Below are 56,719 nucleotides of genomic sequence, written 5' to 3'. Positions count from 1 at the left end.
CGGCACGGGCAGCGACAATCGCTCGTACGACTGCGACACGCTGACCGGCGCGGCCTGCCTCGCGCAATGCGCCGACGAGCTCGAGGACCGGGCGGCGACCTGCAGCAGCCAGTGTGAGGACGGCGGGGCGCTGTTCTGTGCGCCCAGCGACCTCGTGGCGCGGTGGGGCGGCCTGAGCCCCTGGCCCGGCTTCGGGCCCGGGTGGGGCTTCGGTCCCGGGTGGGGTCCCGGGTGGGGCTTCAACCCGATCGACCGGCCCGAGCCCGTCGACATCGACGAGCAGGTCGTGTTCATCGACACCCAGACCTGCCTCCAGCTCGATCTCAACGGGGTGTGAGGGCCTGATTCGCGCTCCGGTCGCCGGCGCCGCCGCGCCGGTCCGTGAGCCTCGCATCTGCCCGCAAAGCAGGGGGACCGGCGATTCATCGCCCGAATGATCCGCGTCCGCGCCGAATCCGGACGGCGCGCGCGGTCGTCGCAATCCGCGGTCGTCTCCATCGTCCGTCGGCCCTGGCCGTCCTGGGAGGGGTGCCTCAGGGCCGCGGACGAGGGAGACCGCCGCCAGCATGGTTCGCAGGTCGGTCGGCGGTCACGCCGGCGCCTCGCGGGCCGTTGAAGCCGTGGTTGCCGCGAGTACGGCACCATTTCAGCGAATCGACGGTGTGCTCGCGCGAGCAGGACGCAGGGGCGGGGCTGGCGGGCACCGGCTCGGCGGGGCTCAGTGCTGCCGGAGAGTCGGTGGGTGAAGATTCGATGATGACGCGTCGCGCTCCCGAGACCTCCGCTTGTAGGCGGGCCGGTCGCTCAGCGGTGGCTCGCGCCGAGATAGGGTGTCGCGAATGTCGCGGCGAATGCGATGTGCGCCGTGAAAATCCCTCCGCTGGCGTGGGCGGCCCGGTCGCCCAGCGGGCGGGGCGCTCGCTCAGCGGGTGGCTCGCGGCCGAGACAGGTTGCCGCGAACTTCGCAGCGAATGCGATGTGCGCCGTAATCTCCTCCGCTGGCGGGCGGCCCGGTCGCCTGGGGGGCTCGCGCGGCCGAGATTCTTTTAGAAGAAGAGCATCCCTGTGATGGAGAGAGACTGGCGGGGCGAACGCGTCGCGGCTGGGCGGCCCGATCGCACCCGCCGATCTTGTCGCGAACGAGAGGAGATCCATGCTTCGCAAGATCCTGATGCTCTGCCCCGTCCTCGCGTTCGCGCTGCCGCTCGTCGCGGACGGCCCGGCGCTGGCGCGGCCTCTCGCTCCCCGCCCAGCGGGCGGAGTGGTGCAGGGGCGGTGACGACTGCGACGACTTCGGTGACGACCTGCTGCTCGCGGCGTGCGTGCAGACCCAGATCTTCGTCCAGACCGGTGAGGATGACCGCGCTTACGAGTGCGACGCCTTGACCGGCCCGACCTGTCTCGCCAGCTGCGCCGGCGAGGGCGGCGACTTGTGCCGCAGCCAGTGCGACGGCGACGGCGCCCTGTTCTGCGCGCCAGCGATCTGAAGACGCGCTGGGGCGGGTGGAACGACGACGATGACGACGACGACCACGACAACGACCAGGACGACCTCGTGTTCATCAACACCGAGACGTGCCTGGAGCTCAATCTGAACGATCCATGAGCGCGCGCCGGGGCCCGAGCGGACCTGCTGCGTTTGGCGCGGTCGCGCCGGCCGGGGGACGCAACCGATCGCGGCGTCGAGCGGCGAAGAAGGGGCGCAAGGCGAGATGCCCGGCCGCGGCGGCCGTCCTCCGCGTCCATCGGAGGTTTCTTTAAAAGAAAGAGAGAATGATGGGTCGCCGGAATCGAAGGGTCGTCTCCGCCGCCTGTCTCTCCTGGCCGTCTGGGAGGGTGCGTCAGGGGGAACAGGCGGCGGAGACGCTCGTGGACGCCCCGCCGGGCGTGGCCCGCGTCGCCGAGAGTTCGACGCGGGCCGATTCGCATGAGGGGTTCGCCGCTCCCGCATGCGAGGTGTCAGATGCGAGCTCGCCGGCGTGTGGGCCGGAGAGGTCGTGGGTCGACGCGGGAAGGCCTGCATCCGACACCTCCCTGCTATGAGGGGGTGACCCGGCCATGCAAGGGACGATCGCCGCGAGGCGAGCTGGAGCGCGTGCCTCTGCCAGGCGCCGTGAGTGCTGCCAATCGGGCGGCGCAGCCGGCTCCGAGGCGTGAAACGGCGCTGCGGGACGAGCCTGCATTGTGCGGGCGCCATAGGCGTCGGGGCGAGCTCGAATCGCTGCGGCGGCGAATGCTCCGCGGCGTGGCAGGCTCCGGCGATAAAGACGCTGATGATTCGTCGGGCCGGAGGCGCGGACTGCGTCGGTGCGGGCTCGAATCGACACGGCGGCGGATGTCTTCGCGGCGTGGCCGGCTCCGGCGATAAAGACGCTGATGATCCGTCGGGCCGGAGGCGCGGCCGGCGTCGCCGCAGCTGATCGCGGCGGCTGCGAATGTCTTCGCGGCATGGCCGGCTCCGGCGATGGAGACGCTGATGATCCGTCGGGCCGGAGGCGCGGCCGGCGTCGCCGCAGCTGATCGCGGCGGCTGCGAATGTCTTCGCGGCATGGCCGGCTCCGGCGATGGAGACGGCGGTGATTCGTCGGGCCGGAGGCGCGGACGGCGTCGGCGCAGCTCTGCGGCCGCGGCGAATCCTTTGTCGGTTCCGCCGCGGCGAGACCATCGATTCACGGAGGCGCTCGGCGACGCTTTCGGCGAGGAGGGTGCGCTCCGCGTATCCGCTCGGTGGAGAGGACCATGGCCCGTCGCTGGGGCGAGGAGGATTATCCATGGTCGGAGGATCCCGAGTGGGTCCTGCCTCGCGGGGTGGCGCCTCGAATCCGGTCGCGGCCCCCAGGATCCCGAGTGGTCCTGCTTCGCCGGATGGCACCTCGAATCCGGTCGCGGCCTGCAGGATCCCGAGTGGTCCTGCTTCGCCGGGTGGCGCCTCGAATTGGGTCGGCCTGCGCTCGGCGCGGGCCCCGGCGGAGAGACGGATCCGCGATGCGGAGGGAAAGAGCCTGCTCGGGCAGGCGCTGCGCTCGGCGAGGGTAACAGCGCGGTCGGCTTTAGCGACTCCGGGGGAAAAGGCTTGCTCGTAGGGAGGCGCTGTGCTCGGCGGGGGTGCCCGCGCGGTCGGCTTCTGCGACGCCGGGAGAAGGCTTGCTCGTGCAGGCGCTGCGCTCGGCGCGGGTGCCCGCGCGGTCCGGCTTCTGCGATGCGGGAAAAGGCTTGCTCGTGCGAGGCGCTGCGCTCGACGCGGCTTGGGGTCGCGTTGCGGGGGATGGCCGAGGACGGGGCCGTTAGGGCCGGAGCGAGCGCCGGTCGCGGCGGACGCCGCGGTTCGTGGCGTGACCCGTGATGGGCGTGTCCTTGAGGCCATGCGATTCGCGGCCGATCCGCCCGGGCGTGCGGGGCGGTCGCACGGAGGGCTCTGACGCTCGTCGGCCCGCCGCCTTGCCGCCTCTGCTGCGAGTCGCATTCGCTGCGACGTGTGCGGAGGAATGGACATATGTACATAGTGCGGCGATGGCTCGAGCATTCGCTCGCGCGTCGGTGCGCGGACTCCTCCGTCGGGCCGCCGCGGCCGCGACGCAACGTCAATGATGATATGCACTTGCGCGGCCGCGTGGGGGACGGCGGGCTCGTCGTCGCGGCGGGGCGCGCTATGAACAATCATTCGCGCGGCGGGCGGCGGCGAATTCCGGCGAGCGAGGGCGGCGATTCGCTGTAATCGCCGCGGCCGCCGGATCGGCTCGCAGCCCGCGGAAAACCGCGAATTTGCCGATCTGAGCCGGTTCGGGGCCCGCTATACGGCCGTCGGAGGCGAGCTCGCCGATGCGATTCGCCACAATCCGGCGTTGCGTCGGCTCGGGGCTCACTGAATATTCCAAGCGTCGCGGGGACGACCCGCGGCGCTCCGAGAGAAGACGAAAGGAATCCCCATGTTGCGCAAGATCCTGATGCTCTGCCCCGCCCTCGCGTTCGCGCTGCCGTTCATCGCGGCGACCTCGTCGATGGCGCGCCCGCTCTCGATCCCGGCCCAGCCGGCGGAGTGGTGCTGGGGCGGAGGTGACTGCGGCGACTTCGGCGACGACCTCCTGCTCGCGGTCTGCACCCAGACCCAGATCTTCGTCCAGACCGGGCAGGACGACCGGGCCTACGACTGCGACACACTGACCGGCCCGAGCTGCCTCGCGAGCTGCGACGACGTCGCCGGCGAGGCCCTGCAGACCTGTCGCAGCCAGTGCGACGGCGCGGGCGCGATGTTCTGCGCCCCCAGCGACCTGAAGACCCGCGGGGGCGGCTGGCACGACGACGACGACGACGACGACGACTTCGACCATGGCGGCTTCGACCCGGGTGATTTCGACCCGGAAGAGACGTTGTTCGTCGACACCCAGACGTGCCTCGAGCTCAACCTCAACGAGATCTGACCGAGCTCGCGGTGGATGGAGCCGCTGCGACCGGGGCCGCCGCGCCGGGCGGAGAACGGTCCATCACCTGCGACACACGGAGAAGGGGTCGGGAGCGAAAGGTCGCCCCGGCCGCGGCAGGCCGACCTCTGCATCGATAGAGGTGTGTCCATCGGTCTGCCGTCGAGGAAAAGGTCGTCTCCGCCGCCTGTCTCTCTGGCCGTCTGGGAGGGTGCGTCAGGGAGCAGGCGGCGGAGACGCTCGTTCAGCGCCCCGCCGGGCGAGGCACGCGCCGCCGAGAGTTCGGCGCGTGCCCGATCGAGGAATTGCGGTGTCGGCGGACGGAGCGTGGATCGACGCGAAGCGGCGTACACCGGCCCACCCAGGTCATGACGCGCTGGGCCGGGTGCGCAAGCGAAGAGCGTGGGCGCGGCGATCGGGCCTGCCACGGCGAATGCTGCGAGGCGCCGCGACGGTCTGCGCGGGCGACTCCGGCGCGACCGACGGCGACGAGTGCTCGCGCCGGTTCGCTCGCTCGCCGTCCTCGCGCGACTCGCTGCTCGCTGCGAGAGCGGAGGCATCGCCGGCTCGCCGAGCGGACGGGGACGCATTGCGCCTGCTCGCCGGCTCGTCGGCCCGAGGTGCTTCCAGGCTGCTCGCGGGCCGGTCGCGTCGCGCGTGCTGGCCATAGAAAGGACGACGTGGCGCCTGCTCGCCGGCTCGCCGGAATCCGGGCGTGCTGCTTTGCGGAGGCGGACGAATCGGGGATGATCGCCGGTGAGGCGGTCGCATTGCGCCCGCTCGCCGGCCCGGAGGCGACGCATTGCCTGGCTCGCTCTGAACACAAAGATTTCGCCGGGCAATGATTCATCGCAGGGCCGGTCGCACGCTCGATTCGTCGGTCCGCTGTGCGCGGAGCTGCCGACCGCGGGCCGGTCGCACGCTCGATTCATCGGTCCGCTGCGACGCGGAGCTGCCGGCCGCGGGTCGCTCGTTCGCTGCCGTGCGTCCGCCGGTCTTCCCCCGCGCACACGGTCGTCGGCCGGCGCGCTCGGCAGGATGCCGGGCGACAATGACGATTCTCGGCGCGTGGTGTCATTGCATACTCCCGCGGGACACCCAAGATTGCACACGACGCGCGGCAGGATTGGCCTGTCGTGGCGCCTCACAGGAGAAAGGAACCCTCCCATGTTGCGTAATCTTCTCGTGTTGATCCCTGCGGTCGCGCTCGCATTGCCGGTCGTCGCCGCCGCGAAACCGCTGACCACGCAGGTCGAGGAGTCCTCGTACAAGCCGGGCAAGAAGCCAGGCAAGAAGCCCGGGCAGCCTGGTGGGCAGCCCGGAGCGCAGCCCGGTGGGCAGCCTGGTGGGCAGCCTGGTGGGCAGCCCGGTGAACAGCCCGGTGGACAGCCCGGCACGGGCTCCGGGGACGGATCCACCGATTCCCGCGAGGTCGAGCTCGACTTCTGCGTCACGGCCAAGGGACTGGCCGAGGACCTCGCCTGCGACTTCCAGACCGGCGAGGTCTGCCTGGCCGCGTGTGACTGGGGTGCGGACGATGTGGCCGCGTGTCGCAGCGACTGCACCGACGAGGGCGCGATGTTCTGCGCGACGCGCCACAAGCCGGGCAAGAAGCCGGGCAAAAAGCCGGGCAAGAAGCCCAGCAAGCCCGGTACGCCGCCGACCGAGCCCGGCGGGACGCCGACCGAACCCGGCGGTGGTACGGCCGAACCCGGCGGGACGCCGACCGAACCGGGCGGGACCCAGCCCGATGAGAGTGAGCAGCCGGTGCTGCCCGGGGCCGCCCCGGACGAGGACGACGGGCTGGTCTTCATCGACGTCGCGCGCTGTGCCAGGCTCGGCGTGATCGTCGACGGCTGATCGGAGCCGGCGGACGCGACCGGTCGCTCGGGGCCGTCGCGCCCGCCAATCAATGTTCTTGCTGGTGGTCTTGACATTCCTTCGGCGGGCGCTAATGCATCGCCATGGCGTTATCGACGAACCTCGAGCGCGTTGGCCCGCCGGAGACGTTGACCAGTCTGTTGCGGGCCGAACTGTCGGCGGTCGAGACCTACCGCGGTGCGCTGGAGCGGCTCGATGGTCAGCCAGTGGGCGCACAACTGCGGCAGATCTGCGTCGACCACAGCCGTTCGGTCCAGGTGCTCCGCGGGTTGCTGCTGCGCCACGGCGAGACCGCACCGGCCGCCAGCGCCGGCCGCGAGCCCGACATCGCAGTACGCGGCGACGACGAGCTGGCCGCCACGGTCCACGCGCTCCGCGACGGCGAGGCGCGCCAGGTCGAGGCCTACCGGCGCGCGCTGGCCGACCCGGCGCTGACGCCCGGGGTCAAGGCGATGATCCGCAGCGACCTGCTCCGCCGCAGCGAGGGCCACGTGCCGACGCTCGAGGCGTTGATCGAGACCGGCTGAGCCGCAGCGAGCTGCTCTTTCACAGCGAGGCCACGGGCGCACGCTCGCGGCGTCGAGCGAGGCTGGCTGAGCTGTAGAGTGCTGCTCCGTCCGAGAGGGCCAGTGCCGACGCTCGGGGCGTCGATCGAGGCCGGCTGAGTCGCAGCGACCTGCTCCGGCGCGGGTCATCTGCCGCCCTTCGCGGCCCGAATCGAGGCCGGCTTCTGGGCAGCGGTCTGCTCCGGCGCAGGGGTCACGGTGCCGACACATTCGAGGCGCCCATCGAGCGGCAGATCCGCAGCGACCTGCTCCGGCGCGGAACCACGTGCCGCGGCTCGAGCGGCGAGCGAGGTCGGTTGCAGCGACCTGCTCCGGTGGAGCGAGGGTCGCCGCTCGCGGGCGTCGCGGCCGGCGGACCTCGGCGGCCGGGCTCAGGCGCGGGCGACGAAGCCGCGGCGGAGCGCCTCGAGCTCGTCGACGAGCTCGACCTCGGGGCGCTTGTGCATGACCTCGCCGATCTGGACCATCGCGGACGGGCTGGTGAAGTTGACCTCGGACAGCAGGTCGCCGATGAAGTCGAGGCCGAGCAGGTAGAGGCCGCGCGGCACGAGGTCGGCGGTCACGGCCGCGACCGCTTCGAGCTGGCGCGGGGTCGGGTCGAAGGCGTGGAACGAGGCCCCCTGGTGGAGGTTGGCGAGCCGCGAGCCGGGGCGCGGGAGGCGGGTGACGCTGCCGAGGATCCGCCGGCCGATCGTCAAGATCCGCAGGTCGCCGCGGGTGGTGACGGCGTCCTGATACGGCTGCACGACGGCCTCGCCGTATTGTTGCCACCAGTCCCAAAGGGCAGGTTCGGGGGCGTCGGGGCGGAAGAAGGCGATGCCGATCCCGCTGCACTCGCCGATCGGCTTGACCACGGCCTCGACCGGCTGCATGCGCACCGTCTCGCGCAGCTCGGCGAATTCGCGGCAGTGGGCGGTGGGGATCGCGTACGCGGGGAAGCGCGTCGGCAGCAGGTGCTCGGAGTGCCGCAGGACCTCGGCCGGCTCGTTGAGCTGCAGCAGGCGGCCGTCGAGCGCGGCGAACCGCTCGGCCCAGCCGCGGTAGCGGGCGTCGACCGGCGGGTCCTTGCGGTGGACGAGGACGTCGTAGTCGAGCGCGGCGGCCGGCCGCACCTCGCCGAGGCCGACGTACGGCGGCCGCGTCGGGTCGCTCCACAGCACCTTCTGCACCGGCAGGGCGGTCAGCCACGCGTCTGTCTCGAGAGACATGTCGGTCGTGAACAGGTCGCAGTAGTCGACCTCGACGCCGCGCGCCAGCAGCTCCGCCATGAGCCGCAGGGTGGTGTCGAAGCGCGGCTGGAAGCTGGCGACCGGATCGGCGGTGACGAGGTAGCGCGGCATGAGCGACGGACGATCTTTATCAGAGGACGCGCGGCGCGAGGCGCTGGCGGCGATGGGGGCTCGGTGCGCTATCGCGCGCGGCGGCGAGCGCGCTCGGTGACGTGACGTCGACTAGTGGCGAGTGGCGAGGTCGTCGTGGGTGCTATGAATCGGGGCCTATGATCATAGTAGGGTGATTCGTCGTCACGGGGCGCCGCGGCGGTGGGGGCAGGCCTGGGCGGCCAGCCAGGCGTCGACGGCGGCGACCTGGGACGCCTCGAGCGGGTCGGCGGCGAACAGCTCGCGGGCGGCGCGGGCGAGCTCGCGGGCGCGGTCGGGCTCTTGCTGCGCGGCTCCGAGGGCGCGGGCCAGGGTGAAGCGGGCCATGGCGACCTCGTTCGGGCGGGCCGCGGGGTCGAGCAGCATCATTCGCAGCGCGCGCTCGAGCGGGACCAGGGCCGCGAGCGGGTCGCCGAGCGCGAGCTGGGCGGTGCCGCTACCGAGCAGCGGGAGGGCCAGGAACGGGTGGTCGGGCGGCAGCGAGCGGCCGAGCAGCGCCAGCGCCCGCTGATACAGCGCCTGCGACTCGTGGTGACGGCCCTGGCGGGCCCGCAGCTCGCCCAGGCGCGTCAGGTCCTCGGCGCGCAAGATCTCGTCGTCGCCGCGGTTGCGCTCGGTGTTGGCGATGGCGCGCTGCAGCAGCGGCTCCGCCTCGGCGAGCCGGCCCTGGCGCACGTAGAGCGAGCCCAGGTTGCTGAGCACGGCGGCGAGGTCGGGGTGGTCGGGGCCGAGGCGGCGCTCGCCGATCGACTTGGCGCGCAGGTAGCGGGCGATCGCGGTCTCGTGGTCGCCGCGCTCGGTGGCGACGTTGGCGAGGTTGGTCAGCGCGATCACCAGCTGCGGGTGGTCGTCGCCGTGGACGTGCCCCAGGATCTCGAAGGCGCGGTCGAACCGCTGGGCGGCCTCGTCGACGCGGTGCTCGGCGAGGAGCACGTAGCCGATGTTGTTGAGGGTGCGCGCGACCAGCGGGTGGTGCTCGCCGTAGGCGCGCTGGTAGATCGCCAGGACCTCCTCGTAGAGGGCGTGGGCGGCCTCGTTCTGGGTCAGGCTGACGAGGACGGCGGCGCGGACGTTGAGGGCGGCGGCGTAGCGCGGGTGGCTGGTGCCGACGAGGTCGGCGAGCAGCTCGCGGGCGCGGCCGAGGTGGGCGAGGGCGTCGTCGTGGCGGCCGAGGCGGTAGAGGCAGTGGCCGAGCTCGAGCTCGAGGGAGGCGAGCTCGGCGTGCTCGGGGTCGTCGATGCGCTCGACGAGGGCGATGGCGTCGCCGAGGAGGCGCTCGGCGAGGTCGGCGTGGCCCTCGGCGGTGCGGAGCTTGGCGCGCACCTGCATCAGTCGGACCTCGCGCGCGGGGTCGCTGCCGGTCCGGCGCAGCGCGTCCTCGGCGTGGCGGGCCCACTGGGCGGCGTCGGCGAAGTCGCCGGTGAGGGCGGTGGCGGCCAGGTCGAGACCTGCCTGAAAGACCAGGTCGTCCTGACCGAGCTCGCTGGCCAGGTGAAAGGCCTCGGTCAGGTCGGTCATGGCGCCGCGGAAGTCGGCCTGCTCGCGGCGGACGACGCCGCGGCGGTGCTGGGCCTCGGCCCACAGCGGCGGGTAGTCGAGGCCCTCGGCGGCGCGGGCGGCGGCGCCGGTGGTGCGCTCGCTGCCGGCGACGTCGCCGGCGTCGAGCAACGCCTTGCCGTGGGCCAGCTGCTCGCGCACCGCGGCGACCATCAGCGCGAGGTTGGGCGAGGTCGGCGGCTTGACGCGGGCGTCGAGGTAGCGGTCGTCGTCGCACGGGGCGAGCGGCGGCAGGGCGTCGACGGCGGCGCTGGCCTGCTCGACGGTGGTCGGGCCGGCGCGCGCGAGCACCTCCGACAGCGCGCGCAGCTCGACGAGGCGGCTGTTGAGGCAGGCGTGGCGCTGGTCGAGCCGCTCCGCCGAGGTCTCGCCGCGCACGTGGGTGGCGACGCACGCGGCCTCGGTGCGCCGGACCCACTGGCCGCCGTAGGCGTCGAGGCGGCGCTTGACCGTCGCCCACGTGGCCGGCGCGAACGCGGCCCCGGTGGCCAGCAGCGCCTGCTCGATCTGCTGCTGGCGCGGCGCGTCCCAGATCCCCGCCAGGTTGGCCTCGGCGCCGGTGCAGCGGGCCGCCTGCTGCGCCAGCAGGCGGGTGTAGAGGCCGACGAGGCCGAACAGGGCGAGCGCCACGCCGCCGGCGATCGCCCAGCGCCGGCGCGGGACCGCGGGGTCGCGGCCGAGCGCGTCGAGCAGCGCGCGCATGTCGGGGAAGCGGTCGTCGGCCGAGACCTGCAGGCCGCGGGCGACGACCCGCCGCACCCACGCCGGCACGGGGTTGCGCGGCGGCTCGCGCACGCGGCCGAGCAGGACGTTCTCGCGGATCGTCTCGACCGTGTTGCCGTCGAACGGGCGCGCGCCGTACAGCGCCTCGTAGAGGGCGATGCAGAAGCTGAACTGGTCGGTGCGGGTGGTCAGCGCCATGCGCAGGAACTGCTCGGGGGCCATGTACGCGGGCGTGCCGACCAGCACGCCCGCGCGCGTGAGCGGCGACTCGGTCACGCCGAGGTCGCCGAGCGAGGGGTGCTCCTGGGCCTCGGCGTCCGGCTCCTCGAGGCGCGCGAGGCCGAAGTCGACCACGCGCACGCGGTCGTCCTCGCCGACGAGCACGTTCTCCGGCTTGAAGTCGCGGTGGACGATGCCGTAGGCGTGCGCGGCGGCCAGGCCCTCGCCGGCCTGGCGGAACACGCGGACGACCTGGCGCCACGTCGGAGCCTGGCTCTTGAGCCATGTCCGAAGGGTCTTGCCGGGGACCAGCTCCATGGCGATGAACACGTCGTCGCCGTAGCGGCCGACCTCGTAGACCTGGACCACGTTGGGGTGCGACAGGCGGGCCAGGGTCTGGGCCTCGCGCTGCAGGCGGGCCTGGCCGACGCTGAGGCTGCGGCCCTTGATCCCGCTGCGCAGCAGCTTGATGGCGACGCGGCGGTCGAGCTGCGGGTCGTAGGCGGCGTAGACGATCGCCATGCCGCCCTGGCCCAGCTTGCGCGTGACCAGGTAGCGGCCGATCTGCACCGGCGTGGCGTCGTGGCGGTCGCCGCCGCGGGTCGGCGGCTGCTCGCAGATCGTCAGGTCGTCCCGAACGGGCGGGGTGCCGTCTTCCATCGCCGCTTGCCCACGCACTGTAGGCGATGCGGCGCGGCCAGCCCAGCCCGCGCGCATTGATGGCAGCTGGGGGCGCGGTGCGGCAGTGGGTGTCGACAGTGACTGAATGCGAGGACCGCGTTCAGCTCACTTCGTGGCCCGGCACGAACAGCGAGATCGGCCGCACCTCGTACGAACCGCCGGGGTTGGCCACCGCCAGCTCGCCCGAGATGGCGAGCGCCTCGTCGTGGGTCGCGCAGTCGACGACGTAGAAGCCGAGCAGCTGCTCCTTGGTCTCGGCGAACGGGCCGTCGAGGATGACCGGCGGCTGGGTCTTGCGCAGGGTCTTCGCCGCGCCGGTGGGCCGCAGGCGGACCGCCGGTCCGAGCTTGCCCTCGGCGGTGAGTCGGTCATGCACCACCGCGAGTCGAGCCATGACTGCGTCGTCCTCGGCCTGGGTCCACGAGGTGACGACCTTCTCGTCGTTGTAGCAAAGGATGGCGTAGAGCACGGCGCGAGTATGCCCGCTCCGGCGCACGGGCGCGCGACCGCGCCCGTGCGCGCCCGCGTGTGCGGACGCTCGATCGGCTCAGAAGCGGCCGGAGATCGACAGGCCGCCGAAGGTCGGGCTGACGCGCACGCGCGCGACGTCGGCGTTGGTCAGGCGCTTGACGCCGACGCGATAGATGATTCCGCCGATCGCGGTGACGAGGATGCCGCCGGCGAGGATGCCCCCGCCCACCGCGGTCATGCGATCGGCGTCGAGGATGCCCTGGCGGATCTCGTTGCGATTCGCGGTCAGCGAGGGGCAATCGCCGGTGGTGACGCGGCTGCAATCACCGAGCTGATAGGCGTCCTCGGCCCCGACCAGGTCCTTCTCGAGCTTGTTGCCGCGCAGGGTGAAGCCGAGGGTGACTGCGAAGCCGGCCAGGGTGACGATGCCGCCCGCGATCATCGTGCCGGCACCGGCGGTGCGCATCTTCTTGGCCTGCGCGGTGTCGGTCGGGGTCAGGGCCGGCGGCGGGGGGCTGGCGGGCGGCGGGGCGGCGGTCTCGGGCTCCGGCGGCGGGGCGGGCTCGGTCGGCGGGGCGGGCTCGGTCGGCGGGGCGGCCTCGACGGGCGGCGGCTCGCCGGTGGGGCTCCAGGGGCCCGGATCGGCGCTGGGGGCGGGCTCCGGCGCGGGCGCGGGCGGGGCCGGGCTGGTCACCGGAGCGGGAGCGGGCGAGGTCGGACCGGGGCCGGGCGGGGCGGGCGCGGGCCCGGGGAGGCCGCGGGCGCGGCAGGCGGGGGCGAGGGCGGAGCCGGGCTGGTCGGGGCGGGCGCGGGCGGGGCCTGGGCGAACGCGGGGGCCTGGGCGACCAGCAGGGCGGTCGCGGTGGCGGCGATCTGGAGGCAGCGCATCGTGCTGTGATTCGACGGACGTCGCATGGTGGTCGCTCCGCGTTCGCTATTCGTAGGAGGGGATCGGCTTGGCGAGGACGCACAGGCCGTAATCGACGGCCTCGTCCTCGGGCGTCATGGGGTCGTCGACGACGTCCGGGCTCATCGGATCATTGATGCTGTTGTCGCACTCGACCGCGAAGTCCGGGTTGATGCCGTTGCCGGTGGCGGTGCAGTCCTCGTCGGTGACGCAGTGAACGGCGGGGGAGACGGCGACCACGTGGAATTCGGCGGTGCAGCCGTCCTGGGTGAACTTGAGGTCGGCCTCGAATTGGGTGCCCTGGGCGTCCGGGGTGTTGAGCCAGCGGGCGTCGGTCCATTCGTACGATACGCTGACCGGCGGGGTGGCCTCGACGGTCTCGTCGACGTCGGGCGTCATCGGGTCGTCGGCGATCGCCGGCAGCTCGGGCCGGTCGAACGAGGACACGAGCTCGGGGACGTGACAGAGGTCCTCGCCGTCGGGGAAGCCGCTCTCGAAGTCGCCGACCGCGTTGGGCCAGTGCTCGACGCCCTTCTCGCCGGTGAAGCCGGGCACGTCGACGGGGTACTCCATGGCCTCGGCGACGAGCAGGCCGGCGTACTGCGGGCGGATCGCCGCCGTCGGCTCGTCGAACTTCGCGGTGCCGTTGATGCCGCCGGTCGCGAGTAGGTCTGCATGCCGAGGATGTCGCCCTTCTGCTGGGCGCACGGCGAGTCCTTGTCGCCCTTGGTGAGCTCGTACTTGGCCGCGTAATAAAGATGCGCGGTGGTGCAGTTCATCGTCGGCTGCTTGCAGCTGCTTCCGGCGACGAGGAGGAGCGCGCCGGGGACGAGGGCGCGGAGGAACGGGCGCTTGCTGGGCTGCATCGAAGACCTCATCGCTCAGAAGGACAGGCGGACGCCGAAGCGGAACTGCCGCGGCTGCTGGTAGAGGGTCGGGTTGCCGAAGTTCGGGTTGACCGTGATCGGGGTGCCGTCGGTGGTGGTGGCGTTCGCCAGGTCGCCGATGGTGCCGCCCTTGATCGGGTTGACCTCGTCGAAGGTGTAGCGCTCGTCGGTGGCCAGGATCTGCTGGAAGTTGGCGACGTTGAACACGTCCATCGAGACGGTGAGGCGCAGGTCCTTGCGCAGGATCTTGGTGTAGCCGATGGTCGGATCGATCGAGAAGTTCCACGGCAGCCGCTGGCCGCTGCCGCGCGGGAGGATGAAGGACTCGTCGAAGCCGTAGAGGACGTGCGAGGCCAGGTAATTGGTGGGACCGCCCGAACGGGCCCGGAACGCGCCGCCGAGCCGCAGGAACTGGCCGTTGCCGAGCACGATCTCGCCGGCGGCGAAGATCTTGAAGGAGTGGCGGGTGTCGCCGGGCAAGTAGCCGGACCGGTTCTCGAGCAGCGAGATCAGGTCGAAGTCGGAGGTGGTGTTCGGGTCGAGCTGGCCGGTCTCCGGGCGGAACAGGCCGGCGAGGTTGCCGCGCAGCCACGACAGCGTGTAGCTGCCGGTGACCATCCAGTGCTTGGCGAACCGCTTCTCGATGAACAAGGTCGCGGCGTCGTAGACGCGCTTGGCCTTGGGGAAGTCCTTGGCGATGCCGTAGCCGGGGTTGCCGATGAAGTAGGTGGCCGCCTCGTCGCGGCTCATGTCCTCGATCGCGCGGTGCAGCCAGCGGTGGGTGTACTGCACGCCGAGGCGGGTGTCGGTGATGATCTCGTACTCGCCGCCGGCGACGATCTCGTCGCTGGACTGCGGCTTGAGCCGCGGGTCGATCGGGGTCTTGCCGGCGCTGGCCAGCGCCCACCGCTGGTCGGGGTCGGCGGGGCCGCCGATCAGGAGGCGGTTGGCGTCGGTCGTACACGCGCCGCCGGGCTCGTTGGCGCCGGGGGCCAGGGGGTCGCTGCACGCCCCGGGGCCGACCGCGTTGTGGAACGACTGCAGGCCGGGCTCGCCGGTGCCGGCGCGGTCGGCCAGGTTGAGCGGGACGCTCTGGTAGAAGCGGGCGTAGTTGACGAACAGCTTGGCCTTGCCGCTGTAGGTCGGGTCCCAGATGAGGCCGACGCGCGGCGAGAACTGGTTCGGCAGGGCCATCGCCAGCGTGCGGTCGCCGCTGAACAAGTGCTGGGCGTCGTAGCGCAGGCCCGCGTTCAGCGTGACCTTGTCCATGATCGACCAGCTGTCCTGAATGAAGCCGCCGATCGTGGTCGACATGACGTTCCAGTTCAGGTTGCGGATGACGTTGGCGTCGTCCGGCCCGCTGAGGAACGAGTACATGCGGAAGTCGGCGAAGTTGGTGCCGTTCGTCGACTCGCGGTAGATCTGGTTGCCGCTGTAGCCGCGGTTGCTGTTGTACTGCGTGTACTCGAAGTCGACGCCGAACTTGATGACGTGGTGACCGGCGCCGCGGGCCAGGCGCGTGACGATCTCGCGCGCCTGCAGGCGGTCGAGCCGGCGGTCGTAGAGGAGGCCGGGGCCGCCCGCGGTCCACTGGCGGATCGGGCAGACGACGGAGCGCGTCTGGGCGTCCATCGTCGTCGGGTCCGTGTAGCCGTACATCATCGGGTCGCACGCGCCCGCCGGCGCGCCCGACGGCAGGGGCGTGAGGTCGGTCAGCGAGTGGACCTCGCGGTAACCCGGCATGCCGGGCTCGAGCAGCGAGCCGTCGGCGCCGTAGAAGTTATTGGTCTGGCGATAGATGACGCTCGGCGTGCCGGCCAAGCCGGTGGTGTCGCCGACGCGGGTGCCGTCGACGGCGTTGCGCTGGTTGAGCTGATGGTGCCAGCCGAGGATCGTGTCGAAGTTCCACTTGCCGTCGTCGTCGCGCCAGTTCCACTTGAACTGCAGGTCGGTGGCGTTGTCGCGGTACTTGCGGGCCAGCGCCCCGTAGTCGCCGACGAGGTTCAAGACCTCCGGCTGGCCGGTCTGGGCGTTCATGCCGAAGGTGCCGTTGCCGCCCGACAGGCTCGGGGCGTAGATCGCCAGGATCTCGAGCGTGTTGCGCTTGTTCGGCGAGTAGGTGAGCTTGCCGATCGCCTGGACGGTGGTTCCCTGGGCCTTGAAGCGCTGGGTGGTGCCGGCGATGCGCTCGGTGACGGTGAACTTGGTCTCGGGGTCGATCAGCGCGTTGCCCTGCGGATCGAGGGCGACGCGGTTCCACGAGCTGGTCAGGTCATAGACGGTGCGGGCGATGCTGACGCCGCCGTAGAACCACAGCTTGTCCTTGATGATGCGCCCGCCGAGGTCGAAGCCGGCGTCGCCGATCCAATTGAGGTTGCGCTCGGTGACGATCGCGTCACCCTCGCGGCGGGCGATCTCGCGCCGACCCTCGAGCTGGCCCGGCGTGTAGTAGGCCCAGACGTTGCCATGGAACTGATTGGAGCCGCTCTTGGTGACGGCGTTGATGACACCGCCCGTCGACCGCCCGTGCTCCGGCATGTAACCGCCGGCCTCGATGCGCACCTCTTCGAGGAATTCGACCGAGAGGCCGGTGCCGTTGAGGCCGAAGCCGGGGTCGTTCACCGACAGGCCGTCGACGTAGTACTTGTTCTCCGGCGAGGTGGTGCCGGCGATGCTCGTACCGTATGTGTCGTTGCGGGCGCCCGGGGTCGCCTCGGCGATGGCCTCGAACGAACGATTGGCGGCGCCCTTGCCGGTCGGGATGGCGATCGGCACCCGCTGCGCCATCTCGCGGTCGACCGACAAGCCCGTGGCGCTGCTGCCGACGTCGACCGTCGGCGCCGGCACTGCGACCTCGATGACCTCGCGCGCGCCCGAACGAACCAGCGAGACGTCGACGCGGATCGTGACGCCGGCGCGCAGCTGCAGGCCCGTCCGCTTGTTGCCCGCGCCGTAGTCCTTGGCGAACACGGTCACGTCGTAGGTGCCGGGCGGCAAGTTGGGAATACGGTAGAGGCCGCTGACGTTGGTCGTCATCGTGCGCTCGCCCTGGATCTTCTCGCCCGTGACGATGACGAGCGCCCCCTCGATGCCCTCGCCCGTGCTGGCGTCGCGGACGACGCCGACGAGCACCGCATCGCTCGGCCCGGCCTGGGCCGTCGAAACGACCGCCGCCTGTGCAGCCACGGCACCTAAAATGGTGATCCAAGCACTCCTGCGCATTTTGCCCTCTTGCCCGGGGTTAGCCGCGATTCGGCCGCGAAATTCAAACGTCACCGGCGCGGACCCGATGGGGGCCCGTGACTGCGGTTGACAGTGTTATCGAGAGGCTACGCTTGTACGTACACCCAAGTCGGTGGTCACGCACGCACATAGCCTGCCCGTCCGCTGCATGTCAACACAAACTGTGAAACCCCAGGCGGCCGGCTTTGGGTCCTACAATCGGCGGGATGGGGCTGGGTTACATTGTTGTATTGTGAAGTGGCTAACCAAAATTTCAGCGAGTAATGACGCCTGTCACACGTCCGACAGCACTGCTCAATGTGCAGGCTGATTGCATGTGCAGGGAAATCTCTGTACAGGGATTGTATGTACAGGGGAACCGCGAGCCGCAGGCCCCGGGGCTTCGCGTTCCCGCCGCCGGTGTAGGCCTTCAGGGGACCGGCGAGCTCCGCCGTTCGCCCGCTCGGTGTCACTATCGCGGTCCATCGGACAGCGCCGATGCGAGGCGCGGCAATCCGCCAGCGAGGGCCGGCGCGGGCGAGGGGCAGGCGCGGGGGCGGGTCGGGCCCGGAGCGGTTCGGTTCGAACCGAGGCGCGGGTGAGGCCGCGATCACTGCGCTCGCGTCGCTCGGCTCGGTCGCGGTCCCTGCGGACGCGCGAAGCGGTCTGCGCAGCGACCGCTGCGTGTGGGCGCGGGCGACGTCGGCGGACGAGCTCGGGATGGATCGGCGGCAGGTCGATCGCGTGAGCGCGGACGACGGCGGCGGACGAGCTCGCGGATGGAGCGGCGGCAGGTCGAGGCGGACGACTTCGTGCTGGAGACGCGGGGGCGAGGCGGCGGACGACCTCGTAGTGGATACGGCGGCAGGTCGGTCGGGACGATGGCGGCGGACGAGGGCGATGTCGGCGGGTGACCTTGCGAGCGGATCGCGGCGCGGCTCGAGGGTCGCTCGTGCGAATCGTCGAGGGAATGGAATGATCACACCGCGCTCGTCGGCTCGCTCGACTCCACGGGCGGTCTTGAGGCGCAGCGCGGTCGGGGGTCGTGACTGGCTCGTCGCCGCCGATCGAGGGTGCGCTCGGCGGGCGCTTCCTCGACGCCGCGTCGGTGACGCCTCCCGTGCTGGATCTGCGGCCGCCGCGGCCTGCTGTCGGCGGGGACGAGGTCGAGCGGGACGAACGCGCGCGGCGACAGCGGCCGAGCTCGCGGGGCGACCAGGCGATCGGGGCGCGCTCCGCCTCGCGGGGCCCCGAGCGGCTCGGGCGCTCACAACCGTGAGTTGCGTCGCGCGCGGGGTCGCCGGTGGCCGGGAGCGGGCCCGCTGTGGTACCGTCCGCCGGCGATGAGAGGACAGCGCCTCGTGGGCCGCGCCGGAGCTATGATCATTGTCGGCGCAGGCGCGGGGCGCGAGGTGGTGCGATGAATCGGCGGGACGTGGCCGCGGCGCGGCGGATCGTAATCAAACTCGGGACCGGGGTCGTGACCCATCCGGAGGCCGGCCTGGCGCTCGGGCGGCTGTCGAGCCTGGTCGAGGCGGCGTGCGACCTGCACCGTCAGGGTCGCGAGGTGATCGTGGTCAGCAGCGGCGCGGTCGGCATGGGCCAGCGGGTGCTCGGCCTGCCCCGGCGGCCCGATTCGCTGGGGCTGCGCCAGGCCTGCGCGGCGGTCGGGCAGGGCCACTTGATGGCGCTCTACACCCAGCTGTTCGGCCAGCTCGGGGTCAAGGCGGCCCAGGTGCTGCTCATCCAGGAGGACCTGGCCGACCGCGACCGGGCGCTGTGCGTGCGGACCACGCTGATGCGCCTGCTCGAGCTCGGGGTGGTGCCGATCCTCAACGAGAACGACAGCGTCAGCGTGCGCGAGCTGATCGAGTACCGCCGCAACCAGGGGGCGGCCGGGCCGGGGCTCGAGTTCGGCGACAACGACGGACTGTCGGCCCGCGTGGCGGTGGCGATCGATGCTGACCTTGGTCATCTTGACCGACGTCGACGGGCTCTACACCGCCAACCCGCGCACCGACCCCGAGGCGCGGCGGATCGCCGAGCTCGCCGACGTGAGCGAGGAGGCGCTGGCGCGCACCGCCGGGACGTCGGCCGGCGGCACCGGCGGAATGACGAGCAAGCTCGAGGCGGCGCGCCTGGCCAGCAAGGCCGGCATCGGCGTGCTGATCACGAGCGGGCACCTGCCCGGCGCGCTGGTGGCGGCGCTCGGCGGCGAGGACCGCGGGACCTACGTGCCGCCGGCCCAGCGGCGCTCGGCCCACCGGCGCCAGATCGCCTCGGGCGGGCCGGCGCGCGGCGGCCTCATCGTCAACGAGGGGGCGATCGCGGCGCTGCGCGAGCGCAAGGCCTCGCTGCTGCCGATCGGGCTCGTGCGCGTCGACGGCGAGTTCGCCCGCGGCGAGCTGGTCGAGCTGCGCGACGGCAGCGGGCGCGTGCACGGGCGCGGGCTCGTCAACTACTCGTCCGAGGAGTGCCGCCGGCTGGTCGGCCGCCACAGCAGCGAGATCGCCAGCATCCTCGGGTTCTGCGGCTACGACGCGGTGGTCGGCCGCGACAACCTGGCGCTGTCCGAGGTCTGAGGATGACCGAGAGGACAGGTCGATCGGGGCATGTTCCCCGGGACAGGGTCGATAGGACATGACGCAGGCGACAGGTCGTGAGGGACAGACGGAGGAGCGGGTGCGCGGGCTGGCGCTGGCCGCCCGCGCGGCCGGGCGCCGCTGGCGGCGCTGACCGGGCCGGCCCGCTCGTCACTGCTGCGCGACGTGGCGGCGGCGCTGGCCGACCCGGGCGAGCGCGAGCGCCTGCTGGCCGCCAACGCGCGCGACGTGGCGGCGGCGAAGGCGGCCGCGGCGGCGGGCGAGCTCGACCCGGCGCGGCTCAAGCGGCTCGGGCTCGACGCCGCCAAGCTGGGCAGCGTGGCCGACGGGCTCGCTCAGCTGGCAGACCGGCCGGAGCTGCTCGGCCGGCCTCGCCTGCGCCGCGAGCTCGACGACGGGCTGGTGCTCGAGCAGGTGCCGTGCCCGCTGGGGCTGGTCGGGGTGGTGTTCGAGGCCCGGCCCGACGCGGCGCCGCAGATCGGCGGGCTGTGCCTGAAGAGCGGCAACGCGGCGCTGCTGAAGGGCGGCAGCGAGGCGCGCGAGAGCAACCGGGCGCTGGTCGAATTGATGCAGCGGGCGCTGCAGCGCCACGGGGTCGCGCCGGCGGCGATCACGTTGCTCGAGCAGCGCGAGGACATCACGGCGATGCTGGCGCTCGACGGCGTGCTCGACCTGGTGATCGCCCGCGGCGGGCACGAGTTCGTGCGCCACGTGCAGCGCAGCACCCAGATCGCGGTGATGGGCCACGCCGAGGGCGTGTGCCACCTCTTCTTGCACGCGTCGGCCGAGCCGGCGATGGCGGCGACGATCGCGGCCGACGCCAAGTGCGGCTATCCGGCGGCCTGCAACGCGATCGAGGCGCTGCTGTGGGAAGGCGGGGCCGAGGCGGCGCTCGACGCCTGCGTGGCGGCGCTGCGCGAGCGCGGGGTGGAGCTGCGCGGGTGCGATCGGACCCGGGCGCGTCACCCGAGCTGGCGGCCGCGAGCGAGCAGGATTGGGGCCACGAGTACGGGGCGCTGGTGCTGGCGATCCGGCGCGTCGACGATGAAGCGGACGCGCTCGCCCACATCGACCGATACGGGTCGAAGCACACCGAGGCGATCGTGGCGGCCGACCCGGCCGCAGCCGAGAGTTCCTCGCGGCGGTCGACGCCGCCGACGTGTTCTGGAACGCGAGCACCCGCTTCGCCGACGGCTATCGCTTCGGGCTCGGCGCGGAGGTCGGTATCTCGACCGGTAAACTGCATGCTCGCGGGCCGGTCGGCGCCGAGGGCCTGCTGACCTACCGCTGGCTGCTGCGCGGCCACGGCCAGGTCGCCTCCGATTACGGCCCCGGCAAGCGACGCTTCACGCATCGCGACCTCGAGCCCTGAACCCGACAGCGGCAGCCGAGGCCGCTCGGGCGCGGCGGAACGCGGGTCGCGCGATCGCAAAGTGACCGGCCCGTTCATGCGAGTCGAACGTCGTTCGCTCGCGACGCAGCGGCGCTAACGACGATACGCGGGCGATGCGAGTGGCGCGGCCGACGGGCGCGAGACAAGCTGCCGGCGAAACGAGGTGGGTGCGGAGGTGCGCCGGAGGGCCGGCGCAGCGGTTCGCGTCGCGATCGCGCGCGAGCATCGAGCTGGGACCGGCACGGACGCCGGAGGTGAGGAGGCGGCGGCTCACGCCGGTGAGCCGAGTGGGCGGAGTGATTTTTTCGAGATCCGTTCGGCGATTCGGGACGCCAATGCGACGTTGCCAGAGACGGTGAGGCGCGGCCGACGGTCCAGGCCGGACGTCATGCCAGCATTTGTGGATCGTGCATCCGATGGGTGCGAGCGAAACACAGGTCGCGTCGCGAATGCGGGCAGTGTCGTGCGTGAACATGACATGAAGACGCACCCGAACGAGACCAGGCGAGCGGATGGGGACGTCCATCCGGAGGCGAACTTCGCCGGAGGCGCGGCGCCGCGGCCACGGACGAGCCCGCGGGCGACGGATGGGCGCCCGGCGACCTCGCGGAGGCGCGAGCGATCGAGCGGACCATCGGAGGCGATGTAGGCAATGCGCGGGCGGCCGTAGATTACATAAAAGTTCGGGTGAAGGATTTAATGAAAAGCGGCATGAAGGGGTCTCGGGAAGTCTCTCGGAAGTCTCTCGGGAAGTCTCTCGGAAGTCTCTCGGGAAGAGACTCGGAGTAAGGACTCGCGCCCCACATCCATTTTAAATATTGTGAGCACTGCGGGCGCGTGGCCTTGACGGGGAGGGGCCCGCGTGAGATGCTGAGGAGTCGATCTTACAAGCGGCCGCGGGGGGCTCGCGCGGGCGGGGGGACAGGGCGGAGGCGGTCGCTGCGAGGGTGTGCGGTGAATCGTGAGTCGTGACGGGTGAAGGTCGCGCGGGGTCGCCTCCTCGCGCGCGGGTGGCACATTGTCGGACGAGAAACCTCGGCGCGTCGGCCTGCGGGAATGGGTCGACGCGGCCGAATCTGCTTGGGGAGTGTCATGCTGAAGCATCGTGTTGTGGCGGTCTTGGGGGTGTCGTGGGTCACTGCTTTCGCGTGCGACGTGGAGGGCGTGTCCGAACCGGCGGGGGTGGAGGCCGACGTCGCGCTGGACGACGCCGACGAGCCGCGTAGCGGGCTGACGCCGGCCGCGTTGCTGAAGCAGCTGCTGGTCGCGGAGGTGCGCGACCTGATCGAGGAGAACGGCATCGAGCCGCTCGAGCCGCCGCCGCCGGTGTCGGACGAGCTGTTCGAGCTCGGCGAGGCGCTCTTTTACGACAAGATCTTGAGCGGCAACCGCGACGTGTCGTGCTCGACCTGTCACCACCCGCGGCTCGCGACCACCGATCGGCTGACGATGAACCGCGGGGTCTACGGGGTCGGGATCGGGCCGCAGCGGGTCGGCGCGGCCGTGGGCGGGCGCACGACGCAGCCGCTGTGGAACCTGCACAAGCTGCAGAAGGGCCTGGCGGTCGACCACAAGGTCCCGCTCGCCGCCGACGGCTACGTGTATCCGCTCGGCGGGCCGTTCATCCCGTTCGCGTGGCAGGACGAGGCCTTCGACCCCGACATGAAGGCCGCGGCGGGGCAGGCGATGATGCCGGAGGTGACCGACCAGGAGATGCTCGGCTTCCCCGGCGACAACGACTTCACCGATGAATGTCCGCAGGATGACCCGCCGTTCGGGCTGGTGCTGTGCGCCTGGGGGAAGATGATGGAGCGCCTCGGCGCGGTCCCGGAGTACGTCGAGATGTTCGAGGCCGCCTATCCGGGGGTGGACTTCGAGGACATGCACTTCGCCTACGCCGGCAACGCGATCGCGGCCTACGAGTTCCGCGCGTTCTTCTCCGACGATACGCCGTGGGACCGGTTCGTCGGCCGCTTCGACCCGACCACCGGCGCGGTCACCCCCGGCGACGACGACGCGCTGACGCTGCAACAGCTGGCGGGTGCGCGCCGCTTCCTCGACCCCGACCTCGGCATTGCACGTCGTGTCACGCGGGCAACGCGTTCACCGACGAGGACTTTCACAAGACGCTGCAGCCGCAATTCGGGCCGGGCGACACGGTGCCGGGCGGCGACGGGCCGGGCGGGCTCGACGATTACGGGCGCATGCGACTGAGCGGGGACCCGGCCGACAAGTACGCGTGGCGCACGCCGCCGCTGCGCAACGTGATGCTGACCGGGCCGTGGGGCCGGCAGAGCCATTACAACGACATCAAGGACTTCCTCCGCCACTATCGCCTCCCGGTGCTGTCGCTGCTCGGCTACGACATCACCGAGAGCGTGGACGAGGTGGCGATGCACTCGCAGTTCCTCGAGAACCGGCAGGCGATCATCGCCGCCGGCGTCGACCCGCTGCTCTACACCGTGGACATCGGCGGACCGCTGGCGCTCGACAACCTGGTGCAGTTCCTGCACGCGCTCAGCGACGACAACGGGGCCGACTTCTCGCACCTGATCCCGGCCAGCGTGCCGAGCGGGCTGCCGGTCGACCCGTAAGCGGGGCGCGGAGTCGGACTTTCATGAAAACACCGGGCCGGCCGCGAGGGCGGCCCGGTGTTCGCATTTGCGACCGCGGCGAATGCTGGCAGCCGGCGGGCCGGCGGTCACAGCAGGCCGGGAATGATGAGGCTGGTGCGCGCCTTCCAGGCGGCGAACTCGGGGTAGCGAGCCAGCGAGGCGTCCTTCTTCAGCATGTTGGGCAGCCACACGCCGAAGAACATGGCGCCGAGCACGAGCATCGGCGCCCAGTGGCGCGAGAGCAGGCAGAAGCCGGCGTAGATGAGCAGCTCGCCGAGGTAATTGGGGTTGCGCGAGCGCGCCCACAGGCCGTCGGTGAGCAGGGTGCCGGGCGCGAGCTTCAGGTGCATGTGCTTCTGCATGTCGGCGCCGAAGTGGAGGAACACGCCGACGCCCCACATCGCCACGCACAGCGCGAGCAGCCACGGCGCGGCGTGGAGGTCGTCGCGGACGATGATCCACGGGCCGACCCAATAGAGCGTGAGCGTGAACCACGTCAAAAGGCCGTAGCCGCGGGTGACCTCCTGCTCCCATTGCTTGTCGGGGAAGCGGAGGCTCTTCCAGATCCACAAGAGCCCGTAGGTGCCGTGCAGGGCGAGGTAGATCCACGCGGTCTCGTTGTGCCAGGCGTCGTACGCGGCGATGAGGGCCAGGACGGCGAGGGCGGTGGCGCCCTTGTGGGTGTCGATGTAAAACTTGTGCTTCGGGCGCATGGCGGGGCCGGTGGCCGCGGATGGTAGCGATGCGGGCGCTTGACAGGGTGCGCGGCGCGTGAGACCTCAGGGGTGAAAACGCGCGCGAGGCGATCATGACGAAGCAAGCGGTCGGAGCCGGGGCGGAGCAGGTGCGGGCGCTGGCGCTCGCGTATCCCCAGACGGTCGAGGAGTTCCCGTGGGGCCACACGGCCGTGAAGGTCGGCGGCAAGGCGTTCCTGTTCATGGGCGGCGAGGGCGACACGCTGACGCTGTCGATGAAGCTGCCGGCCTCGCACGGCGCGGCGCTGCTGCTTCCGTTCGCGTCGCCGACCGGCTACGGGCTGGGGAAGAGCGGCTGGGTGACGGCGAGTTTTCCGAAGGACGCGGCGCTGCCGATCTCGCTGCTGGCGGAGTGGCTCGAGGAGAGCTACCGCGCGGTGGCGCCGAAGAAGCTGTCGGCGCTGGTAGAGCCGGGTGGCCCGAAGGGCATGTCTTCTGCGACAGGTGCGAAAGGACCTGGGCGTAAGGGCATGGCCGAAGGGGCAGGTATGGGGCGCGGGGGAAGAAGGCTGCGGAGGCGAAGCAGGCGGGCGCAACCGCGAAGGAGCTCGACCGCGTGAAGAAGGCCGGGGGAAAAGGCAGGCGCAACCGCGATGGCCCCCGCGAAGAAGGTCGGGGGGAAGAAGGCAGGCGCAACCGCGATGGCCCCCGCGAAGACGGTCGGGGGGAAGAAGGCGGCGACGAGAAAGGCCGGGGCGAAGCAGGCGGGCACAACCGCGAAGGAGCCCACTTCTGCGAAGAAGGCCGGCGCCCCCGCGAAGGAGCCCGCCCGCGCGAAGAAGGTCGGGGGGAAGAAGGCGGGCGCCACCGCGAAGGAGCCCGCACCCGCGAAGAAGGCCGGAGCCAAGAAGGCCGCGAGGCGGCGCGGCTGACCCTGCGTGTGTGAGATATGTCCTTGAAGACCCCTCTCGGGGGGCCGGGCGCCGTCTCGCGGCGTCGTCGCTCCTGAGTATGTCCCTTCGGACATATTGATATTCACGGCCTCACGGCATCGGCAGGCCGCAGATGCCCACGTGCTCGAAGCCCGGCGCCGCCTGGCCCTCCCCGGGCCAGGGCAGGCACTCCTGGTCCGCGCCGGGGCAGATGTTCGGCGCGTTCAGGTCGCAGACCGGCAGGCAGCAGCCTTCCTGGTCCGGGTCGCACTCGCTCGCCAGCCCTGGCAGCACACAGAAGAGGCCGGGGGCGCAGTCGTTGATGAACTCGCACGGGTCGAACACCTGGCGCTCCTCCCTGGCGTCGGGGACGCAGATGAAGCCGCCCGGAGGGTTCGCGTCGGGGAGGCACAGTTCGCCGCCCGGGCAGTCTTGCAAGAGGGGGTCGCACATCGGCAAGCACAGGAGCAGCACGCCGGAGCCGGACACGTGGCAGGTGGTCTTCGGCGGCGCGCACGACGGCGCTTCCGGTGAGCCGTCGCAGAAGGCGACGCACGTGCCCTCGAGGTCGTCGGACTCGTCGGGCCAGCACATCGAGTGCTTGGCGCACGTGTCCTCGCCGCTGGTCCAGGAGCCGATCGCCTGGCACGGTTCGCCGACGCCCGCGGGGTTCGGCGCGATCGGGGAGCACTTGGTGTCTTGCCACGAGCTGCCGCCGTCGCTCGCGTACGGCATGCACTTCTCGCCCGGGGGGCAGTCCTCGATCCACGGATCGCAGCCGGGCAGAGGCTGGTCGAACGGCAGGAGAAACGTCGCGCCCGTGTCGTCGCCGGCGGACGCGGAGGTGTCGGGCTCGCCGGTCGGCGACGGGCCCGTGGTGGTCGGCAGCGGCGGCGCCGTCGTGCTGCTCGTGACCGGAGCGGGGACCGTGGTCGCGCCGTCGCCCGTGGTCGTCGCGGCCGCGGAGGTGCCGCCGGTCTCGGTCGTCTGCTCATCGCCAGTCGGGCGCAGGACGCAGGCGACGAGGAGGAGGAGCGGGAGAGCACGGAGCGACATGATCAATGTCTCAAAAGACATGTTTTCCTCAAAAAGGACCAAACATGCTCACTGGGGCAGGCCGCACAGGCCGAGCTTCTCGAGCCCGGGCTTCGGCGGATCTTCGCCCCACCACGACAGGCACTCCTGGCCCTGGCCCGGGCAGGTGTTCGCCAGCGAGGTGTCGCAGAACGGCAGGCAGCAGCCGAGGGCCTGGGGGTCGCACTCGCCGGCCAGCTTCGGCTGCACGCAGTAGAGGCCGGAGTCGCATGTGTTGACATACTCGCACGGATCGAACACCTGACCCTCTTCGCCGCTGGCGTCGAAGATGCAGAGGAAGGCGCCGGGATCCACGGGGTTCGGGACGCACACGTCGTCGTCTGGGCAGTCCTGTTGCAGCGGGTCGCATCCGGCAGGCACAGGGTGATCACGCCCTCGGAGCTGAGGACGCAGGACGCGTTTGGATCGGCGCAGCCGGGCTGGTCGGGGCTGCCGGTGCAATAGGCGACGCAGGTGCCCTGGCCGTCGACCACGTCCCAGCACATGAGGCCCACGTCGCAGCTGTCCTCGCCGCTGACCGCCGAGCCGAACACTTCGCACGGCTCGTACAGGCCGTCGGGGTCGGGCACCACGTCGACGCACTTGAGGCTCTCCCACGCGAAGTCGCCGTCGCCCGAGTAGGCGTTGCACTTCTGGCCTTCGGGACAGTTCTGGACCCACTGGTCGCATTCCTCGCTGGCACCGCCGCCGTCGGGCGGCATGATGAAGCCCGCGGAGTCGCTGCTCGTGCTCGACGGGTCGAAGCCGGTGCTCGTCGAGGTGACGACCGGGTCGTCGCCCGGGCCGCTGGTCGGGCTCGGGGTGGCCGAGGTCGAGGTCGAGGTCGTGGTGGTGCCGGGCGCCGATGTCGTGCCGAGCGTGTCGCTGCCGGGGCCGTCGATCTCGGTGGCGCTGGTGTCGGAGTCGAAGGGGCGCGCGGTGCAGCCGATCAAGCTCAGCCACGCGAGGACGAGGCATGTCCCACGAGATATGTTTGAAAGACATGTCTTGAAAGACATGTCGAGCGGGCGTTCGCAGGAGGCGTGAGGTGGGATGGGACGGCGCTGCGGAGAACGCTCAAACTCATCATTCCGGCATACTATCCGATTAAAATTTCAAAAGATATAAAACTTTGGTTAGTTAAGGAAGTATTCGAGAGCGAAGTCGCGCATTGGCGTGCGCGTTACACCAACGGGATGACCTGTTTTAATGGTCATGTCATGCCGGAGTCACTGCGCCAGCTCGGCGAGGAACGCGGCGGCGACGGCGGCCGGGGACTGGCCGTCGCGGTCGACGGCCGCGTTCATGCGCCGCATCGCGGCCGCGTCGATGCGCCCGGCCAGCGCCTGCAGGGCGGTCAGCGCGTCCGGGTGGTCGGCGACGAGGCGGGGTCCGGCGAGCACCAGCGCGTCGTAGGGCGGCAGCGCGGCGCGGTCGTCGACCAGCGGCGTCAGGTCGTAGGCGTCGAGCCGGCCGTCGGTCGAGTAGGCCGCGATCACCTGCACCTCGCCGGTGCGGGCCGCCTCGTACAGCAGGGACGGGTCCATGCTGCGCTGCTCGGCGAACCGCAGGCCGTAGGTCGCCGTGAGCCCCTGCCACTCGGGGCGGTGGAACAGCTCGTAGTCGCCGCCGATCGTCCAGCCCGCGGCGTGGCCCGCGAGGTCGCCGATCCGCGCCAGCCCGAGCGCCTCGGCCTGGGCGCGCGGCAGCGCGAGTACGTAAGTGTTTTCAAAACCCAGCGCCGCGGCGACCGTCATCCCGTCGCGGGCCAGCGCCTCGCGGACTTCTTCCAACGCCTCCGCGCGCGAGCCGGGCGCGTCGGTGCGCCCGAGCAGCACCGCGCGCAGGGTGCCGACGTAATCGACATAGACGTCGATCTCGCCGCTGCGCAGGCCGTCGAACACCACGGTCGAGCCGAGCGACTCGAGGGTGGTCGTCGGCGTGGCGGCTACGCGCTCGAGCTGGCCGGCGACGATCCGGCTCAGCACGTACTGCTCGGTGAAGGGTTTGGCGCCGACCACCAGCGGCCGGGCCTCGGCGCGCAGCAGGCCGAGGAGCGGCGGCAGCGAGGCCGCGAGCGCGAGCGCCAGCAGCCCGAGCGCCCCGGCCCGGACCAGGCCGCGACGGCGCCGGCGGACGCCGCGCTCGAGCAGGCCGACGAGCGCGTCGAGCAGCAACGCCAGCGCCGCCGCGGCCGCGCAGCCGAGCAGGATCGCCGCGTAGTTGCGGGTCTGCAGCCCGCCGAAGATGTAGTAGCCGAGGCTCCTGGCGCCGACCGGCGTGGCCAGAGTCGCGGTGCCGACGGTCCACACCGCGGCGGTGCGGATGCCGGCGAGGATCACCGGCAGCGCCAGCGGCAGCTCGACCCGGCGCAGGCGCTCGCGCGGGGTCATGCCGACGCCGTCAGCGGCCTCGAGGAGCGACGCGTCGATCGTCGCCAGGCCGACCGCGGTGTTGTGCAAGATCGGCAGCAGGCTGTACACGAACAGCCCGAGCGCCGCCGGCAACCAGCCGATGCTCGGCGCCCCGACTGCCGCCAACGCCGGGACCATGAACGCCAACAGCGCCAGGCTCGGCACCGTCTGCAAGGCGCTCGCCACGGCCAGCACCGGCCGCGCCGCTCGCGGGTGCCGCGAGGCCCAGATCCCCAGCGGCACGCTGACGAGCACGCCGGCCAGCAGCGCGACCAGGCTGAGCTGCAGGTGCGCCGCCGCGTAGCCGGGCAGGGTCGGCAGCAGCTCGTTCACCGCGCCTCCGCGGTTTTTGTGAGACGCGGCCATCGGACGCGACGCAGCGCGGGCGAGGGCGAATCATGGGACTCACCCTCGGTTCGCACGGCCTGGATTGGCCATCGTGCGCGACGCAGCCGCGGCAGAGCCGAATCGCAGGGCCATGGATGGTGTGGCCATTGTGTGCGATGCGACGGCGAGGGCGAATCACGGGGTCCTGACTCGACTCGCGCGGCCTGGTATAGGCATTGGGCGCGGCGCGGCCGCGGGGCGGCCGAATCGCATGACCGTGCCTGGCTCGCCCGACTTCCGCGGCGCCGGCCCGGCGATGACGATTCACGAGACCGTTCCTCCGCGGTCCGTCCTGCGAGCCGCGACTGCGAGCCGCTCCGGGCTCGCGCCGGCCATGGAGAAATCCAGCGCTTCACGGCGCCTCCGCCAGCAGGCGGGCCCGGGCCGCCGCGGCCTGCTCGAGCGGCTCGGTCAGCAGCGCGCGCACCTCCGCGTCGGCTGGCGTATGGGCCAGCTCGCGGCCGCTGCCGACCTGCACCACCCGGCCGGCGCGCATCACCGCGATGCGGTCGCCGAGCAGCAGCGCCTCGACCACGTCGTGCGTCACGAACACGATCGTCAGGCCGAGCCGCGCGCGGAGGTTCATCAACGCCGTCTGCAGGAGCCCGCGCGTGCGGGGGTCGAGCGCGCCGAACGGCTCGTCGAGCAGCATCACCCGCGGCTCGGCGGCCAGCGCCCGCGCGACCGCCACGCGCTGCGCCTGGCCGCCGGACAGGGCCGCCGGCTCGCGCTCGCGGAACACCGCCGGGTCGAGCTCCACCATGGCCAGCAGCTCGTCGACGCGCGCATCGATCTGCGAGCGGGGCCAACCGAGCAGCGACGGCGTCACGCCGATGTTCTCCGCCACGGTCATGTGCGGGAACAGCCCCAGGCGCTGGAACACGTAGCCCACCCGGCGGCGCAGCAGCGGCCCCGGCAGCGCGCGCACGTCCTCGCCGGCCACGCACACGCGACCCGACGTCGGCTCGACCAGGCGGTTGATCGTCTTGAGCGCGGTCGTCTTGCCCGAGCCGGAGCCGCCGAGCAGCACCAGCAGCTCGCCCTCGGCCACCTCGAGCGAGACGTCGGCGATCGCCGTCACGGCGCCGTAGGTCTTGCGGACCTGTTCCAGCGCGATCATCGGCGTCGCGCTCACGCTCCTGTCGCTCCGGGTCGCACGCTCTGTTCAAACATATACCGCGCCTGCGCGCGCTCGCCAGCGTGACCGTCGACCGGCCTCGGCAGCTCGCGCGAGCTCTCAGGCGGGCGTCGGTGCCTGGGCCGACTCGCGCCGCAGGTCGCGCTCGACCGGCACGACCGCGAGGAGCCAGCTCGCCCAGGCCACGATCGCCGCGCCCCCCGGCGAACACGTAGACGCGGCCGACGATTGGGCGGACAGCGTGTCCCTCGAGACATGTTTTATAAGACATGTCCCGAAGTCGAAGCTCGTCCGGCCCCTCAGCGCGCGATCGTCCACTCCGCGCGCGACAGCACCGTCACCGCCCCGTCGTCGCCGCGGCCGAGCACCGTCTGCGTCACGGTCACGGCTGCCGGCAGCGACGGGTCGCGGCGCAGGGCCCAGCGGACCGCGCGCTGGACCTCGGCCGCGCTGGCCACCTCGCCGAGCACGTGCGCGCTGGCCGGCTTCTTGCGGCCGTAGCCCGCGCGGCCGAGCGTGCGAACGGGCGGGTCGTGCCACTCCGGGACGTGCAGGCGCAGGCGCTCCAGCGGCACCGGCGCTCCGCGCGGATCCTTCGCCTCGTAGACCGCCAGCCGCTCGATCGCCCGCGAGAACATCGACGGCAGCGAGAAGGATAGAGCTCGCGCACGATCGGTGGCACCACCAGCAAGAGCCCGGCCAGGCTGAGCACGAAGCCCCGTTCCCAGCGCGCTCCCGACTGCGTCGCCGCGTCTCCGGCCACGCGGCCGTTCTTCTCTCAAATGATAATGATTTTCAATGCTGAGAAACATCACGGCGCGCGCTCTTGACGCCATCGGCGCGGCTGTCGATCAATTTGAAATCAGTTTTCAATTTCCATCGGCGCTGCTGCTCCTCGCCATGCTGCTGACCGCGACCTTTGCGACCCCCGTTCACGGCGCCCCGCCGCGCCGCGAGCGGCGGCCTGACGTGCGGCCGCCGAAGGAGACCAAGACCGTCGTCGTGACCTCGGCGCGGACCGAGCAGGCGATCGGCGACGTCGCCGTCTCGACGCGGGTGGTCGACCGCGCGGCGATCGAGGCCTCGGGGGCGGAGTCGCTGGCGGGCATCCTCGAGGAGCAGCCGGGCCTCCAGATCTTGCGCAGCTTCGCGGGGGCCGGGGGGTCGGGATCCAGATGCAGGGCCTCGACGCCAAGTACGTGCTGATCTTGATCGACGGCCAGCGGGCGACGGGCAGGGTCGGCGGCGTCATCGACCTCGCGCGCTTTCCGGCCGAGGACATCGCCCAGGTCGAGATCGTCAAGGGGCCGGGCAGCTCGCTGTACGGCGCCGACGCGATCGCCGGCGTCATCAACATCATCACGCGGCGGGCGTCGCGGAAGCTCGAGCTCGACGCGCGGGCCCGCTACGGCAGCTTCCACACCTCCGACCTCAGCACCACGATCGGCGGCGCGCGCGGGCGCTGGAGCACCCGCTGGAGCGGCGGCTGGCACTACACCGCCGGCTTCGACCGCGACCGCAGCACCCCGTCGACCACCGGCAACGCCGGCCACGCCTTCAACGCCTCGCAGCGGACCGAGTTCCGCGTGCGCCGCGACGTGAACCTCGGCCTCACCGCCGACTTCCAGCGGCGCGACCTCCACGGCGTCGACAGCAACGCCGCCGGCGCGGTCTTCGATCGCAGCAACCTGACCCAGACCGCGTCGGTCAGCTTCATCCCCGAGATCACCTGGTCCGCGCCGGCGCGGCTGCGGCTCGTCGCCCACCTCGCATACTTCGACGATCACTACGTCCTCGATCAGCGCAAGTCGAACGCCCTCGATCAGGCCCAGCGCACCAAGGACACGCTCGGCCAGCTCGGCGCGCAGTATGATCATATGATCGCCGGCCGGCACCTGTTCAGCGCCGGCATCGAGACCCAGCTCGAGTACCTCTCGACCCCGCGGCTCGCCACCGCCTCGTCGGACCGCCAGCGGTTCGCGCTCTACGCCCAGGACGAGTGGAAGGTCGCCCTCAAGCCGCTCGTCATCGTCGTCCCCGGCGCGCGCCTCGACCTCGACTCGCAGTTCGGCGGCTACGGCTCGCCGCGCCTGGCGGTCCGCGTCGACCCGGCGGAGAGCCTCACGCTGCGCGCCAGCGCCGGCCTCGGCTTTCGCGCCCCGGCCTTCCGCGAGCTCTACCTCGCCTTCGCCAACCCGGCCGCCGGCTACCGCGTCGCCGGCAACCCCGACCTCAAGGCCGAGAAGGCGCGCAGCGCCACCGCCGGCGTGGCCTGGCGGATCTCCCCCGGCCGCACCCTCACCCTCGACTACTTCCACCACCGACTCAAGGACCTGATCGCCCTCGACGCGACCACCCTGATGCTCGGCTCCGACAACGCCTTCCAGTACATCAACGTCGGCGCCGCGCGCAGCCAGGGCGTCGAGGCGGCGCTGGCGATCAAGTTCACCGACGTGATCGACGCCGAGGTCAGCTACACCTTCACCGACGCCCGCGACCTCGAGCTGGGGCGGCGCTTGCCCGGGCGGCCGGCGCACCACTCGAGCGCGCGCCTGCGCTGGAAGCACCCGAGCTGGGGCACCTCGGCCCAGGTCCGCGCCGCGGTGTTCGGCAAGCAGTTCTATTACGCCGACAACGACGGCGACGGCGTCGAGGAGCCGCTGCGCGTGGCGCCGTACGCCAACGTCGACCTGCGCGTCGCCCAGGACATCCTCGGCGGCAAGCTCACCTTCTTCGCCGGCGTCGACAACCTGCTCGACGCCGGCGACGCCGCCTACTTGCCGCTCGTTCCCCGCCTGTTCTACGGCGGGATCTCGGCCCGGATCCGCACCGACCTGCCCAAAGGACACGTAAGCCATGACCCGCCCCCTGCTGCTCAGCCTGACGCTCGCCGCCTTCCTGCCCGCCTGCACCGAGAGCTCGCCCGCCGACACGACCGACGGCGACGAGCTGCCGACCGACGGCCCCGTCGTCACCGAGGACCTCGGCGACGGCAGCTACGAGTCGGTCATCGACTCGACCCGCGAGGAGGCGTGGACTTACTTCGACTTCGAGTCGAAGGGCAACGTCGAGCCCGCCGACCCCGCCGACGACGAGGTGTGGGACCTCGCGGCGCTGCGCTTCAACGTCAAGTCGAACGGCGGCACCTCGGGCAAGGGCGGGGTCGAGGTGGCGATCCTCGACGGCACGACTTTCGAGGCCGTCACCGCCGTGCCGACCGAAGGCTGGATCAGCGACGACGCCCAGGGCCCCGGCACCGGCGGCGAGATGGCCAACGTCGAACCCGGCTACGCCTTCGACAACTGGTTCGACTACAACATCATGGACCACACCCTCGCGCCCAAGGCCGACCGCGTGTACGTGGTCCGCACGCCCGAGGGCAATCACTACAAGCTCGAGATGCTCGGCTTCTACGACGAGGCCGGCACCCCCGGGTACGTCAGCTTCCGCTGGGCCGCGCTGCCCGCCGCGTGAACCCGATCCATAACTCCGACAGCCTGCGACGGACTCGCCATGCAACCTGCCACCCAGACCCCCTCGACCACCCTCGCCCACGCCTGGCGTGACCTCCGCGAAAGCGAGCCGAAGCTGCGGATCCGCGACGCCGCGGCCCGCCTCGGCGTCAGCGAGGCCGAGCTGCGCGCGACCGAGTGCGGCACCACCACGATCCGCCTCGTCGACGACTGGCCGGCCATCCTGCGCCGGCTGCCGCTGCTCGGCGAGGTCATGGCCCTGACCCGCAACGAGAGCGCCGTGCACGAGAAGATCGGCGAGTACACCGAGCCCGAGATCTCGGGGCCGCACGGGATCGTGCACGCGGCCGAGGGCCCGATCGACCTGCGGATCTTCCTGTCCAAGTGGGCCCACGGGTTCGCGGTCGACGAGGACGGCAAGCAGAGCCTGCACTTCTTCGACGCCCACGGCGACGCCGTCCACAAGGTCTACTCGAAGGAGAAGACCGAGCTGGCCGAGTACCGCATGCTGGTCGACATCTTCCGCGCGGAGGACCAGGGGCCGGCGATTCAGCTGACCCCGCGGCCGGCTCGCAAGGCAGACACGCCCGACGCGGAGATCGACGTCGCCGCGCTTCAGGCCGGTTGGCGGGACCTGCGCGACACCCACGAGTTCTTCGGCCTGCTGCGCAAGCACGGCGTGTCGCGCCTGCAGGCGATGCGCCTCGCCCCCGCGGGCTTCGTCCGCCCGGTCGACACGGACAGCATCGACCAGATTCTGAACGCCGCGGCGGCCAGCGAGCTGCCGATCATGATCTTCGTCGGTAATCCCGGGTGCATCCAGATCCACACCGGCCCCGTGCGCAAGATCGTGCCCATGGGCCCGTGGATCAACGTCCTCGACCCTGGCTTCAACCTGCACCTGCGCCGCGACCACGTCGCCCGCGCCTTCGTCGTCGACAAGCCGACCGACGACGGCGTGGTCACCTCGCTCGAGCTGTTCGACGCCCAGGGCGACAACATCGCCCTGCTGTTCGGCGAGCGCAAACCCGGCCGCCCCGAGCTGCCCGCCTGGCGCGAGCTGCTGAGCACGCTGCAGGCGCCTTCGGACATGTCCTGAGGGACATGTTCGGTGTGGTGGAGCACTGCGCGTCCGCCGCCGTTCGCGGGTGCGTCGTTCGGAGCATGCTTAAAGCATGTCGCGGGGGACATGTCAGTCGAGCCGGCGGCCGACCGCGTCCTCCGAGCATGTCTTCAAAAACATGTCACCGGGGACATGTCACTCGGCGAACGCGACCACCCACCAGTCGAACTGACCGTTTTCCGAGATGAATTCGTAGCCGGCCACCGTCACGCGGCCGGCCGCGTCGATCGCCACCTTTTGGCTGGTGAGCTGGGCGCAGGCGCGGCGGCCGACCTCGGCGCCGTCGGGGCCGAGGCGCAACACCTCCGGGGGCCCCTCGTCCGGCCTCCCGAGCACGGCCAGCTCCCCGGCCTCGTTCATGGCGATCGCGTCGATCGGGCGCCCGAGCTCCGTGCGGCTCTTCTCCCACGCGAGCGTGCCGTCGCTCGCGAATCGGGCCAGGGCGTGGTGCTGCTCGCCGACGACGACCCCGCCGGCGCCGTCCACTGCGAAGGTGCGATCGTCGAACGCCTCCTGACCCCACTCGACCTCCCACAGCAGCGCGCCGTCGGGCCCGAGCGTGCGCACCCACTTGGTCGACACCAGCGAGCCGACGCTGACGCCGGCCGCGTTGACCACGAAGGGCTGCATGAAGTCGGGGTTGGGCTGCTCCCAGACCACGGAACCATCGGCGTCGAGCTTGTGCAGCGACGCCGAGCGCGTGACGAGGACCGAACAGTCGGGGCCGGGGACCGGCGTGCCGATCACAAACCCGTCGCTCGCCGACGCGAACTCGACCTCCCACAGCAGGGAGCCGTCGAGCGCGTACTTGCGGACCCAGTCGCGCGGCCACTGCGGGCCGTTCTCCTGCACCTGCAGCACCACGTTGTCCTCGCCGTCGATGCCGCCCCAGCGGACGGAGTTGCCCGCAGACGCGACCTCGAGCGCGCCGACCTCGACGCCGTTCTCGTCGAGGTCGAGCACGCGGAACGCCTCGGCGCCGGGCACGGTCGCGCGCACGTGTCCGCGCGAATCGACGGCCAGGTCCCCGACCTCGTGGAACTTGGCGACGTCGTAGGCCCACCGCACGTCGGCGCAGCCGAGCTCCTCGCCGGCCCCGCCGCTCGTCGTGGGCGCGCCGGTCGAGGCCTCGCTGCTGCCCGTCGTGGGCCCGTCGGTCGCACCGTCGGTCGAGGCCTCGCCCGTCGAGGGCTCGGTCTCACCGGCCGTCGAGGCCGCGGTCTCACCGGCCGTCGCAGTCGTGCCGCCGCCCTGCGGATCGCACGCAAATAAGCCACCCATACCTATGAAAAAATAGCGCCTCGCCCTTTAAAATGACATGCGGCAACGATACGCGCCGACCTGCGGCCGCGCAAACCGGGCCGCGTCAGGTGTTGACGTTGACCGTGGCGCCGGTGATCGAGACGATCGCCCCGGCGGAGATCGTGATACCACCAGGTCCGATCTCGACGGTCGAGCCGCCGGCGGACAGGGTGATCGAGGCGGCGGTGATCGACAGGGCGCCGGCGACGTTGAGCGTGTCGCCGCCGCCGATGTTGGTGGTCCGCGCGGCGCCGACGTTGAGGTCGTGCGAGGCGGAGAAGGTCATGGTGGTCGCGCCGCCGACGTTGGTGGTGCTGCTGCCGCCGATGTTGGTGGTGCTGCTCGCACCCACGGTGGTGGTGCTGCCGCCGACGGTGGTGGTGCTGCTGCCGCCGCCGGTGACGCTCATGGCCCCGGACACGCTGAGGGTCATGCTGCCGCCGACGGTGGTCGATTGATTGGCGCCGATGGTCGACGATTGATTGGCGCCGACCGAGATCGTCTGGTTGGCGCCGACAAACTCGTTCTGCATCGACCCGACGGTGAGGGTCTGATTGGTGCCGACCGAGATCGTCTGGTTGTTGCCGACGGTGAGCGACTGGTCGACCCCGACGGTCATGGTCTCGTTGTTGCCGACGCTGGCGGTGCGGTCGACGCCGACGTCGTCCTTCTGGTGGCGGCCGACGTTGCTCGAGTCGTCGCGCCCGCTCTTGCGCGTGGTGTCGCGGATGACGTCGGTGTTCATGTCCTGCTGGCCGTGGATGAAGATCTCCTCGGCCCCGGCCGCGTCCTCGAAGCGGATCTCGTTCGAACCTCCGCCGCCCGGGCTGGAGTCGGACTTGATCGTGCTCTTGGTCTTCTCGAGCGGCAGGTCGTAGGGCGGCCGGTTCTGACCGTTGTAGACGCAACCGGTGACGACCGGGCGGTCGGGGTCGCCGTCGAGGAATTCGACCAGGACCTCCATGCCGACGCGCGGGATGAAGACCGAGCCCCAGGACGGGCCGGCCCACTTCTGGGCGACGCGGATCCAGCACGAAGCCGTGTCGTCGAACGGGGAGATCCGGTCCCAGTGGAAGTGGACCTTGATCCGCCCGTGCTCGTCGGTGTGGACCTCTTCGCCGGCCGGGCCGACGACGATCGCGGTCTGCGGACCGTGCGCCCGCGGCCGCGTCAGCGTCGGCTCCGGCCGCCACGGCACGTCGGCGGGGATCGCCTCGAACTCGTTGTCGTAGCGGGTCTCGCCGCGCGTGCTCGCGTACATGTCCTCTTCGGGCGCGGCGCCGCGGTGGCGCACGCGCACGAGCAGGTACTCGCGGTCGAGCTGCGCCTGCGGGTGGCCGACCAGCGGGAAGGTGTAGCCGGGCGTCAGCTCGGTGACGTCACCTGTCCCCAGTACACGCGGGTCTGGGCGGTCTGCTGCTCGAGCTTGCGCTTGGCCCGCTTGACGCCGTCGTCGCGGTGGAGCCGCATCGTCGTGGTCGAACACCTCGCGGTCGCGGCCGCGGAGGTCCTTCGACCGCCGCTCGCGCTGGTACGGCGAATCGCTGGGGTGCAGCCAGTCGAAGTCGCGCTGGGCGATCGAGGTGGTGCGCAGCGACCAGGTCGGGGTGAGGCTGTCGACGGCCTGGCGCAGGGCGGTGCCGGTCTGGCGCGCGAGGTAGTCGATCTTGTCGCGGCCGCCCTCGAGCGGCAGCGGCTTGCAGCGGTCGCTCTCGCCGGCCAGCACGAGGACCTCGGGCCCGCCGTTCACCGGGTGCTCGAAGTAGTAGAGGATGCCCTCCTCCTGCATGAGGCGCGCGGCGAACTCGAGGTCGGTCTCGCGGAACTGGACGCAGTACTCGCGCGGCTCGTAGGCGGCGGCGTCGAGGTCGAGGCGCAGGCGCCGACCCTCGAGCTCGAGGCCGGGCTCGAGCACCTGGCGGAGGATGTCGGGGACGCTCTGCTCCTGGAAGAAGCGGGTGTTGACGACCTGGCCGAGCAGCGCGAGCGCGGGCACGATGTCGACGGCGAGGACGAGGCGGTCGGTGACGACGCCGAGCTCCTGCATGCGGGCGACGACGCCGTAGACGGCCCGCGCCGCGACGTCGCGCTCGATGAAGAAGTCGCACTCGGCCCCGAGCAGCTGGCTCGGATCGACGGACACATCGTCGGTGAGGATCTCGAGGCGCAGGCGGTACGGCTCGGACAGCGACTCGACGAGGTCGAAGCGGCGGACGTGCCAGACGACCCCCTGGGTGCCCTTGCACGTGAAGCTGTAGCGCGTTGCAGCGAGCAGGCCGCTGCGGTCGTCCGAGGCGTGGTCGTTCATCGCGGCGCGGCTGCAGTGTTGCACGCGGGCGAGCGGCCGGCGAGCCGAAGTGAGGCGCGCGAGAGCGCGGCGCGGTCTCGATCGCGGCGGGCACGACGCGGCTGGTGTAGATTCGCGAGCGTGGCGCGACGGGTGGCGATCGCAGGGCGCTTCGGCGAGCAGTGGTGGTTCTCGGCCGGGCGCGGCGTGGGTGTGTCGCGCGAGCTCGCGGAGCGCACGGTCGACGCGCTGGCCTTCACACCGGACACAGCCGCGGCGTTGCGCGGGCTGCTGTACGCGACCGCGGCGATCGACGCTTCGCGGCTGGAGCGCGCCGGGCTGCGGCGCGTGCTGGTCGATCTGCTGACGCGCGGGCAGCTGGCTCACGAACGCGAGGCGACGGCGCGCGAGTCCGGTCAGGCGGGCCGCGGCGCCGCCGAACGGACGCCCGAAGAGGCCGACACGCAGCTGGTCGAGACCGACTGGATCGGGCTCGAGCTGGTCGACGCGAACGGCGCGGCGGTGGCGTGGGAGCCCTACGTGATCGAGCTGCCCGACGGGAGACAATTGCGCGGCTCGCTCGGCGTCGACGGCAAGGCGGTCGTGCGCGGCCTGCCCGCGGGGACGTGCAAGATCACCTTCCCGCGGCGCGGCGCGAACATGTGGTCCGCGGCCGAGTGATTGTGGGCAGCGGGGGACGGCGAGCGCGGATACGGCGAGCGGGCCGGCGAGCGGCGAATGTGAGCACGAGCGCCGCGAGTGATGATTGTGAGCAGGCGGGCGCGTTACGCCCGCGGGCGCGGCCCGTGACGATCGCCCGTGGCGAGCCCGCCCGCGGGGGCGAAGCGCGTTATGTCGCGGCGGCGGAGGTCTTCACGGGCCGCTGGCTGCAGGCGACGCGAGGAGATGAGGATCTCCGCGGAGCCGTCGGCCGAGGGGCGGTGGTCTCGTTAGATGTCTCAAAGGACATGTCCTTGGAGACATTTCCCGATTCGGCGGCGGATCGCGCGGTTTCGCCGGGCGCGGAGGCGCTCGCGCGGGCGGGCCCAGGTGCACGGGCGCGCGGGCGGCGGTCCGGCTTGTCGCCGACGGGTCCGGGCGGATACCGTGGCGGGGCGATGGCGAGTCACCGGGTGGCGCAGGGGGAGTGCGTCGGCAGCATCGCGGCGCGCCTGGGCGTCGACTGGCGGGAGGTCTGGGACCACCCGAACAACGCGGCGCTGCGCGAGCGGGCCCGCGACCCGAGCGCGTTGCTGCCGGGCGACGCGCTGTTCGTGCCGGAGCCGGCGGCCCGGTGGGAGGCGCGGGCGACCGGCGCCTCGCACAAGTTCAAGCTGGCGCCTGCGGCCGCGGAGGTGCGGCTGCGCTTCGTCGAGGGCGACGAACCGGTGGCTGGCGCTTCGTACAGGTTCTTTGTGACAGGTATGGAAGAACCTGTCCGCGAGGGCAAGACCGACGGCGACGGTCGGCTGGTCGAGGCGATCGGCAGCGACGCGACCGAGGCGGTGGTCGAGTTCCCCGAGCGCAAGCGGATGTACCGGCTGCGCCTCGGGCACCTCGACCCGGTGGGCGAGGTCTCGGGGGCGCAGGCGCGGCTCGGCCAGCTCGGCTTTTACCACGGGCGCGTCAGCGGCGAGCTCGACGACGCGACCGCGCTGGCGCTGTGGGGGCTGCAGCTGCGCGAGGGCCTGCCGGCGACCGGCGAGCTCGACGCGGCCACGCAGGCCAAGCTGCGCGAGCTCTACGGGATGTGAGGAGGACGCGTGCTGCGCCTGTGTGACCCGTATGCAGTGGAGGTCCCCGACGACCTGGCCGACCGCACCGGCTACGTGTTCGAGGAGGCCGGCGGCGGCGAGGCCGATCGTTTGACGATCGAGGTCGAGGAACTGCCGGCCGACGTGCGCCCGGCCGACCTGATCGCGGCCAACCGCAAGAGCGCCGCGCGGGCGCTGGGCGGCGACCCGGGATGGCCCGAAGGACAGGTCATGACCGGGCTCGGGCCGGCCCACACCCTGGCGATCACCGACCCGGAGATCGCCGGCGGCGTGTGGGTGGCGGCGCTGCGCGACGATCGCGGGCGGATGTGGACGCTGCGCTTCGAGAGCGCGCGCGAGTGGGCCGACACCGTGTTCCTCGCGCTCGTCGCGGCGGTCGGCGGCGGCTCGCTGCCGCCGGGCTGGGCCGAGCGGCGGGCCCACGGGGTGCCGCTGGCCCTGCCGACCTGGCTGCGGCCGCCGCGGGTGTACCGGTTCGCGACCGCCGACGAGCGGGTGACATGTATCTTGGACCAGGGCACTTCGGACATGCCCGGAGAGACAGAGTTCGAGGCGTGGGGCGAGCCGGCCCCGGGCGAGCTGCTGGTGGTCCACCCGCTCGGCGCCGGGACCACCGCGCTGGCCGGCGCGGAGGCGGCGTGGGGCCAGTGGCGGCTCGACCGCTGCGACCCGTACGGGACGGTGCTGGGCTCGACGTTCGCGCGGGTGGCGGCGGCGCCGGGGCTGTCGCTGCGGCTCGTGGTGGTCGAGCGCGAGGTCGAAACGATCGGCGGCGCGGGCTTTTCGGCGATGGTCGCCAGCGTGGCGCGGCACTGAGGAGGGGAGGATGGCGGAGGACCAGCTGACGGTGCGCGAGATCGAGGCCGCGCGGATCTTCGAGCAGGGCAAGGAGAACACGCTGCGCTCCGGCAAGCCGCTGCCGATCGTGTTCGTGCCGGGGGTGATGGGCTCGCGCATGCGGCTCACGGCGCACAACGAGCTGTGGGACCCCGACAGCAAGAAGAACTTGATCGGCTGGTCGATGCGCTCGGCCGAGCGGGCCGCCGAGCTGCTCAGCGTCCACACCGGGATGGCGGAGATCCTCAGCGACCCGATCGCGTGGGACAAGGACCTCGAGAAGATCTGGCGCGCCGTCGACCCGAACGGCGACCCCGGCTTCTACGGCCGCCAGCGCGGCTGGGGCGGGGTGTCGCAGGGCTATTACTACGCGATCCTCAAGGCGCTCGAGGTCGCGTTCAACAGCGGGGCCTACGCCCCGGGCGAGCACCCGGTGTACGCGTTCGGCTACGACTGGCGGCGCACGGTCTCCAACGGCGCGACCCTGCTGGCCCGGCGGATCCGCCACGTCCTCGACAAGCACGGCGTCGACAAGGTCTTGCTGGTGACGCACAGCATGGGCGGCCTGGTGGCCCGCTACGCCTGCGCGCCGGCCGGGTGCGGGGTCGCGAACCTGGTCAAGGGCGTGGTCCACGTGGTCCAGCCGTGCAACGGCGCGGTGGTGGCCTACCGCCGGTTCGTCGAGGGCCTCGGCAACGAGAAGGCGACCGGGCTCGAGGGCAAGATCTTCGCCGGCATCCTCGGCGGGACCTGGTGGGGTTACACGATGATCATGAGCGGCACCGAGGGGCCGCTGCAGCTGATGCCGAACCAGGTCTACGAGGGCTGGCTCACCGGTCCTTCGGGACAGGTGGTGCCCGCGGCCGGCATCTACGGCCAGTACCTCGACGGCTCGCCGCGCAGCGTGGTGCCCGAGCTGCCGGTGGCCGACCTGCAGACGCTGCTGGGCGAGGGCTTCGGCGACGCGCCCGACGCGTTGACGCGGGCCGCGGAGGCGCGCCTCGTCGAGCTCGACGACGAGTGGAACGGCCGCTTCCCCGAGTTCCACGAGATGCGGCTGCGCGCCGACCGGGCCCGCGCCGCGCGGGCGCTCGGGCGCTGGGACGCCTACCGCGCGACGCTGCGGTCGGGGGTCGGGTGCGCGCAGGCGCTGCACCGCATGCTGGCCGGCTACGCGCACCCGCGCACCTTCATGCTGTACGCCGCGGGGATGCCGACCGAGACCGCGTACCGCTGGGACCTGCCGACCGGGCGCCGCGCGGTGCCGGTGGCCGGCGGCGGCGACGGCACGGTGCCGATCGTCAGCGCCCAGGGCCTCGACGCCGGCGTGAGCGGACAGTGGGCCGGGGCCGGGCCGCCGCGGCTCGCGCTCGCCGAGGACGTCGGGGCGCACGAGCACTCGACCTGCTTCGTGCCCGACGTCAATCAACGGGTGGCGCGGCGGATCGAGGCGCTGCGCCTGTTGCCGTGACGTCGCGGCGTCGGGGGCGCAGGCGCCGCGCGCGGGAGGCCGCCGGCATCGGGTGATACGCGATCGCGACCGTGGCGCGATCGTGACACTCGCGCATGGACGGGCGGGGCCCGGCCGTGGCAGCCTTCGAACACGCCATGGAGCTCACCGCGCTGATCGCCGCCCTCTCGGACCCCCGCGCTTCGGGCGCGCCGAGGGGGTCCGGGTCGAGGTGGTCCAGACCCACGTCTCGGTGGTGTTCCTGGTCGAGGACGACGTCTACAAGCTGAAGAAGCCGGTCGACCTCGAGTTCCTCGACTACTCGACGCTGTCGCGCCGCCGCCACTTCTGTCAGCTCGAGGTGGAGCTCAACCGCCGGCTGGCGCCCGACGTGTACTTTGGGACATTGCCCGTGGTACAGGTCGACGAGCAGGTGCGGGTCGGCCGCGAGCTCGACGAGGGCGGCGACCTCGAGGTGATCGACTGGGTGGTCCACATGCGGCGGCTGCCGGACGCGGCGCGGCTCGGCGCGCGCGTGGCCGCCGGCGAGGCCGACGCGGCCCTGATGCAGCGGCTCGGCGCGACGATCGCCGGCTTCCACGCCAGGGCGCGGCGCGGGCCGGCGGTGTCGGCGTGGGCGACGTTCGCGGCGGTGGCCGGCAACTGCCGCCAGAACTTCGTGCAGCTGGCCGGGCTCGGGGTGGTGACGGAGCAGCTGCTGACGCGCGTCGAGCGGGCCACCGAGGAGGCGCTGGCGCGCGGGCACGCGGCGATCGACGGCGCGCGCGCCGGCACGTGCCGCGCGACACCCACGGCGACCTGCGGCTCGAGCACGTGTACTGGTTCCCCGAGCGCGAGGGGCCGGACGACCTGGTGGTGATCGACTGCATCGAGTTCGGCGAGCAGTTCCGCTGCGCCGACCCGGTGGCCGACCTGGCGTTCCTGGTGATGGACCTGCGCGAGGCCGGCCGGCGCGACCTGGCCGACGCGCTGGTCGAGGGCTACTTCGCGGTCACGCCCGACGACGAGGCGAGCGAGGGCCGCGCGCTGCTGCCGCTGTACGTCGCCTACCGCGCGACGGTGCGGGCCAAGGTCGAGGCGTTCAAGGCGCGCGAGCCGGAGGTGCCCGAGGCCGAGGCGCGCGCGGCCCAGGCGCGCGCGCGTCGCTACCTGCTGCTGGCGCTGCGCGAGCTGCAAGCGCCCGCGCTGGCCCCGTGCCTGCTGCTGGTGATGGGCCTGCCCGGGACCGGCAAGTCGACGCTGGCCCGCGCCCTGGCCGGCGAGGGCTTCTCGTGGGTCCGCTCCGACGCGGTCCGCAAGCAGCTCGCCAACCTGCCCAGCGAGGCCCCGGCCGACCCGTCGGTGTACACGCCGGCCTGGAACGAGCGCACCTACGCGGTCTGCCGCGAGCTGACCGAGGCCCGCCTGTCCGAGGGCGAGCGCGTGGTCGTCGACGCCAACTTCAAGCAGGACTCGCAGCGCGCGCCGTTCGTCGAGCTGGCCGCCGACCTCGGCGTGCCGGCGCAGATCCTCGTGGTCACCGCCGACGATCCGACGATCCGCGAGCGCCTGTCCCGCAGGACAGGCGACGTCTCGGACGCCGACGTGTCGGTGTACCTGCAGGCGCGGGCCGCGTGGCAGCCGCTGCGCCCCGAGCACGCGGCGATCGCCGCGGAGATCGACGGCGCCGGGCCGCCCGAGGAGGTGCTGCAGCGGGCCCTGCAGCAGCTGCGCGCGGCCGGGTTGTGGTAGCGGCTGTCCCCGGGGACATGTGATTGCGCGCCTGCGCGCCCCGCGCGCGCCGACGAACGTTGTCAAGCCGGAGCGCCGATGGTCTAGTGGGGCCATGCGAAGGGCACGGCTGGGGCGCTGCTGATCGGCGCGGCGGCGGCGGGAGGTTGCGCGAAGGGGAGCGCGCTCGACACCGGTGGCCTGGTGAGCGAGTCCTCGGGCCCGACGGCGACGACGACCACCGAGGCGACGACCACCGAGGCGAGCGCGACGACCACGACGACCGGCACCTCGACGACCGCGGAGGACCCCTCGACGACCGACGCGACCGACGCGACCGGCAGCCAGAACACCACCGAAGGCCCCAAGTGCGGCGACGGTCAGCTCGACCCCGGCGAGCTGTGCGACGACGGCAACGTGCTCAACAACGACTCGTGCACCAACTCGTGCAAGTTCGCGGCCTGCGGCGACGGCTTCGTGCTGGCCGGCACCGAGGAGTGCGACGACGGCAACGCCGACGACGGCGACGACTGCACCAACATGTGCACGGGCGCCACCTGCGGCGACGGGGTCGTCCACGTCGGCCTCGAGGCGTGCGACGACGGCAACGCCGACGACGCCGACGCCTGCACCAGCCAGTGCGCCCTCGCCGGCTGCGGCGACGGCATCGTGATGATGGGCGTCGAGGAGTGCGACGACGCCAACGCCGAGAACACCGACGCCTGCACCGCGAGCTGCAAGAACGCGGTGTGCGGCGACGGCATCCTGTGGATCGGCGTCGAGGAGTGCGAGGACGGCAACCAGGTCGCCGGCGACGGCTGCGAGCCCGACTGCAAGAAGACGGTGATCAACAAGTACACCGCGTTCGGCCCGCAGACGAACGTGCAGGGCGCGTCGCTGGTCGGCTGGGAGGTCTGCTACGTCGACCAGTTCGCCCACTCGGGCACGTCGGTGTCGCAGATCCTGCAACAATGCGGGAAGGCCAACCTGATGCTGGCGTGCCGCCCGAGCGGCAGCGGGACGTACGCGCTGCTGGCCCACGCCCCGCGCGCGCAGGTGACGGCCGACACGGGCCAGAGCAACACGCCCACCAACGCCAACGGGAGCGGCTGGTACTTCAGCGACGCGTTCTCGTGGGGCTTCGCGGTCGAGGGCGACCCGATCTCCCGCAACAGCTGCGACACCGGCGACATCAACCCGGAGCGGCGGCTGTGCTTCCACAGCGGCGGCGGGGCGATCAACGGCGGCTACCGCTGCGGGGCGACCCTCGGTTTGAACGGCAGCGCGGACTGGGAGCGCGTGGTGCTCCACGCCGACTGAAGTGCGTCCGCGCGCCGAAGCCCCGGCCCGGCGGCGCGCGCGGGCGAGTTTTTCGGTACGATGGGCGAGAGCGAAGATGCCTGCCCAGTCCCTCCCGCGCCTCGCGCGATCCGCCCTGCTCGTCGCCGTCGGCCTGTGCGCCTGTGACACCCACGCGCCGGCGACGGCCAAGGCCGCCGTCCCGACCGCGAACCCGAACACCGCGGCCAAGCCCGCCGAACCAGTCGACGACAGCCCGGCCGCGGCGCGCACCATCAAGCTCGATCTGCAGGCCGTGGCCACCCGCCGCGGCCCGATCGCGCTGTACCGCCTCGGCGACGGCGAGGTCGTGCTGGCCGGCGGCGTGATGCTGGCGCGCGCCGGGGCCGACGGTAACATGACTCAAGAGACAGATTGGCTCAACGGCCTGCACCTGGCCGAGCCGGGCGCGGATTGGGGGGTCCACGCGCTCGGCGGTCGCGACGACGACTTGTGGCTGACGGTCGCGCGCGGCGGGGAGGATCCCGCGCACCGGGTGTACCGCCGGCGTGAGAATACGTGGGCCGCCCACGAGCCCGACCCCGACGCTCCGGGGGCTTACTACCAGGACTATGCGACATGGCCCGAGGGCCATGCGATCGCCTTGCGCAGCGACGGCGCCGGTAAAGCCGCGCTGGTGGTGCTCGACGACGACGGCGCGCGCCCGGCCCGGCCGCAGCTCGAGGTCGCGGGCCTGCAGTCGCCGCCGCGGCCGACCCGGCTGGCGGGGCTGACGAGCGGCGAGCTGTTCGCGTCGGTCGCGGCCGCCTCGGCCGGCGCGGAGGGGCTGCCGGGGCTGCAGACCGGGATGCTGCGCTGGGGCCCGAGCGACACGAAGGGGATCTTCGCGCCGCTGCCGGGGCTCGAGTCGCGGGCGCCGAAGCAGGTCGCGACTCTGGTGGAGAGCGGCGGTCAGGTGCTGATCGGCGACGGGGTCGAGATCGACGACGAGGTGGTGCCGTACGTGGCCGGCTTCGACGGCACCTCGTGGCGCCTGCTCGACCCGCCGCCGGCCCGCGGCGCGGTGGTGTCGCTGGTCGAGACCCCCGAGCCGGCGCTGCTGGCCGTCGTCGACGAGGACGGGCCCGCCGACAGTCTGTGGCGGATCCACGCCGGCGGCGACTGGGACGTGTGGGAGCGCGTCGAGCTGCCGCCGGTGCAGGTGCCGGCGTCATGGTTCTGGGACCCGCAGGCCGGCGCGTGGGCCTCGGAGCCGGCGCCGGTGGCCGGGCTGGTGCCGTCGCCGCGGGCGATCGGCCGCGACGCCGCCGGGTCGCTGTGGCTCAGCGCGCGGCTGCTCCTGGCCGACGGGACAGCCTCGCCGCACCACGCGGTCCTGCGCAGCAACCCCGCGGCGGGCTCGCTGGCGCTGTACGACGACGGCCAGGTCCACGCGGCCCAGCAGGACCTGCTGCCGCGCCGCAGCCCGCGGGCCGGCGATCCGACCTGTCCGCAGGTTTATGTCCATTTGTACACTGTCTCCGGGGACAGCCCGGAGGTCGGCACGCCCGAGCTGCGGACCGCCCTGAGCGGGCCGCTCGGCTCGCTGCTGCTCGGCGAGGTGCGCTCGCAGGGCGAGCGCCAGGTCGGCCTGCTGCTGGCGGCCGGCGACTACGAGGCGCACAAGACGGCCATCGCCGGGATGGCCGGCAAGCTGCGCTACCGCTCGCGCGCCACCTGCGGCCACCCGCCGCTGCTCCGCGGCTGGCGAGCCGGCGGGTAGCGCTTCGGGACATGGGATCGGGGACATGTTCTTGTGAACATGTCTCGCAGGACATGTCTCAACGGACCGCGAAGCCGTAGGAGCTCCACGAGCTGTCCCAGTCCGCGTCCTTGCAGCCGGCGCAGCGCTGCATGTGGACCGCGCGCAGCAGCCACGGCCCGGCGGCGGAGACGGTGAACGTGACGCGGCCGTCGGCGTCGGTGGTGGCCGCCTGCGCGGCGACCCGGCCTTCGCGGCCGCGGGTGAACGCTTCCACCCTGGCGCCCGCCAGCGGCTCGCCGGCGAAGCGCGCTGGACGCCGAGGCGGTCGCCGGGGCGCAGGCCGGCGAGGTCGCGGTCGGGGACGAGCTCGAGGCGGTGGCCGAGGACGCGGGTCGAGACGCCGTCGATCGCGTCGCCGACCTGCACGAAGCTCTTGAGGTAGCGGGTGTAGCGCTCGCGCCCGGGCTGCCGGCGCTCGCCGGCCCGCTTGCGCTCGGCGAGGGCGCCGTCCAGGCCCTCGTGGCGGAGGTAGCGGTTGAACTTGAGCGGCTTCAGCTCGATGTGCGACGCCTCGCGCTCGAGGCCGAACAGGTAGCCGCCGGCGCCGCCGAGCCGCAGGTCGAGGAACGGCGTGGTCCCGTCGCGCGCCTGCGCCAGCAGGTCGAGCTCGCCCAGGGCGGTGACCTGCCGCAGCGAGACCAGGCGCCGGCGCTCCATCGCCTTCTGGGCCTCGGCCGCGAAGTCCTCGCCGACCCACAGGCTGAGCGCGAGCGCGCCCTGCGGCCGGCGACAGCGGCGAGAACTCGAGCCAGTAGTCGTGGGCGCGGGCCGGGAAGGCCACGCAGAGCGCGGCCAGGAGGCCGAGGGCGAGGACGCGGACGGGCGGCACGGTCTCGCAGCATACCCCCGCCGGCCGGCCGCCGCGATTTTCGCGCGAGCGCGAGGGCGAGAGGCGGGGCGGCGCCACGCGGGCGGGAGGACGGACGTGACGCGCGGGGGCGCCGAGAGGACGCCGTGCGTGCGGCGGTGCCGGTGCAGCGCCGCTGCTCGACTCGAGCGGCCCCGGGTCGCTGCCGCGGTTCCGGGGTGACTTCCATGAAGCGAGCGGGCGGACGCTCGGCGCCCGGGCCGAGGCGCGGGCCGGGGGTCTCGCCAGCGACATGCTCCGGAGGTCATGTCACAAAGGGCATGTCGAGAAGGGCATGTCCCGTGGGACATGCTTGTAGGAGCGCTCAGCCGGTCGAGGAGGTCGTGTCGGCGGTCGTGCCGGTGTGGTCGTGCTCGGTCTCGCCGTGCTCGGTGGTCGCCTCGGTGGGGCTGGTGCTCTCGGTCGCGTGGTCGTCGGTCTCGTGCGCGTCGGTCGCGTGGTCGTCGGTCTCGTGCGCCTCGGTCTCCTCGCCGGCGGTGCCGTGGCCGTGCGGCTCCTGGCAGGTACCCTTGCCGTCGTGGAAGTCGCAGATCAGGTCGCCGCCGCACTGCTCGGCGTTGTCGCAGGGGCTGCCGATCTTGCTGCTCTCGGTCGTGCAGGCGGCGGCCGAGAGGAGGACGGAGAGCAGGGCGAAGGAGGACGAGCGGACGGCGCGGGTCATGACGAGGACCGCCAACATAGGCGCGGTGTCGCGGCCGTGTACATGCGTCGGCCTGTCGCACGCGGCGTGGACCGCGGCGATGCGACCCGATGTCGCAGCGGGCCGCTTGCCGGCCCGACGCGGCGCTGGATCGGCTACACGCGAGAGGGTGATGTCTCGCGGCAGTCGATGGCGGGGAGCCGGCCCGATCGGGCTCGGCGGGGTCGCCGCGGCCCTGCTGGTGGCCGCGGCGCTGGCGGGCTCGACCGCGGGCTGCATCACCGCCTACGCCCCGAACATCCGCCGCGAGGAGCACCACCAGGCCATGACGTCGCAGTCGACCCGCGGCGCCTGCCTCAAGTGCCACGAGCTCGAGTCGCACATGGCCAAGCGGATGCGCGGCATGGACCCGGCGACGCTCGAGCACCACATGGTCGAGATGAACAAGGTCATCCGCCCGCCGCTGGTGGCCGACTGGATGGCCAAGGACCGCCGCGGCTGCGTCGACTGTCACGCGATCAAGGGGGCGCGGTGAGCCGCCCTCGTGCCGCGCGACTGCTGGCCGTCGCGCTGGCGCTGGCGCCCGCGGCCGCGCGCGCCCACCACGTGCCGGGCCACGGCGCCTCCGAGGGGGTGCGCACGATCAACAGCCTCAACGGCGCCGGCGGGCGGGCCAACACGCGGCTGCTGCTGATCAACGAGTTCGTCTACACCGGCTTCGGCCTCAACCCGGGCACGATGGACTCGCTGTCGCTGGTCGGCGAGTACGCGCCGCGGCCGTGGCTGTCGTTCGCCCTGCAGGCGCCGCTGCTGATGTTCCGCGCGGCCGACACCCAGGGCGAGACGCGGGTCGGCTACGGCGACACGCGCGTGCAGGTGCGCGTCACGCCGCACGCGAGCAAGCTGATCCACCGCGTGCTGACGGCCGGGCTCAACGCCTCGTTGCCGACGCGGACGGTGCGGTTCACCGTCGACCCGGGGCCGATCGTCGCGGTCGCGCCCTACGTGGTGTTCACGCGCACGTACATGACCTGGTACTGGCAGGTGCTGGCGATCTCCACGGTCGACGTCCGCCGCGCCGGGGTGGCGGTCGACTTCGGCGCCAGCGGCCAGGTCGGCGCCCGGCTGGCCAACGGCAAGGTCAACCTCGGCGTCGGCCTGCTGCTCGACACCCGCCTCGCGGCCTTCTGCGCCCTGCCCGAAGGCGGGCGCGAGTTCTGCCCGGGCAACCGCGCGGGGGAGCTGTACCGCGACCTCGGCACGGCCCGCGGCACCGGCCTGATGGCGGTCTCCTACAACTTCCACCGCCGCGGCTCGCTGGTCGGCTCGGTCCAGGTGCCGTTCACGCGGCTCCGCGACTACACGATCGGCTGGAGCCTCGGCCTGCAGGTGTTCTTCTAGACCGGCGAGGCTGCCGTGACGTCAGGGCATGCTGTAAACAGCCTGCCCTGAGAGCCAGCTTCAGGGCTCCTCGCCCTCGATGACGATCGGCGCGGTGAAGCGCGGCGTCAGCGGGGTGCCGTCCGGATAATAGAAGTAGAACTCGACCCGGCGGTTGGCGGCGCGGCCCTCTTCGGTGTTGTTGTCGCCGGTCGGGTCGGCCTGGCCGCGCGAGCCGATGTGGACGCGGGTCGGGTCGATCTTGCCCTCCCCCTTGAGGAGGATCGCCTCGCGCATCTCGCGGGCGCGCTGCAGGCCGAGTTCCATGTTCTGCTCGGCCTTGCCGCGCGAATCGGTGCGGCCGATCAGCAGCACGTGGATCTCGGGGTTCTTCGTCAGCTCCTCCGCGGCCTGCTGGACCATGGGCCGGTCGTCGAAGGTGATGATGTTCGAGCCGGCGGCGAAGAAGGCCGGCGGCACCTCGGGCGGCGGGCGCGAGGACGCCGACGAGGCGCCGTGCTTGCAGGCGGCGAGGAGCAGGACCAGCGCGAGGGCGGCGCGAGGCATGGCCGGGAGGGTATCACCGCGGCCCGGGCCTGCACCCGGGCGCGGCGGGCGCTTCCGCCCCGCGCGGAGGACACGCCGCGGCCCTCGCGGCCCGGCGTCGCCGACGCGGTGGAACGGCGATTTCCGGAATGTATATTGCGATTCGGAGGCGATGCGAATCTTCGCGCGCGGCGATCGATCGATTCGCCCGGCCGAATCGTGGGATCTCGATGAACTCGACGTCAGATTCGGCGACCGCGCATTCGCGCTTGGGGCCCGTCCGCGGCATGGTGGCCTCTCGGCACCAGCGAAGCGAGCGGACGGATTCTCGCTGGTTCGCCGGTATTCGATCGCGCGGCGCAAATACGGACAATGAGGCCATTCGGCCTCGAGTGCTTAAATTAAGGAGAGTCGAGAGCACGCAATGCGCGAATAACAGCGATTAAGCGTGCTGTGTAACCTCACGCATGATTGGGGGCGGTAATCGCCATTCGGGCGCGTTTGCACTTGCTTCGCACATTTTAGACGTGTATCACGGCACCGTGAACGACACACGCCCTCCCGGGGCGTCGTCGTCATCGTCGGTCCTGCCGCGCCTCCGGCCTCCATTGGGTCGGGCGATTCGGCTGGCCGCATTTTCGAGCGTGTCTGGTGGAACGCAGTACGTCAAATCGGTCAGGTGCGGATCCGTTCTTTGTCGTGATCGGCGATGAAGGACGGCGCGCCGTGGGGCCGGCGTCGCGGGTGGCGGCGAGGGGGCGGGCGCGTCGCGTCCGCGCAATCGCCTCGGGGAGGATTCCATGCCCTACAATGAGTATCTCGAGATCGAGGCGCTGCAACGGCCGAGCTTGGCGGATTTTCGCGCCCGGTTCCTCCGGCCGCAGGTGCCCGTGAAGATCTCCGGGGCCATCGACGATTGGCCCGCCTTCAAGCACAACAAGTGGACGCTCGATTTCTTCGCGAAGAACTTCGGGCACGAGACCGTGGGCATCGAGCGCTTCGAGCCGGGGGAGCGGGGCGAGGGCAAGAACAGCCCCCAGGACTACGTCAAGTACCTCAAATCCAGGACATGAAGGTCGGCGAGCTGATCCGGATCCTCAAGGAGCAGCCCGATCACATGTACTACATGGCCCAGCACCCGTTTCGTCGGTGCTTCAAGGGGCTGCGCGCCGACATCCACGAGAACCCGTACCTCCGGCGTTGCATCAAGTACATCCCCGGCGCCCACATGGACTCGTACCTGTGGATCGGGCCCAGGGGGACGATGACGCCGCTCCACCAGGACCCGATGCCGAACTTCCTGATCCAGCTGGTGGGACGCAAGCTGGTGTACCTGTTCCCGCCGGAGCAGGCGCGGAAGAACCTCTACATCGGCCAGTTCGAGCGGCCCTCGTTCAGCCCGGTCGACGTCGAGGCCCCCGATCTGGACGCCTGGCCGAACTACCGCGATTGTACGCCGTACCGCACGGTGATAGGGCCCGGCGAGATGCTGCACATCCCGCGCAATTGGGGGCACGCGGTGCGGTCGCTGGACATCTCGATCTCGATCTCGTCGTTCTTCATCACCTACGGCCAGCTGTTCAAGCTGCTGCCGGAGTACGTGAGCGACACGTGGAGCCGCCTGCGCGACGGGCGGCGCTGGGATCACGTCAACGAGCGCGCCGGGGTCAACGCTCCGCCGCGAAACGCCGACGGCCGAACATGAGCGCAGATCCACGACCTCTGATGTTGGCGTTCAACGAGAACCCCGAGCCGGTGGCCCAGCCGATCCTGGCGGGTATTCAGGCGGGGGCCGAGCTCGTCAACCGCTACCCGTTCGACTCCGAGGCGCGCGTCCTCGCCGCGCTGGCGCGCTATTACGAGTGCTCGCCGGCGAACATGGCGCTGGTGCGGGGGATCGACGAGGCCTTCGACCGGCTGAGCCACGAATTCCCGGCCATGCGCTACGCCACCGCCTGGCCGGGTTTCAACGGGTATATCGGACGGATCCGGATCCTCGGCTATCGCCACCTCGAGATCCGCCTCACCGATGAATTCGCGCTGCACCCGGCCGACCTCGAGCGGCTGACCGCGGACGACTTCGTCTTCCTCGCCGATCCCTCGAATCCGACCGGGCGGCCGCTGTCGCCCGACGAGCTGGCGACGATCCGCGCGCGGGCCGGCAAGGTCTGCATCGACGAGACCTACGTCGACTACGCCGGCAAGAGCGCCGGACGCCCCGAGTTCGGCGGCGGCGTGTTCGTGTTCCGCTCGTTCTCCAAGTCGTTCGGCCTCGCCGGCGCGCGGCTCGGGGCGGTGTTCGGCGAGGCCGACGTCATCGCCGCCGTCAAGCGCAAGCAGTGGTACTGCAACGTCGGCGCGCTCGAGCTGCACGCGCTCGAGGCGGCGCTCGCCAACGACGGCCTGCGCGCGCGGCACGTCGAGCGGACGGTGGCCGAGCGCGAGCGCATCCGCGAGGGCCTCGCGCGCCTCGGGCTGCGCGTCTACCCCTCGGCCGGGAACTTCGTGCTGGTGAAGAACAGGCCCGACAGGCCCATCGACGCCTTCCTCCGCGAGCGACGGATCCGCGTCTCGGACACCGAGCGCTTCGGCCTCACAGGCCACGCCCGGATCAGCGTCGGGCTGACGGCCGACAACGACCGATTGCTGGCGGCGATGAGCGAATACGCGGGAGGGCGAGAGTCATGAATTCAGGTGCTTCCCCCACGATCGCCGAGCTGCTCGACGCCCCCTGGTTCCAGCCGGGGCTCGGCAAGACCCTCGATTACATCCGCGGCTTCGTCGGGGCCAAGGTGATCTGGCAGATGATGCAGGAGGGCGTGTTCGACGACCTCCGGCAGCAGCGGAGTTTGGAGGAGATCGCGGCCCGGCGCGGCTTCGACGCCTACCTCCTGCGCACCGTGTTCGAGTACCTCGCCGTCGAGGGCATCTTGAACAAGGACGGGCCCGCGGACGCCCCGAGCTTTCGCCTCTCGGAGTACGGCGAGCGCTTCGAGCACTACGAGGGTTGGTTCAAGATCCTCGTCGGCGGCTACGAGAACATCTTCGCCAACGTCGGCGCGATGTTGCGAAAGGGGGCCGGGGCCTACGCGCGCAACGGCAAGTGGGTCGGCACCGGGAGCTGCGAGATCTCCCAGTACGACACCATCCCCATCACCAAGGACTTTATCCGGCGCGTCAAGCCCGACGCCACCAACATCGTCGACTTCGGCTGCGGCAACGCGCTGTATCTGTGCACCTTGGCGCGCGAGCTCGGCGGCATCCGGGCCGTCGGCATCGAACCCGACCGCGACGCCTACCAGGCGGGGCTGCAGAAGATCGCCGAATTCGGGCTCGAGGGGCAGGTGCGGCTCGTCAACGTCGACGCCCTCGACTACGAGATCGAGGAGGAGCCCGACTTCATCCTGATGGGCTTCGTGCTGCAGGAGATCATCGCCCAGATCGGGCACGACGCGCTCGTCGCCTATCTCCGGCGCATGCGGACCAAGTTCGCCCGCAGCTACCTCATGGTGATGGAGGTCGATTACGACATCGACAACCGCGAGGCCATGCAGTCGCCGGTGGGGCTCGGTTACTACAACCCGTACTTCCTGCTCCACCCCTTCACGAATCAGCTGCTGCTGCCCAAGCAGCGCTGGGACGAGATCTTCGCCGAGTCCGGCTACGAGATCGTCATCCGCGAGGTCACGAGCGCCAAGGCGGACCCGACCGGGTTCGGCATCTGTTACGTCCTCAAGCCTGCCGCGGAGTAGCCCGGAAGGATGGCCGAAATCATGCCAGACGCGACCCCGATCATCGTGCTCCCCTGCATCGACAACGAGCCGGGGCTGGAGGTGCTCCGCTACTTGTTGCGGCGCGAGAAGGTGCGGGTGCCGGCGGTCGTCGTCCACCCCGCGCACAACATGGTGTGCGCCGAAGAGATCGCGGCGCTGTGCGGCGAGCACGGCGTCGAGATGATCGACATCCAGACCGCGCGGGCGGAGTTCGACGCGAAGATCCGTCCGCTCGCGCCGGACTTCGTCGTCTCGATCTACTTCGACTACATCCTCGACGCGCGCTTCCTGCAGGTCGCCCGGCGCGACTCGGTCAACCTCCACCCCGGCTACCTGCCCTACAACAAGGGCTTTTATTATTACGCCTGGGCCGAGCTGGACGGGACGCCGGCGGGGGTGAGCATCCACCGCATGGTCTCGGAGGTCGACGCCGGACCTATCATCAGCCAGAGCCGCGTGCGCGTCGACAAGGCCGACACCGGCGTCGTCATCTACGACAAGCACGTGCGGGAGTCGATCCGGCTGTTCCAGGCGACCTGGCCGTCGCTGGAGGACCAGTCGTACCACGTGTTCCCGCAGCGGCACAAAGGCACCTTCAAGAAGATCGCGCAGGCCGACGCGGTCCGCGAGCTCGACCCCGAGCAGCGCTACACGGCCCGCGAGTTCGTCGATCTGCTGCGCGTGTTCACCTTCGGGGAGCGCGGCGGCTGCACGATCGAGCTCGACGGCAAGCGCTACAGCGTGGCCGTGAGCCTCAACGAGGTCGGCGAGCAGGCCGTGGTCATCCCCGGCACGCGGGAGCCTCTCAGGACCAAGACATCGAGGTGACGAACATGAAGCCGAAGCACATTCTCCTCGCCTACTCCGGAGGGCTCGACACCTCGGCGGGGCTCCACTTCCTCAAGCACCACTTCGATTGCAAGGTCACCGCCTACTGCGCGGACCTCGGGCAAAAAGAGGACTGGGCGCGGATCCACGAGCGGGCCCTGGCCGCCGGCGCCGACCAGTTCGTGCTCGCCGACCTCAAGGAGACCTTCGTCCGCGACTTCGTGTTTCCGGCGCTCAAGGCCAACGCGCGCTACGAGCGGACCTACCTGCTGGGCACGCCGCTGGCGCGGCCGGCGATCGTGCAGGGCCTCGTCGGCTACGCGCGCGACCACGGCGTCGACGTCCTCGCCCACGGCTGCACGCAGAAGGGCAACGACCAGGTGCGCTTCGAGCTGGCCGCGCAGTCGCTCGCGCCCGAGCTGCGGACCGTGGCGCCGTGGCGGATGTGGTCGCTGAAGTCGCGCGAGGACCTGCTCGAGTACTGCGAGCGCCACCGCGTCCCGCTCGAGCACAGCGCCGGCGACCTGCTGAGCCACGACGAGAACCTGGCCCATCGGACCACCGAGGGCGGCTACCTCGAGCACGTCGAGAACGCGTTCCGCTGGGAGCACGCGGCGTGGATCACCCCGCCGACCGAGGCCCCCGACCGCGTCGAGACGGTCCGCGTCACCTACCGCGAGGGCGTGCCCGTGGCGGTCGACGGCGACGCGCTCGGCCCGGTCGAGCTGGTCCGCCGGCTCAACGAGATCGGCGGGCGCAACGGGGTCGGCCTGCAGGACATCGTCGAGAACCGCATCAACGGGCTCAAGGTCCGCGGCATCTTCGAGAACCCCGCGCTCGTCCTGCTCCACACCAGCCACGAGCACCTCGAGAAGGTCACCCTGGGCCGCGACGTCGAGCGCCTGCGCAACCTGCTGACCGACGATTACGGCGACGTGGTCTACCGCGGGCTGTGGTTCAGCGAGGAGCGGCGGGTGATGCAGGCGCTCATCGACGCCAGCCAGCGGTTCGTCAGCGGCGACGTGTGGGTCGACCTCTACAAGGGCTCGCACCGGGCCACGCGGGTGGCCTCCGAGCGCTCGCTGTACTCGCGCGACATGGTGACGCTGCACCGCGGCGAGGACATCCGCGGCGAGGACGCCACCGGGTTCCTCAACACCATCAGCATGCGGGTCCGCCTCGAGGCGACGCGGAAGGGTGAGGTCGAGATGGAGCCGGCAGACCGCTCGCAAGACAACCCCTGGTCGGGCCGCTTCGCCCGCGGCATGTCGGCGCGGCTGACCGCGTTCAACACCAGCCTGCCGATCGAGGAGCGGCTGTTCGAGTGCGACGTCGAGGGCACCAGGGCCCACGTGAGCATGCTGAACGCGGTCGGCCTGCTGGGCGACGACGAGCACCGGGCGCTGCAGCAGGCCCTCGACGAGGTCCTCGCGGAGTGGCG

Annotated in this window: 50 protein-coding genes and 6 pseudogenes (2 of these 56 cut by a window edge); 36 read left to right on the top strand and 20 right to left on the bottom strand. The window is 71.6% G+C overall.

Annotation, left to right across the window (positions count from 1 at the left end; translation table 11 throughout):
• The 7 genes from OV079_RS32710 to OV079_RS32680 all read left to right on the top strand — a co-directional run.
• On the top strand, positions 1-337 hold the 3' portion of the coding sequence (locus tag OV079_RS32710; protein WP_267773120.1) for a hypothetical protein. The gene continues 221 nt to the left of window position 1, outside the view; only the last 337 of its 558 coding nucleotides appear in the window; the start codon falls outside the window, past its left edge; it ends in the stop codon at positions 335-337.
• Between the two features lie 816 nt (positions 338-1,153).
• Complete coding sequence (locus OV079_RS32705; RefSeq protein WP_267773119.1) at positions 1,154-1,279, top strand: hypothetical protein; 126 nt, start codon at positions 1,154-1,156, stop codon at positions 1,277-1,279.
• 43 nt (positions 1,280-1,322) lie between these two features.
• Positions 1,323-1,487: a hypothetical protein gene (locus OV079_RS32700; protein ID WP_267773118.1), complete on the top strand. Its 165-nt coding sequence runs from the start codon at positions 1,323-1,325 to the stop codon at positions 1,485-1,487.
• The gene (locus OV079_RS32695; RefSeq protein ID WP_267773117.1) at positions 1,433-1,606 is read left to right on the top strand and encodes a hypothetical protein; all 174 of its coding nucleotides are present in this window, start codon (positions 1,433-1,435) and stop codon (positions 1,604-1,606) included. The genes OV079_RS32700 and OV079_RS32695 overlap by 55 nt, the downstream gene beginning before the upstream one ends.
• 2,320 nt (positions 1,607-3,926) lie before the next feature.
• Complete coding sequence (locus tag OV079_RS32690; protein WP_267773115.1) at positions 3,927-4,418, top strand: hypothetical protein; 492 nt, start codon at positions 3,927-3,929, stop codon at positions 4,416-4,418.
• A gap of 1,167 nt (positions 4,419-5,585) precedes the next feature.
• On the top strand, positions 5,586-6,278 hold the full coding sequence (locus OV079_RS32685) for a hypothetical protein (protein WP_267773113.1): 693 nt from the start codon (positions 5,586-5,588) through the stop codon (positions 6,276-6,278).
• A 104-nt stretch (positions 6,279-6,382) separates the two neighbouring features.
• A complete protein-coding gene (locus OV079_RS32680) occupies positions 6,383-6,826 on the top strand; it encodes a ferritin family protein (RefSeq protein ID WP_267773112.1) in 444 nt (147 codons plus the stop codon).
• A 410-nt stretch (positions 6,827-7,236) separates the two neighbouring features.
• Here the strand turns inward: OV079_RS32680 and OV079_RS32675 are convergent, their stop codons facing one another.
• The 7 genes from OV079_RS32675 to OV079_RS32645 all read right to left on the bottom strand — a co-directional run bounded on the left by OV079_RS32675 (position 7,237) and on the right by OV079_RS32645 (position 16,875).
• Entirely contained in the window at positions 7,237-8,205 is a 969-nt protein-coding gene (locus tag OV079_RS32675; protein WP_267773110.1) for an ATP-grasp domain-containing protein, read from the bottom strand.
• Positions 8,206-8,388: 183 nt separating this feature from the next.
• Positions 8,389-11,403 carry a serine/threonine-protein kinase gene (locus OV079_RS32670; RefSeq protein WP_267773109.1) on the bottom strand — a complete coding sequence of 1,005 codons (3,015 nt, stop codon included), beginning with the start codon at positions 11,401-11,403 and terminating at the stop codon, positions 8,389-8,391.
• Positions 11,404-11,524: 121 nt separating this feature from the next.
• The gene (locus OV079_RS32665) at positions 11,525-11,893 is read right to left on the bottom strand and encodes a YciI family protein (RefSeq protein WP_267773108.1); all 369 of its coding nucleotides are present in this window, start codon (positions 11,891-11,893) and stop codon (positions 11,525-11,527) included.
• A 78-nt stretch (positions 11,894-11,971) separates the two neighbouring features.
• Positions 11,972-12,589 carry a hypothetical protein gene (locus OV079_RS32660; RefSeq protein WP_267773107.1) on the bottom strand — a complete coding sequence of 206 codons (618 nt, stop codon included), beginning with the start codon at positions 12,587-12,589 and terminating at the stop codon, positions 11,972-11,974.
• A complete protein-coding gene (locus tag OV079_RS32655; protein ID WP_267773104.1) occupies positions 12,586-12,810 on the bottom strand; it encodes a hypothetical protein in 225 nt (74 codons plus the stop codon). The genes OV079_RS32660 and OV079_RS32655 overlap by 4 nt, the downstream gene beginning before the upstream one ends.
• 19 nt (positions 12,811-12,829) lie before the next feature.
• Positions 12,830-13,510, bottom strand: coding sequence for a hypothetical protein (locus tag OV079_RS32650; protein ID WP_267773102.1), 681 nt, complete (start codon positions 13,508-13,510; stop codon positions 12,830-12,832).
• Positions 13,511-13,683: 173 nt separating this feature from the next.
• A complete protein-coding gene (locus OV079_RS32645) occupies positions 13,684-16,875 on the bottom strand; it encodes a TonB-dependent receptor (RefSeq protein WP_267773101.1) in 3,192 nt (1,063 codons plus the stop codon).
• Positions 16,876-18,331: 1,456 nt separating this feature from the next.
• On the opposite strand from OV079_RS32645, the pseudogene proB reads away from it, so the two are divergent.
• From proB to OV079_RS32615, 6 genes and pseudogenes are all read left to right on the top strand, one after another.
• Positions 18,332-19,028: pseudogene (proB, locus tag OV079_RS58970) on the top strand (glutamate 5-kinase); the annotation flags it as partial.
• Positions 19,023-19,493: a PUA domain-containing protein gene (locus OV079_RS32635; RefSeq protein WP_267778700.1), complete on the top strand. Its 471-nt coding sequence runs from the start codon at positions 19,023-19,025 to the stop codon at positions 19,491-19,493. The pseudogene proB and the gene OV079_RS32635, both read left to right, overlap by 6 nt.
• A 186-nt stretch (positions 19,494-19,679) precedes the next feature.
• Positions 19,680-20,753, top strand: coding sequence for an aldehyde dehydrogenase family protein (locus OV079_RS32630; RefSeq protein ID WP_267773100.1), 1,074 nt, complete (start codon positions 19,680-19,682; stop codon positions 20,751-20,753).
• Positions 20,674-20,886, top strand: coding sequence for a hypothetical protein (locus tag OV079_RS32625; RefSeq protein ID WP_267773099.1), 213 nt, complete (start codon positions 20,674-20,676; stop codon positions 20,884-20,886). The genes OV079_RS32630 and OV079_RS32625 overlap by 80 nt, the downstream gene beginning before the upstream one ends.
• A 1,113-nt stretch (positions 20,887-21,999) precedes the next feature.
• Positions 22,000-23,121: a cytochrome-c peroxidase gene (locus tag OV079_RS32620; protein WP_267773098.1), complete on the top strand. Its 1,122-nt coding sequence runs from the start codon at positions 22,000-22,002 to the stop codon at positions 23,119-23,121.
• Complete coding sequence (locus OV079_RS32615; protein WP_267773096.1) at positions 23,112-23,501, top strand: hypothetical protein; 390 nt, start codon at positions 23,112-23,114, stop codon at positions 23,499-23,501. Before OV079_RS32620 ends, OV079_RS32615 begins: the two co-directional genes overlap by 10 nt.
• 107 nt (positions 23,502-23,608) lie before the next feature.
• Here the strand turns inward: OV079_RS32615 and OV079_RS32610 are convergent, their stop codons facing one another.
• Entirely contained in the window at positions 23,609-24,235 is a 627-nt protein-coding gene (locus tag OV079_RS32610) for a DUF1295 domain-containing protein (protein WP_267773095.1), read from the bottom strand.
• A 95-nt stretch (positions 24,236-24,330) separates the two neighbouring features.
• Here OV079_RS32610 and OV079_RS32605 point away from each other — a divergent pair, with 95 nt between their 5' ends.
• Together OV079_RS32605 and OV079_RS32600 are read left to right on the top strand one after the other, a co-directional pair.
• Positions 24,331-24,837, top strand: a complete 507-nt coding sequence (locus OV079_RS32605) for an MmcQ/YjbR family DNA-binding protein (protein ID WP_267773094.1) — start codon at positions 24,331-24,333, stop codon at positions 24,835-24,837.
• Between the two features lie 33 nt (positions 24,838-24,870).
• Complete coding sequence (locus OV079_RS32600; RefSeq protein WP_267773093.1) at positions 24,871-25,149, top strand: hypothetical protein; 279 nt, start codon at positions 24,871-24,873, stop codon at positions 25,147-25,149.
• Between the two features lie 111 nt (positions 25,150-25,260).
• Here OV079_RS32600 and OV079_RS32595 read toward each other — a convergent pair whose 3' ends face one another.
• Entirely contained in the window at positions 25,261-26,205 is a 945-nt protein-coding gene (locus OV079_RS32595; protein WP_267773091.1) for a ribulose phosphate epimerase, read from the bottom strand.
• Between the two features lie 48 nt (positions 26,206-26,253).
• Positions 26,254-26,538, bottom strand: coding sequence for a hypothetical protein (locus tag OV079_RS32590; RefSeq protein ID WP_267773090.1), 285 nt, complete (start codon positions 26,536-26,538; stop codon positions 26,254-26,256).
• Between the two features lie 330 nt (positions 26,539-26,868).
• Between OV079_RS32590 and OV079_RS32585 the strand changes: the two genes are divergently transcribed.
• Positions 26,869-27,270, top strand: a complete 402-nt coding sequence (locus tag OV079_RS32585; RefSeq protein WP_267773089.1) for a hypothetical protein — start codon at positions 26,869-26,871, stop codon at positions 27,268-27,270.
• A 182-nt stretch (positions 27,271-27,452) separates the two neighbouring features.
• On the opposite strand, the gene OV079_RS32580 is transcribed toward OV079_RS32585, so the two are convergent.
• The 4 genes from OV079_RS32580 to OV079_RS32565 form a co-directional block, all read right to left on the bottom strand.
• Positions 27,453-28,970 carry an ABC transporter permease/substrate-binding protein gene (locus OV079_RS32580; RefSeq protein WP_267773088.1) on the bottom strand — a complete coding sequence of 506 codons (1,518 nt, stop codon included), beginning with the start codon at positions 28,968-28,970 and terminating at the stop codon, positions 27,453-27,455.
• Positions 28,971-29,376: 406 nt separating this feature from the next.
• On the bottom strand, positions 29,377-30,159 hold the full coding sequence (locus OV079_RS32575; RefSeq protein WP_267773086.1) for an ATP-binding cassette domain-containing protein: 783 nt from the start codon (positions 30,157-30,159) through the stop codon (positions 29,377-29,379).
• Positions 30,160-30,261: 102 nt separating this feature from the next.
• Positions 30,262-30,480, bottom strand: coding sequence for a hypothetical protein (locus OV079_RS32570; RefSeq protein ID WP_267773085.1), 219 nt, complete (start codon positions 30,478-30,480; stop codon positions 30,262-30,264).
• Positions 30,462-30,800: a hypothetical protein gene (locus OV079_RS32565; RefSeq protein WP_267773084.1), complete on the bottom strand. Its 339-nt coding sequence runs from the start codon at positions 30,798-30,800 to the stop codon at positions 30,462-30,464. Before OV079_RS32565 ends, OV079_RS32570 begins: the two co-directional genes overlap by 19 nt.
• Positions 30,801-31,062: 262 nt before the next feature.
• Between OV079_RS32565 and OV079_RS32560 the strand changes: the two genes are divergently transcribed.
• The 4 genes and pseudogenes from OV079_RS32560 to OV079_RS32550 all read left to right on the top strand — a co-directional run bounded on the left by OV079_RS32560 (position 31,063) and on the right by OV079_RS32550 (position 34,734).
• Positions 31,063-31,368 carry a hypothetical protein gene (locus OV079_RS32560; RefSeq protein ID WP_267773083.1) on the top strand — a complete coding sequence of 102 codons (306 nt, stop codon included), beginning with the start codon at positions 31,063-31,065 and terminating at the stop codon, positions 31,366-31,368.
• Positions 31,338-32,903 (top strand): annotated as a pseudogene (locus tag OV079_RS32555) (TonB-dependent receptor plug domain-containing protein); the annotation flags it as partial. The gene OV079_RS32560 and the pseudogene OV079_RS32555, both read left to right, overlap by 31 nt.
• Positions 32,904-33,018: 115 nt before the next feature.
• Entirely contained in the window at positions 33,019-33,636 is a 618-nt protein-coding gene (locus tag OV079_RS58965) for an HmuY family protein (RefSeq protein WP_420829556.1), read from the top strand.
• Positions 33,637-33,675: 39 nt separating this feature from the next.
• Positions 33,676-34,734 carry a hemin-degrading factor gene (locus OV079_RS32550; RefSeq protein WP_267773081.1) on the top strand — a complete coding sequence of 353 codons (1,059 nt, stop codon included), beginning with the start codon at positions 33,676-33,678 and terminating at the stop codon, positions 34,732-34,734.
• Between the two features lie 159 nt (positions 34,735-34,893).
• On the opposite strand, the gene OV079_RS32545 is transcribed toward OV079_RS32550, so the two are convergent.
• On the bottom strand, positions 34,894-36,039 hold the full coding sequence (locus tag OV079_RS32545) for a hypothetical protein (RefSeq protein ID WP_267773080.1): 1,146 nt from the start codon (positions 36,037-36,039) through the stop codon (positions 34,894-34,896).
• Positions 36,040-36,124: 85 nt separating this feature from the next.
• A complete protein-coding gene (locus OV079_RS32540; RefSeq protein ID WP_267773079.1) occupies positions 36,125-38,368 on the bottom strand; it encodes a type VI secretion system Vgr family protein in 2,244 nt (747 codons plus the stop codon).
• On the opposite strand from OV079_RS32540, the gene OV079_RS32535 reads away from it, so the two are divergent.
• The 8 genes from OV079_RS32535 (at position 38,357) to OV079_RS32500 (ending at position 47,201) form a co-directional block, all read left to right on the top strand.
• The gene (locus OV079_RS32535) at positions 38,357-39,028 is read left to right on the top strand and encodes a hypothetical protein (RefSeq protein ID WP_267773078.1); all 672 of its coding nucleotides are present in this window, start codon (positions 38,357-38,359) and stop codon (positions 39,026-39,028) included. The two genes, OV079_RS32540 and OV079_RS32535, sit on opposite strands and share 12 nt — an antisense overlap.
• A gap of 437 nt (positions 39,029-39,465) precedes the next feature.
• Positions 39,466-40,101, top strand: a complete 636-nt coding sequence (locus OV079_RS32530) for a peptidoglycan-binding domain-containing protein (RefSeq protein WP_267773076.1) — start codon at positions 39,466-39,468, stop codon at positions 40,099-40,101.
• Positions 40,102-40,110: 9 nt separating this feature from the next.
• Positions 40,111-40,938 (top strand): hypothetical protein, encoded by an 828-nt coding sequence (locus tag OV079_RS32525; protein ID WP_267773075.1) that lies wholly within the window; start codon positions 40,111-40,113, stop codon positions 40,936-40,938.
• 10 nt (positions 40,939-40,948) lie between these two features.
• The gene (locus OV079_RS32520; RefSeq protein WP_267773074.1) at positions 40,949-42,430 is read left to right on the top strand and encodes an esterase/lipase family protein; all 1,482 of its coding nucleotides are present in this window, start codon (positions 40,949-40,951) and stop codon (positions 42,428-42,430) included.
• 211 nt (positions 42,431-42,641) lie between these two features.
• On the top strand, positions 42,642-43,289 hold the full coding sequence (locus OV079_RS32515) for a hypothetical protein (RefSeq protein ID WP_267773073.1): 648 nt from the start codon (positions 42,642-42,644) through the stop codon (positions 43,287-43,289).
• Positions 43,205-44,161, top strand: coding sequence for an AAA family ATPase (locus tag OV079_RS56400; protein WP_267773072.1), 957 nt, complete (start codon positions 43,205-43,207; stop codon positions 44,159-44,161). Before OV079_RS32515 ends, OV079_RS56400 begins: the two co-directional genes overlap by 85 nt.
• A 183-nt stretch (positions 44,162-44,344) precedes the next feature.
• Positions 44,345-45,460, top strand: a complete 1,116-nt coding sequence (locus tag OV079_RS32505) for a DUF4215 domain-containing protein (protein WP_267773070.1) — start codon at positions 44,345-44,347, stop codon at positions 45,458-45,460.
• 76 nt (positions 45,461-45,536) lie between these two features.
• A complete protein-coding gene (locus OV079_RS32500; protein ID WP_267773068.1) occupies positions 45,537-47,201 on the top strand; it encodes a hypothetical protein in 1,665 nt (554 codons plus the stop codon).
• A gap of 58 nt (positions 47,202-47,259) precedes the next feature.
• On the opposite strand, the pseudogene OV079_RS58960 reads toward OV079_RS32500, so the two are convergent.
• From OV079_RS58960 to OV079_RS32490, 3 genes and pseudogenes are all read right to left on the bottom strand, one after another.
• A pseudogene (locus tag OV079_RS58960) lies at positions 47,260-47,475 on the bottom strand (DUF4198 domain-containing protein); the annotation flags it as partial.
• Between the two features lie 29 nt (positions 47,476-47,504).
• A pseudogene (locus OV079_RS32495) lies at positions 47,505-48,359 on the bottom strand (DUF4198 domain-containing protein); the annotation flags it as partial.
• Positions 48,360-48,415: 56 nt separating this feature from the next.
• Positions 48,416-48,772 carry a hypothetical protein gene (locus OV079_RS32490; RefSeq protein WP_267773065.1) on the bottom strand — a complete coding sequence of 119 codons (357 nt, stop codon included), beginning with the start codon at positions 48,770-48,772 and terminating at the stop codon, positions 48,416-48,418.
• A gap of 151 nt (positions 48,773-48,923) precedes the next feature.
• Between OV079_RS32490 and OV079_RS32485 the strand changes: the two genes are divergently transcribed.
• Complete coding sequence (locus tag OV079_RS32485; RefSeq protein ID WP_267773064.1) at positions 48,924-49,286, top strand: hypothetical protein; 363 nt, start codon at positions 48,924-48,926, stop codon at positions 49,284-49,286.
• Positions 49,283-50,152 (top strand): hypothetical protein, encoded by an 870-nt coding sequence (locus OV079_RS32480; protein WP_267773063.1) that lies wholly within the window; start codon positions 49,283-49,285, stop codon positions 50,150-50,152. The genes OV079_RS32485 and OV079_RS32480 overlap by 4 nt, the downstream gene beginning before the upstream one ends.
• Before the next feature lie 60 nt (positions 50,153-50,212).
• On the opposite strand, the gene OV079_RS32475 is transcribed toward OV079_RS32480, so the two are convergent.
• Positions 50,213-50,698 carry an OmpA family protein gene (locus tag OV079_RS32475; RefSeq protein ID WP_267773062.1) on the bottom strand — a complete coding sequence of 162 codons (486 nt, stop codon included), beginning with the start codon at positions 50,696-50,698 and terminating at the stop codon, positions 50,213-50,215.
• Between the two features lie 779 nt (positions 50,699-51,477).
• Here OV079_RS32475 and OV079_RS32470 point away from each other — a divergent pair.
• The 6 genes and pseudogenes from OV079_RS32470 to argH all read left to right on the top strand — a co-directional run.
• Positions 51,478-52,382: pseudogene (locus OV079_RS32470) on the top strand (cupin-like domain-containing protein).
• Between the two features lie 20 nt (positions 52,383-52,402).
• Positions 52,403-53,365 carry a pyridoxal phosphate-dependent aminotransferase gene (locus tag OV079_RS32465; protein WP_267773058.1) on the top strand — a complete coding sequence of 321 codons (963 nt, stop codon included), beginning with the start codon at positions 52,403-52,405 and terminating at the stop codon, positions 53,363-53,365.
• Positions 53,362-54,429, top strand: coding sequence for a methyltransferase domain-containing protein (locus tag OV079_RS32460; protein WP_267773057.1), 1,068 nt, complete (start codon positions 53,362-53,364; stop codon positions 54,427-54,429). The genes OV079_RS32465 and OV079_RS32460 overlap by 4 nt, the downstream gene beginning before the upstream one ends.
• A gap of 21 nt (positions 54,430-54,450) precedes the next feature.
• Positions 54,451-55,278 carry a formyltransferase family protein gene (locus OV079_RS32455; RefSeq protein WP_267773056.1) on the top strand — a complete coding sequence of 276 codons (828 nt, stop codon included), beginning with the start codon at positions 54,451-54,453 and terminating at the stop codon, positions 55,276-55,278.
• A 5-nt stretch (positions 55,279-55,283) separates the two neighbouring features.
• A pseudogene (locus OV079_RS58955) lies at positions 55,284-56,471 on the top strand (argininosuccinate synthase); the annotation flags it as partial.
• 15 nt (positions 56,472-56,486) lie between these two features.
• A protein-coding gene (gene argH, locus OV079_RS58950) for an argininosuccinate lyase (protein WP_420829555.1) crosses the window boundary here: on the top strand, positions 56,487-56,719 show its start. It continues 1,192 nt past the right edge of the window; 233 of the gene's 1,425 nt are visible here — the first part of the coding sequence; the start codon lies at positions 56,487-56,489; the stop codon falls past the right edge of the window.

This window comes from Nannocystis pusilla, assembly GCF_026626665.1.
GTDB lineage: Bacteria > Myxococcota_A > Polyangia > Nannocystales > Nannocystaceae > Nannocystis > Nannocystis pusilla.
The sequence above is the reverse complement of the archived record's forward strand: the minus strand, read 5'-3'. Positions and strand labels throughout refer to the sequence as shown.

What these genes read in the sequence shown, in the direction of transcription:
- OV079_RS32705 (WP_267773119.1), top strand. Translation starts at nt 1,154, where the DNA reads ATGCTTCGCAAGATCCTGATGCTCTGCCCCGTCCTCGCGTTCGCGCTG.
- OV079_RS32690 (WP_267773115.1), top strand. Translation starts at nt 3,927, where the DNA reads ATGTTGCGCAAGATCCTGATGCTCTGCCCCGCCCTCGCGTTCGCGCTG.
- OV079_RS32685 (WP_267773113.1), top strand. Translation starts at nt 5,586, where the DNA reads ATGTTGCGTAATCTTCTCGTGTTGATCCCTGCGGTCGCGCTCGCATTG.
- OV079_RS32680 (WP_267773112.1), top strand. Translation starts at nt 6,383, where the DNA reads ATGGCGTTATCGACGAACCTCGAGCGCGTTGGCCCGCCGGAGACGTTG.
- OV079_RS32675 (WP_267773110.1), bottom strand. Translation starts at nt 8,205, where the DNA reads ATGCCGCGCTACCTCGTCACCGCCGATCCGGTCGCCAGCTTCCAGCCG.
- OV079_RS32670 (WP_267773109.1), bottom strand. Translation starts at nt 11,403, where the DNA reads ATGGAAGACGGCACCCCGCCCGTTCGGGACGACCTGACGATCTGCGAG.
- OV079_RS32655 (WP_267773104.1), bottom strand. Translation starts at nt 12,810, where the DNA reads ATGCGACGTCCGTCGAATCACAGCACGATGCGCTGCCTCCAGATCGCC.
- OV079_RS32635 (WP_267778700.1), top strand. Translation starts at nt 19,023, where the DNA reads ATGACGAGCAAGCTCGAGGCGGCGCGCCTGGCCAGCAAGGCCGGCATC.
- OV079_RS32620 (WP_267773098.1), top strand. Translation starts at nt 22,000, where the DNA reads ATGCTGAAGCATCGTGTTGTGGCGGTCTTGGGGGTGTCGTGGGTCACT.
- OV079_RS32615 (WP_267773096.1), top strand. Translation starts at nt 23,112, where the DNA reads ATGCGACTGAGCGGGGACCCGGCCGACAAGTACGCGTGGCGCACGCCG.
- OV079_RS32610 (WP_267773095.1), bottom strand. Translation starts at nt 24,235, where the DNA reads ATGCGCCCGAAGCACAAGTTTTACATCGACACCCACAAGGGCGCCACC.
- OV079_RS32605 (WP_267773094.1), top strand. Translation starts at nt 24,331, where the DNA reads ATGACGAAGCAAGCGGTCGGAGCCGGGGCGGAGCAGGTGCGGGCGCTG.
- OV079_RS32600 (WP_267773093.1), top strand. Translation starts at nt 24,871, where the DNA reads ATGGCCCCCGCGAAGAAGGTCGGGGGGAAGAAGGCAGGCGCAACCGCG.
- OV079_RS32595 (WP_267773091.1), bottom strand. Translation starts at nt 26,205, where the DNA reads ATGTCGCTCCGTGCTCTCCCGCTCCTCCTCCTCGTCGCCTGCGTCCTG.
- OV079_RS32565 (WP_267773084.1), bottom strand. Translation starts at nt 30,800, where the DNA reads ATGTTCTCGCGGGCGATCGAGCGGCTGGCGGTCTACGAGGCGAAGGAT.
- OV079_RS32560 (WP_267773083.1), top strand. Translation starts at nt 31,063, where the DNA reads ATGCTGCTGACCGCGACCTTTGCGACCCCCGTTCACGGCGCCCCGCCG.
- OV079_RS58965 (WP_420829556.1), top strand. Translation starts at nt 33,019, where the DNA reads ATGACCCGCCCCCTGCTGCTCAGCCTGACGCTCGCCGCCTTCCTGCCC.
- OV079_RS32550 (WP_267773081.1), top strand. Translation starts at nt 33,676, where the DNA reads ATGCAACCTGCCACCCAGACCCCCTCGACCACCCTCGCCCACGCCTGG.
- OV079_RS32545 (WP_267773080.1), bottom strand. Translation starts at nt 36,039, where the DNA reads ATGGGTGGCTTATTTGCGTGCGATCCGCAGGGCGGCGGCACGACTGCG.
- OV079_RS32540 (WP_267773079.1), bottom strand. Translation starts at nt 38,368, where the DNA reads ATGAACGACCACGCCTCGGACGACCGCAGCGGCCTGCTCGCTGCAACG.
- OV079_RS32530 (WP_267773076.1), top strand. Translation starts at nt 39,466, where the DNA reads ATGGCGAGTCACCGGGTGGCGCAGGGGGAGTGCGTCGGCAGCATCGCG.
- OV079_RS32520 (WP_267773074.1), top strand. Translation starts at nt 40,949, where the DNA reads ATGGCGGAGGACCAGCTGACGGTGCGCGAGATCGAGGCCGCGCGGATC.
- OV079_RS32500 (WP_267773068.1), top strand. Translation starts at nt 45,537, where the DNA reads ATGCCTGCCCAGTCCCTCCCGCGCCTCGCGCGATCCGCCCTGCTCGTC.
- OV079_RS32490 (WP_267773065.1), bottom strand. Translation starts at nt 48,772, where the DNA reads ATGACCCGCGCCGTCCGCTCGTCCTCCTTCGCCCTGCTCTCCGTCCTC.
- OV079_RS32485 (WP_267773064.1), top strand. Translation starts at nt 48,924, where the DNA reads ATGTCTCGCGGCAGTCGATGGCGGGGAGCCGGCCCGATCGGGCTCGGC.
- OV079_RS32475 (WP_267773062.1), bottom strand. Translation starts at nt 50,698, where the DNA reads ATGCCTCGCGCCGCCCTCGCGCTGGTCCTGCTCCTCGCCGCCTGCAAG.
- OV079_RS32465 (WP_267773058.1), top strand. Translation starts at nt 52,403, where the DNA reads ATGTTGGCGTTCAACGAGAACCCCGAGCCGGTGGCCCAGCCGATCCTG.
- OV079_RS32460 (WP_267773057.1), top strand. Translation starts at nt 53,362, where the DNA reads ATGAATTCAGGTGCTTCCCCCACGATCGCCGAGCTGCTCGACGCCCCC.
- OV079_RS32455 (WP_267773056.1), top strand. Translation starts at nt 54,451, where the DNA reads ATGCCAGACGCGACCCCGATCATCGTGCTCCCCTGCATCGACAACGAG.